Source organism: Hymenobacter frigidus, from assembly GCF_014640435.1.
Lineage (GTDB): Bacteria > Bacteroidota > Bacteroidia > Cytophagales > Hymenobacteraceae > Hymenobacter > Hymenobacter frigidus.
In genome coordinates, this window is record NZ_BMGY01000001.1 from 1 (window position 1) to 57,671 (window position 57,671).

44 protein-coding genes, 1 tRNA gene and 1 rRNA gene (1 of these 46 running past the window's edge) are annotated in these 57,671 nt (G+C 61.7%); 25 read left to right on the forward strand and 21 right to left on the reverse strand.

Annotation, left to right across the window (positions count from 1 at the left end; translation table 11 throughout):
• From IEW17_RS00005 to IEW17_RS00030, 6 genes are all read right to left on the reverse strand, one after another.
• Positions 1 to 254 (reverse strand): 16S ribosomal RNA (locus tag IEW17_RS00005); the annotation flags it as partial.
• Between the two features lie 901 nt (positions 255 to 1,155).
• Entirely contained in the window at positions 1,156 to 2,424 is a 1,269-nt protein-coding gene (locus IEW17_RS00010) for an adenylosuccinate synthase (protein WP_188559961.1), read from the reverse strand.
• Positions 2,425 to 2,622: 198 nt separating this feature from the next.
• Complete coding sequence (locus IEW17_RS00015) at positions 2,623 to 2,973, reverse strand: STAS domain-containing protein (RefSeq protein ID WP_188559962.1); 351 nt, start codon at positions 2,971 to 2,973, stop codon at positions 2,623 to 2,625.
• Complete coding sequence (locus IEW17_RS00020; protein ID WP_188560141.1) at positions 2,970 to 3,443, reverse strand: Fur family transcriptional regulator; 474 nt, start codon at positions 3,441 to 3,443, stop codon at positions 2,970 to 2,972. The genes IEW17_RS00015 and IEW17_RS00020 overlap by 4 nt, the downstream gene beginning before the upstream one ends.
• 220 nt (positions 3,444 to 3,663) lie before the next feature.
• Entirely contained in the window at positions 3,664 to 3,993 is a 330-nt protein-coding gene (locus tag IEW17_RS00025) for a CHY zinc finger protein (RefSeq protein ID WP_188560142.1), read from the reverse strand.
• Between the two features lie 2 nt (positions 3,994 to 3,995).
• The gene (locus IEW17_RS00030; RefSeq protein ID WP_188559963.1) at positions 3,996 to 6,191 is read right to left on the reverse strand and encodes a RelA/SpoT family protein; all 2,196 of its coding nucleotides are present in this window, start codon (positions 6,189 to 6,191) and stop codon (positions 3,996 to 3,998) included.
• Between the two features lie 194 nt (positions 6,192 to 6,385).
• On the opposite strand from IEW17_RS00030, the gene IEW17_RS00035 reads away from it, so the two are divergent.
• From IEW17_RS00035 to clpX, 4 genes are all read left to right on the forward strand, one after another.
• Positions 6,386 to 6,467, forward strand: a tRNA-Leu gene (locus tag IEW17_RS00035).
• Between the two features lie 91 nt (positions 6,468 to 6,558).
• A complete protein-coding gene (gene tig, locus IEW17_RS00040; protein ID WP_188559964.1) occupies positions 6,559 to 7,887 on the forward strand; it encodes a trigger factor in 1,329 nt (442 codons plus the stop codon).
• 141 nt (positions 7,888 to 8,028) lie between these two features.
• Positions 8,029 to 8,736: a ClpP family protease gene (locus IEW17_RS00045; protein ID WP_262891818.1), complete on the forward strand. Its 708-nt coding sequence runs from the start codon at positions 8,029 to 8,031 to the stop codon at positions 8,734 to 8,736.
• A gap of 284 nt (positions 8,737 to 9,020) precedes the next feature.
• The gene (gene clpX / locus IEW17_RS00050) at positions 9,021 to 10,244 is read left to right on the forward strand and encodes an ATP-dependent Clp protease ATP-binding subunit ClpX (RefSeq protein WP_188559965.1); all 1,224 of its coding nucleotides are present in this window, start codon (positions 9,021 to 9,023) and stop codon (positions 10,242 to 10,244) included.
• Between the two features lie 89 nt (positions 10,245 to 10,333).
• Here clpX and IEW17_RS00055 read toward each other — a convergent pair whose 3' ends face one another.
• The 5 genes from IEW17_RS00055 to IEW17_RS00075 form a co-directional block, all read right to left on the reverse strand.
• Positions 10,334 to 14,545, reverse strand: a complete 4,212-nt coding sequence (locus IEW17_RS00055) for an IPT/TIG domain-containing protein (RefSeq protein ID WP_188559966.1) — start codon at positions 14,543 to 14,545, stop codon at positions 10,334 to 10,336.
• A 301-nt stretch (positions 14,546 to 14,846) separates the two neighbouring features.
• Positions 14,847 to 15,959 (reverse strand): lipid-A-disaccharide synthase, encoded by a 1,113-nt coding sequence (gene lpxB / locus IEW17_RS00060; protein ID WP_188559967.1) that lies wholly within the window; start codon positions 15,957 to 15,959, stop codon positions 14,847 to 14,849.
• Positions 15,960 to 16,065: 106 nt separating this feature from the next.
• Positions 16,066 to 16,482 carry a 6-pyruvoyl trahydropterin synthase family protein gene (locus tag IEW17_RS00065; RefSeq protein WP_188559968.1) on the reverse strand — a complete coding sequence of 139 codons (417 nt, stop codon included), beginning with the start codon at positions 16,480 to 16,482 and terminating at the stop codon, positions 16,066 to 16,068.
• Positions 16,483 to 16,621: 139 nt separating this feature from the next.
• On the reverse strand, positions 16,622 to 17,623 hold the full coding sequence (locus tag IEW17_RS00070) for a FecCD family ABC transporter permease (protein ID WP_188559969.1): 1,002 nt from the start codon (positions 17,621 to 17,623) through the stop codon (positions 16,622 to 16,624).
• A 55-nt stretch (positions 17,624 to 17,678) separates the two neighbouring features.
• Entirely contained in the window at positions 17,679 to 18,479 is an 801-nt protein-coding gene (locus tag IEW17_RS00075; RefSeq protein ID WP_188559970.1) for an ABC transporter substrate-binding protein, read from the reverse strand.
• A gap of 156 nt (positions 18,480 to 18,635) precedes the next feature.
• Here IEW17_RS00075 and rfaD point away from each other — a divergent pair, with 156 nt between their 5' ends.
• A complete protein-coding gene (rfaD, locus tag IEW17_RS00080; RefSeq protein WP_188559971.1) occupies positions 18,636 to 19,604 on the forward strand; it encodes an ADP-glyceromanno-heptose 6-epimerase in 969 nt (322 codons plus the stop codon).
• A gap of 98 nt (positions 19,605 to 19,702) precedes the next feature.
• Positions 19,703 to 21,082, forward strand: coding sequence for an FAD/NAD(P)-binding protein (locus IEW17_RS00085; protein ID WP_188559972.1), 1,380 nt, complete (start codon positions 19,703 to 19,705; stop codon positions 21,080 to 21,082).
• A 44-nt stretch (positions 21,083 to 21,126) separates the two neighbouring features.
• Here the strand turns inward: IEW17_RS00085 and IEW17_RS00090 are convergent, their stop codons facing one another.
• The 4 genes from IEW17_RS00090 to IEW17_RS00105 all read right to left on the reverse strand — a co-directional run bounded on the left by IEW17_RS00090 (position 21,127) and on the right by IEW17_RS00105 (position 24,528).
• Entirely contained in the window at positions 21,127 to 21,402 is a 276-nt protein-coding gene (locus IEW17_RS00090; RefSeq protein WP_188559973.1) for a hypothetical protein, read from the reverse strand.
• Positions 21,403 to 21,571: 169 nt separating this feature from the next.
• The gene (locus tag IEW17_RS00095) at positions 21,572 to 22,579 is read right to left on the reverse strand and encodes a zinc-binding dehydrogenase (RefSeq protein ID WP_188559974.1); all 1,008 of its coding nucleotides are present in this window, start codon (positions 22,577 to 22,579) and stop codon (positions 21,572 to 21,574) included.
• 104 nt (positions 22,580 to 22,683) lie between these two features.
• Positions 22,684 to 23,571: a rhomboid family intramembrane serine protease gene (locus IEW17_RS00100; protein WP_188559975.1), complete on the reverse strand. Its 888-nt coding sequence runs from the start codon at positions 23,569 to 23,571 to the stop codon at positions 22,684 to 22,686.
• Between the two features lie 87 nt (positions 23,572 to 23,658).
• Complete coding sequence (locus IEW17_RS00105) at positions 23,659 to 24,528, reverse strand: hypothetical protein (protein ID WP_188559976.1); 870 nt, start codon at positions 24,526 to 24,528, stop codon at positions 23,659 to 23,661.
• Positions 24,529 to 24,682: 154 nt separating this feature from the next.
• Here IEW17_RS00105 and IEW17_RS00110 point away from each other — a divergent pair, with 154 nt between their 5' ends.
• The 7 genes from IEW17_RS00110 to proC all read left to right on the forward strand — a co-directional run bounded on the left by IEW17_RS00110 (position 24,683) and on the right by proC (position 34,044).
• Positions 24,683 to 24,955 (forward strand): hypothetical protein, encoded by a 273-nt coding sequence (locus tag IEW17_RS00110; RefSeq protein WP_188559977.1) that lies wholly within the window; start codon positions 24,683 to 24,685, stop codon positions 24,953 to 24,955.
• Between the two features lie 196 nt (positions 24,956 to 25,151).
• A complete protein-coding gene (locus IEW17_RS00115; protein ID WP_229748674.1) occupies positions 25,152 to 26,912 on the forward strand; it encodes a family 10 glycosylhydrolase in 1,761 nt (586 codons plus the stop codon).
• Between the two features lie 119 nt (positions 26,913 to 27,031).
• Positions 27,032 to 28,951, forward strand: coding sequence for a glucosamine-6-phosphate deaminase (gene nagB, locus IEW17_RS00120; RefSeq protein ID WP_188559979.1), 1,920 nt, complete (start codon positions 27,032 to 27,034; stop codon positions 28,949 to 28,951).
• A gap of 167 nt (positions 28,952 to 29,118) precedes the next feature.
• On the forward strand, positions 29,119 to 30,330 hold the full coding sequence (locus IEW17_RS00125; protein ID WP_188559980.1) for an anhydro-N-acetylmuramic acid kinase: 1,212 nt from the start codon (positions 29,119 to 29,121) through the stop codon (positions 30,328 to 30,330).
• A 132-nt stretch (positions 30,331 to 30,462) separates the two neighbouring features.
• Positions 30,463 to 31,644, forward strand: coding sequence for an acyltransferase family protein (locus tag IEW17_RS00130; protein WP_188559981.1), 1,182 nt, complete (start codon positions 30,463 to 30,465; stop codon positions 31,642 to 31,644).
• A gap of 128 nt (positions 31,645 to 31,772) precedes the next feature.
• Positions 31,773 to 33,137, forward strand: coding sequence for a vanadium-dependent haloperoxidase (locus IEW17_RS00135; protein ID WP_188559982.1), 1,365 nt, complete (start codon positions 31,773 to 31,775; stop codon positions 33,135 to 33,137).
• A 106-nt stretch (positions 33,138 to 33,243) separates the two neighbouring features.
• Complete coding sequence (proC, locus tag IEW17_RS00140) at positions 33,244 to 34,044, forward strand: pyrroline-5-carboxylate reductase (protein WP_188559983.1); 801 nt, start codon at positions 33,244 to 33,246, stop codon at positions 34,042 to 34,044.
• A gap of 35 nt (positions 34,045 to 34,079) precedes the next feature.
• Here proC and IEW17_RS00145 read toward each other — a convergent pair whose 3' ends face one another.
• The 3 genes from IEW17_RS00145 to IEW17_RS00155 all read right to left on the reverse strand — a co-directional run bounded on the left by IEW17_RS00145 (position 34,080) and on the right by IEW17_RS00155 (position 39,164).
• Entirely contained in the window at positions 34,080 to 35,705 is a 1,626-nt protein-coding gene (locus IEW17_RS00145) for a 3-(methylthio)propionyl-CoA ligase (RefSeq protein ID WP_188559984.1), read from the reverse strand.
• Positions 35,706 to 35,769: 64 nt separating this feature from the next.
• Positions 35,770 to 36,147: a GxxExxY protein gene (locus IEW17_RS00150; RefSeq protein ID WP_188559985.1), complete on the reverse strand. Its 378-nt coding sequence runs from the start codon at positions 36,145 to 36,147 to the stop codon at positions 35,770 to 35,772.
• A 77-nt stretch (positions 36,148 to 36,224) separates the two neighbouring features.
• Positions 36,225 to 39,164 (reverse strand): serine hydrolase domain-containing protein, encoded by a 2,940-nt coding sequence (locus IEW17_RS00155; protein ID WP_229748676.1) that lies wholly within the window; start codon positions 39,162 to 39,164, stop codon positions 36,225 to 36,227.
• Positions 39,165 to 40,623: 1,459 nt separating this feature from the next.
• Between IEW17_RS00155 and IEW17_RS00160 the strand changes: the two genes are divergently transcribed.
• From IEW17_RS00160 to IEW17_RS00210, 11 genes are all read left to right on the forward strand, one after another.
• Entirely contained in the window at positions 40,624 to 41,286 is a 663-nt protein-coding gene (locus IEW17_RS00160) for a T9SS type A sorting domain-containing protein (protein WP_188559986.1), read from the forward strand.
• Between the two features lie 121 nt (positions 41,287 to 41,407).
• Positions 41,408 to 41,959 carry a hypothetical protein gene (locus IEW17_RS00165; protein WP_188559987.1) on the forward strand — a complete coding sequence of 184 codons (552 nt, stop codon included), beginning with the start codon at positions 41,408 to 41,410 and terminating at the stop codon, positions 41,957 to 41,959.
• 75 nt (positions 41,960 to 42,034) lie between these two features.
• Positions 42,035 to 43,855: a DUF885 domain-containing protein gene (locus tag IEW17_RS00170; RefSeq protein ID WP_188559988.1), complete on the forward strand. Its 1,821-nt coding sequence runs from the start codon at positions 42,035 to 42,037 to the stop codon at positions 43,853 to 43,855.
• A gap of 296 nt (positions 43,856 to 44,151) precedes the next feature.
• Complete coding sequence (locus IEW17_RS00175) at positions 44,152 to 45,936, forward strand: DUF885 domain-containing protein (RefSeq protein WP_188559989.1); 1,785 nt, start codon at positions 44,152 to 44,154, stop codon at positions 45,934 to 45,936.
• Between the two features lie 84 nt (positions 45,937 to 46,020).
• Positions 46,021 to 48,282 (forward strand): M3 family metallopeptidase, encoded by a 2,262-nt coding sequence (locus IEW17_RS00180; RefSeq protein WP_229748678.1) that lies wholly within the window; start codon positions 46,021 to 46,023, stop codon positions 48,280 to 48,282.
• 169 nt (positions 48,283 to 48,451) lie between these two features.
• Positions 48,452 to 48,775 carry a hypothetical protein gene (locus IEW17_RS00185; protein ID WP_229748680.1) on the forward strand — a complete coding sequence of 108 codons (324 nt, stop codon included), beginning with the start codon at positions 48,452 to 48,454 and terminating at the stop codon, positions 48,773 to 48,775.
• A gap of 10 nt (positions 48,776 to 48,785) precedes the next feature.
• Entirely contained in the window at positions 48,786 to 50,153 is a 1,368-nt protein-coding gene (locus IEW17_RS00190) for a POT family MFS transporter (protein WP_229748682.1), read from the forward strand.
• Between the two features lie 119 nt (positions 50,154 to 50,272).
• On the forward strand, positions 50,273 to 50,473 hold the full coding sequence (locus tag IEW17_RS00195; protein ID WP_188559992.1) for a hypothetical protein: 201 nt from the start codon (positions 50,273 to 50,275) through the stop codon (positions 50,471 to 50,473).
• A 17-nt stretch (positions 50,474 to 50,490) separates the two neighbouring features.
• Positions 50,491 to 51,987, forward strand: a complete 1,497-nt coding sequence (locus tag IEW17_RS00200) for a M28 family metallopeptidase (protein WP_188559993.1) — start codon at positions 50,491 to 50,493, stop codon at positions 51,985 to 51,987.
• Positions 51,988 to 52,020: 33 nt separating this feature from the next.
• Positions 52,021 to 52,890, forward strand: a complete 870-nt coding sequence (locus IEW17_RS00205; protein ID WP_188559994.1) for an alpha/beta hydrolase family protein — start codon at positions 52,021 to 52,023, stop codon at positions 52,888 to 52,890.
• 141 nt (positions 52,891 to 53,031) lie between these two features.
• On the forward strand, positions 53,032 to 53,661 hold the full coding sequence (locus IEW17_RS00210) for a flavin reductase family protein (protein ID WP_188559995.1): 630 nt from the start codon (positions 53,032 to 53,034) through the stop codon (positions 53,659 to 53,661).
• A gap of 76 nt (positions 53,662 to 53,737) precedes the next feature.
• On the opposite strand, the gene IEW17_RS00215 is transcribed toward IEW17_RS00210, so the two are convergent.
• Positions 53,738 to 54,076, reverse strand: coding sequence for a hypothetical protein (locus tag IEW17_RS00215; protein WP_188559996.1), 339 nt, complete (start codon positions 54,074 to 54,076; stop codon positions 53,738 to 53,740).
• A gap of 124 nt (positions 54,077 to 54,200) precedes the next feature.
• Here IEW17_RS00215 and IEW17_RS00220 point away from each other — a divergent pair, with 124 nt between their 5' ends.
• Complete coding sequence (locus tag IEW17_RS00220) at positions 54,201 to 55,364, forward strand: esterase/lipase family protein (RefSeq protein WP_188559997.1); 1,164 nt, start codon at positions 54,201 to 54,203, stop codon at positions 55,362 to 55,364.
• Positions 55,365 to 55,770: 406 nt separating this feature from the next.
• Here IEW17_RS00220 and IEW17_RS00225 read toward each other — a convergent pair whose 3' ends face one another.
• The gene (locus IEW17_RS00225; protein ID WP_188559998.1) at positions 55,771 to 57,315 is read right to left on the reverse strand and encodes an HTTM domain-containing protein; all 1,545 of its coding nucleotides are present in this window, start codon (positions 57,313 to 57,315) and stop codon (positions 55,771 to 55,773) included.
• 137 nt (positions 57,316 to 57,452) lie between these two features.
• Positions 57,453 to 57,671, reverse strand: the 3' portion of a protein-coding gene (locus tag IEW17_RS00230) for a hypothetical protein (protein ID WP_188559999.1). It continues 222 nt past the right edge of the window; 219 of the gene's 441 nt are visible here — the last part of the coding sequence; its start codon lies beyond the right edge, outside the window — the gene reads right to left on this strand; the stop codon is at positions 57,453 to 57,455.

Below are 57,671 nucleotides of genomic sequence, written 5' to 3' on the forward strand. Positions count from 1 at the left end.
CGTTACCCCGCCAACTAGCTAATGGCACGCAACCCCATCCGAATCCAATAAATCTTTAACTGTTACCTGATGCCAGGCTGCAGTTTTATGCGGTATTAATCCGCCTTTCGGCGGGCTATCCCCCAGATTCGGGTAGGTTGGTTACGCGTTACGCACCCGTGCGCCACTATTGGTATTGCTACCAACCGTTCGACTTGCATGTATTAGGCCTGCCGCTAGCGTTCATCCTGAGCCAAGATCAAACTCTCCATTGTAAAATACTCTACACCATCCCGAAGAATGGCTGATGTCAAGTGCTGACCTTGCTCACATATTGACGTTATTGTCTAATTCGTTTCGCTTGGTTTGTTTCACTGTGAATTTCCCAAAGGAAATGCAGCGAGTAAAACTCTTACTATTTTGTTTGTTTCCGTCATTCAAAGAACGTGTGTCACTTCCATTTGAAGTAACAGTGTGGGTTAATTTTTAACCCGATGTTGTTGTTGAAGCAGTGCCCTGTTCGATTTGGGAGTGCAAAGGTAACAACTTTTACTGGCTTTGCAACTGTGGGGCGAAAAAATTTAGAATTGTTTTCGCTCGATTTGCAAAGTTAATCACTTCCTGTTGAAGCGGGCTGCAAAGGTACGGTGGAGGTTTTCAGCTTTGCAAGGGGTTCAAGAAATAAATCCTGAAGCTCGCTAGTGCGCCAAGATATAGACAAGCTAGTCTTAGCAGGAGTTCCGTAGCCTTTCAAATTACGCCACAAGCCAGCGCTCGTACTATCCCGTAGTCCATTTGACGTTTTGGGACTGCAAAGGTAGGAGGACTTTTGGGGGGAACAAGGGGACTCACACGAAAAAGCTGTGGATGAGTCGTAAGTCGTTGATTGATGCACCGAAAAAAATGCTGGCATTCTTAATAGTGGGGGATTCAAAGTGGACAGCAACGTAATTGTTCGCGGAGTCAACCCATCGGCCCTGATGCTTGTGTCGGCTTGGGAATGGGTTTAACTGATTGCGTCGGGCAGTTATGGATTTGTTGTACCAAGCCCTGGGTGGTTTTGAAGTCAAAATACATTTGGTCGGAATGTAGAGGGAAATGACAAAAAGCGCCGTGCAGCGTATTTACCGTTTGTGGCAAATACGCTGCACGGCGCTTTTTTAATGAGCTTCCGGGCTACCGGTGGAGGGTGCTCACGCGGTCGGGACCTACACTGACGATGCGGATAGGGACCTGCAGCTCCTTCTCGAGGAAGTCCAAATAAGAAATGAGGTTTGGGGGAAGTTGAGCAGCGTCGGTGATTTGGGTGAGGTCGGAGTTCCAGCCGGGGAGGGTGATATACTCAGGAGTAATGGTGGTGAGCTCACCGGGGTCGGGTAGCTGCGGGGTGCTCTCGCCCGTGGCGGTGCGGTAGTGGGTACAAGCCTGAATTTCGGTGAAAGCGTCGAGGACGTCGGCTTTCATGAGGTGGAGTTCGGTGACGCCGTTGAGCATGATGGCGTAGCGGAGGGCGGGCAGGTCTATCCAGCCGGTGCGGCGGGGACGGCCGGTGGTGGAGCCGAACTCGCGGCCGGCCTGGCGGATTTGCTCGCCCACTTCGTCGTGTAGTTCGGTGGGGAACGGGCCGCTGCCAACGCGGGTGCAGTAGGCTTTGGTGATGCCGTACACCTTATCTATGTGACGCGGGGCAATGCCGAGGCCGGTGCAGGCACCAGCGGCGATGGTGCTGGAGGAGGTAACGTAGGGATAGGAACCGAAGTCAATATCCAATAAAGAGCCTTGGGCTCCTTCAGCAAGGATACGCTTGCCTTGGGTGAGAAGGTCGTTGAGGAGGTATTCGGTGTCGGTGAGTTGAAGGGTGCGAAGGAAGGCGATAGCGGAGAAGAAGTCGGCTTCTAAGGCTTCAATTTCGAGTTCTTTGTGATGGTGGGCGGCGATGGCCGCGTGCTGGGCAACTGCTTCCTTATAACGCTGTTCAAAATCGGGCAACAGAATGTGGCCCACACGCAGGCCGACGCGGCCGATTTTATCGGAATAAGTGGGGCCGATGCCTTTGAGGGTACTGCCGATTTTGGTGTTGCCACGGGCTTCTTCGCTGATGCGGTCGAGGGCGCGGTGCGAGGGCAGGATGAGCTGGGCCTTCTTGGAGATGTAAAGGTTTTTGGCCCAATCCACTCCCCTATCGGTGAGTTTTTGGAGTTCCTGACGAAAGACGACGGGGTCGAGGACGACGCCGTTGCCAACAATGTTGAGGATGTGGGGGTGAAAAATGCCGCTGGGCACTTGGTGCAGGACGTGCTTGATGCCGTCGAAGGTGAGAGTGTGGCCGGCATTGGGGCCGCCCTGGAAGCGGGCTACGGCGTCGTAGGTGGGTGCGAGGACATCTACAATTTTGCCTTTGCCTTCATCGCCCCACTGGAGGCCTATTAATACGTCTACTGGCATGATGGTTGGGTTTTTCCTTCCTCGTCTCGCCCCACCTTCGGTCCCCTTTCCAGTAGAGAGGGGGAGTTGGCTGAGTGCGGATAAATTTGGAAGGCTTATTACTGGTGTGTTTTTTTGTGAATGTATTACTGCAAGCTACTGTACTGCCTTGAGGTCCTTCGCAAGCTCAGGATGACAAACAGGCAAAAAAATAGCCGCCTAAATGGCGGCCGGGGTTAGCTGTTGGCGAGCGGCGACTTCATCGGCGGCTACCGTGAAGATATTATTGAGCTTAGTGATGGCCAACAACTTCTTCGGGTGGTCGGCGGGGTTGATGAGAACCATCTCGCCGCCACGGCTGCGGAACTTGGTGAGGAGCGAAACGAGGACGCCGATGCCGGTGCTGTTGATGTACCGGGTTTCGGAAAGGTCGACGGCGCAGTGGTTCAGTTCTTCACCCAGATGCGCATTAACGGATTGCAGGAGCTGGTCGGTATCGGAGCTACCAATCAGGTCGCCGGTGAGGCGGACGAAGAGAATGCCGTTTTTAACGGTGCTGGTGATGGTCATGCAGGAGAGGTACGGGCGGCAGCCTGGGCGCGACAGTCGCCGCAAATGCCGTAAAGATTTAAAGAATGATGCAAGATATGGAAGTTCAGCAGCTCGCCGACCATAGTTTGGATGCCGTGAATACGTGGGTCGCAGAATTCCACCACTTTATGGCATTCAGTACAAATGACATGGTCGTGCTGGCGGTAACCGTAGCTCTTCTCATATTGAGCGAGGTTGCGGCCAAACTGATGCTTGCTGACGAGGCCCTGCTCGACAAGTAAATCCAAAGTGTTGTAGACCGTGGCGCGGCTTACTTGCAGGCCCCGCTCTTTCATGCCGGCGTAAAGTTGTTCGACATCGAAGTGGCCGGAACGGGCATATATTTCCTCCAGAATGGCGTACCGCTCGCCGGTTTTGCGCAGGCCTTTATTTTCCAGGTGCGCGGTGAAAAGTTTTTTAACTTCTTCGAGCTTATCGGTATTCAGAATGCCCTGCGAGGCGGCGCTGGGCGTGTGCTTGGCGGCGTAACTGGTTTCTGATGAGCCCCCTATTCTCTGTCCGGCCTCATCGGCCGGGTTAGTCGATGGCGGCAGAGAAGTTGGGGCTGCTGCTTGAGGTAGTTTCACTGTGTGCAGTATATATAAGGAGTAATGAGGCAGCGCTAAAAACTCAGTTCAGGTAAGCTGGGCTGGCTCGCTGAGGTTTTCGCTACGCAAAGTAAAGGTGGTAATGATTGGCACAGCCAGGGTTGAAGGCTGCCTGGCAGGCTGGACACGTGTTGCCGCAACTTAAATACTCCGCAATGCTAAGCGTGCTTTTGCAATTGCCGCAAAGAATGGCTTGGGCAGCAAACTCCTCTTTTGGCCAAACGATTGGGGCATGGTCGGCCATTTCCTGGTGGCACTCAATGCAGGCGTAGAATTCGCCGCAGCATTTGAATTTAATGGCAATAATATCGCGCTCAGAGTGGTAGTGTACACATTGGGTGCGCTCGTTCACGTTGGTTCCGTGGCAAACGATTGGCGCAGTAGCTTCCATTTTCACGATTCAAACCGCTCTACCTGCAGCACTCCGTTCACTCTGCTTAGGCGTTGAATGAGCTTGTTTAAGTGGTCGGTATCATTCACAAACACCATTATCTGGCCCTCAAAAATACCGTCATTGCTATCAACTGTAATGGCGCGCATATTCACCTTGAGGCTGGTGCTGATGATGCGGGTCACGTCGTTGACAAGGCCCACGCGGTCGGTGCCCTTGATGCGAATACCAGCCAGGAAAGCCAGTTCCAGCTGCTCAGTCCACTTGGCGCGCACTATGCGGTTGCCGTAATTCGACATCAGGTCGACGGCACGCGGACAGCTGGTGCGGTGAATGATGATGCCCGTTTCCGTTTCGAAGCCAAACACGTCGTCGCCAGGTATGGGGTTGCAGCAGCGGGCAATACTGTAGTTGAACTTGTCAGTGTGCTCGCCCACCACCAGCATATCGGGGCGGACACCCCGGATTTTCTGCACCTCGTTATCGAACGTTTTCGGCTCCATCACCGAAGGCAGGGGCTTTTCGTTGAACAGCGACTCACGAATGGTGCGCCCGTCAACCTGCCCTACCGCCAAACGGTAGTAGAATTCCTGGGCCGTGGGCACATTGAAGTAAGCCAGCAGGCGGTTGAAATTATCCTGCGTAAATGGCACCCCAATAAGCTCCAGCCGCTTTTCCAACAGGAAACGTCCGTCTTCGGCCTTGGCCCGCTTGTCATCGCGCAAAAACTCCTTGATTTTAGAGCGCGCCTTCGTCGTGATGACAAAACCGAGCCATTCCGCCGTCGGCCGCTGCTTGTGCGAGGTCAGAATCTCCACTTGGTCGCCGTTGCGAAGCGGATAACTAAGCGGCTCCAGCTTTTGATTAACCTTCGCCCCAAGACAATGCAAGCCAATTTGGGAGTGAATGTCAAAGGCGAAGTCCAGCGCCGTCGCCTTGTCGGGCAAAATCACGAGCTTGCCCTTGGGCGTGAACGCATACACTTCTTTCACGAACAGGTTCTGCCGGAACTCGTCCATGAATTCAAGAGCGCTGGAGTTGTTGGATTCCAGCATCTCCCGCACTTTGTTCACCCAGCCTTCAAGCGAGCTTTCGGGCTGAATGCTACCGGTATCCTTGTATTTCCAGTGCGCGGCGTAGCCTTTCTCGGCAATGTCGTCCATACGCCGCGAGCGAATCTGCACCTCCACCCACTGCCCAGCGCGCGACATTACGGTGGTGTGCAGGCTCTCGTAGCCGTTGGCCTTGGGCGTGCTTACCCAGTCGCGCAGCCGGTCGGGGTTGGGTTGGTAAAAGTCCGTCACAATGGAATATACCTGCCAGCAGGCCGCTTTCTCCTGCTCCGGCGGCACGTCCAGAATCACCCGAACGGCAAACAAGTCATACACCTCGTCAAAGGTGATATTCTGCTTTTTCATCTTTTTCAGGATGGAATAGATGCTCTTGGGCCGCCCCTTTATCTCATACTCGAAACCCTGCGCCTTCAATTCCTCGTCAATCGGCAGTACAAACTCCTTAATAAAGCGGTTTCGCACGCTCTGGCTTTGCCGCACCCTGGATTTCAACTCGTTATACGTTTCCGTATCGGTGAATTTCAGGTATAAGTCTTCCAGCTCACTTTTTATAGTATAGAGCCCGAGCCGATGCGCCAGTGGGGCGTATAGATACAGCGTCTCCGAGGCAATTTTGAGCTGCTTGTGCCGCGGCATCGAATCCAGCGTCCGCATATTATGCAGCCGGTCAGCAATTTTAATGAGGATGACGCGCACATCCTCACTAAGCGTCAGCAGCATTTTGCGAAAATTCTCCGCCTGCTCGCTGGTACCGTACTCAAAAACACCGGAAATCTTTGTAAGGCCGTCGATAATCCGAGCGACTTTAGAGCCGAATTCCCGCTCAATGTCCGAAATTTCAGTCGGCGTGTCCTCCACCACGTCATGCAGCAAAGCGGCCACAATGCTCGTCGTACCCAGCCCAATTTCCTCCACCGCAATCTGCGCCACTGCCAGCGGATGCAGAATATAGGGCTCCCCCGACTTGCGCCGCATTTCCTTGTGCGCCTCCAGGCTCTGATTAAAAGCCTTCTTAATCAGCTTAGGGTCACCATCCTTCAAGTACGGCTTGGCAGTGCGCAGCAGGCGGCGGTAGTGGCGCAGGATTTCCTGGCGCTCGGCTTCGGGGGAGATAACGGGAGGCATAATGAGTAAAGTAACAACGCAAGCGAGGAAAAGGTGGCCTGTTTGAGCAGGTATCGGTCCTACTCAGCAAGCTCACGATGGCCGAGCCCCTCCCCCTATTCTCCCAAACTCATTATTCCAAATGCCCTTTGCGCGCAATCACTTTAGCGAGTACCTTTGCGGGCCCGTAGCAACTGGCACCGGGGAAAGACCATGCGGATATGGCGAAATTGGTAGACGTGCCAGACTTAGGATCTGGTGCCGCAAGGCGTGTGGGTTCGAGTCCCTCTATCCGCACTTAGTATCTGATACAGGCCTTCAGTCGTATAGGCTGAAGGCCTTTTTTTCAACCATTCAACTTGGCCAGCGGAAGCCGGCTCCTCCTGTTTTGAACATTACCCTCGACAAAAACGACGAGCAGCTGACCGGGCTGCTGACCGTGCACCTGACCGAAGCTGATTACACGCCGACGGTTGACAAGCAAATCAAAGAGTACACCAAGCGGGCGCAGGTGAAAGGTTTCCGGCCGGGCATGGTGCCAGTGGGCATGGTGCGCAAAATGTACGGCAAAGGCATTCTGGCTGAAGAAATCAACAAAATGCTGGGCAAAGCCGTGGACTCCTACATTAAGGAGAACAACGTGAAGCTGCTGGGCGAGCCTCTGCCCGTGCCGAGCGACGTCAATTTCGACACCGCTAAAGAATTCTCTTTTCAGTTTGAGTTGGGCCTGCTGCCCGATTTCGCTTTGCCCGCCGATGGCAAGCTGGAAGTGGAGCGCCACCAGGTGAGCCTCGACGACGATACCCTGGCCCAAACCAACGAGCAGATTGCCCGTCAGTACGGCGAGACGACCAACCCCGAGGTCTCGGAGGCTGGCGACTACCTCTTCGGCAAATTCAAGAAAGCCGATGAGGAAGGCGAAGGCCGCACCGTGCTCCTGCCCATCAGCAAAGTAACCGGCGACTCGGCTCCCTTCATCGGCAAAAATGCTGGCGATGTGGTGACGTTTGACCTGCAGGCGGCTTTCAGCAATGATGCGGCTTCGATTTCGAACTTCTCGGGCCTGAGCAAGGCTGAAGCGGCTGACGCCAAAGGCGACTACGTGTTGAGCGTGGAGAAAGTGAACCGCACGGCCGCTCCCGAGATGAACCAAGAGCTGTTCGATAAAGTATTTGGCCCCGAGACCGTGGCTTCGCAGGAAGAGTTCGACGCCAAAGTGCGCGAGACCATTCAGTCGAACTACGACCGCGAAAGCGACGGCGCGCTGAACAACAGCATTGTGGAAAAGCTAGTGAATACCGTGGAAATCAAGATTCCTACGGAGTTCTTCAAGAAATGGCTGGTGCGCGCCAACGACGGCAAGCTGACCCCCGAGAAGGTAGAGGAGCACTACACCGACTACGAGAAGGAGCTGAAGTGGAGCATGATTCGCAACAAGGTGGTGGAAGAAGCCGGCCTGAAGGTGAGCAACGACGAAATCATGGACCGCACCCTCGACAAAATCATGGGCCAGTTCAACATGCCGAATATGCCCGACGAGATGCGTGAGTCGATGCGCAGCTACGCCGACAGCTACCTGAAGCAGGAGAACGGTAAAAACTACGTGAGCGAGTACGAGGCCATTCTGGCAGAGAAAGTGCTGGAAAACCTACGCGGCAAAGTTGTTGTTACCGAGAAGCCCGTAACGGCCGAAGAATTCCGGACCCTGCACAGCTAACCGCTCGGCAGCCCAGTTTTTGGAAAAGCCCTTACGGAAACGTAGGGGCTTTTTTGTTGGTGTTCCGACAACATTCGCTTACTTCGTCCGTCTTTCAACCCTCACCCGCGCAAGCTCCGGCGTGCGCCACATTTCTCTCCGATGAACCCATTATTGAATAAGCAAGAGTTTCGCAAGTTTGCGGTGAAAGGCCAGGGCCTCAACGGCTTGGGCGTAGACCAGTACCTCAACCACATGGAAGGCGTGGTGCGCCAGAACTTCACGGGCATGACCCGTTCGGTAATTGAGGAGCGCCCCACGCGCTTCGCTGAAATCGACGTGTTTTCGCGCCTCATCATGGACCGCATCGTGTTCTTGGGCACGGCCGTGGATGACTACGTAGCCAATATCCTGACGGCACAGATGCTGTTTCTGGAGTCGGCTGATGCGAAGAAAGATATTTTGCTCTACATCAACTCGCCCGGTGGGTCGGTGTACGCCGGCCTCGGTATTTACGACACCATGCAGTACGTTAACCCCGACGTGGCCACGATTTGCACCGGCCTCGCGGCTTCGATGGGTGCCGTGCTGCTGGCCGGTGGTGCTCCTAACAAGCGCTCGGCTTTGCCCCACGCCCGCGTGATGATTCACCAGCCTTCGGGCGGTGCACAGGGCCAGTCGTCGGACATTGAGATTACGGCCCGCGAAATCCTCAAGCTGAAGAAGGAGCTGTATGACATTTTGGCCCAGCACACCGGCAAAACCTACCAGGAAATTCATGACAACTCGGACCGCGACTACTGGATGCGCGCCGACGAAGCCAAAGAGTACGGCCTGATTGACGAAGTGCTCGAGAAGAAGAAAGCTTAATCATTGATTTCAGCCACTCCGGCTCATTTCATCGATTGTTTTTGATATAAGGGGGCCCCTGCTTTGCGGCAGGGGCCTTTTTATTACCGGCAGCCAACGCACTTCGGGTCAGGCATTTTGTATCGACTTACTATATTCCGATACTGCTTCCCCGTAGGCCGCGGCGGTGCAACCAAGTTTACGAAACGGCACCATTTTTCAGGCTCCTGACGTTGGGCTTGTCGTATCTTTGAGCCCGCTTGTTGAAACGCAGGCCCCTCCCACCCTATTCTAGTCTTTCCTCCGTGGCCGAAATATCCTGTTCCTTTTGCAATAAGAGCAAGCGCGAAGTCGCCGTCATGATTTCGGGCATCAACGCCCACATTTGCGAAAAATGCGTGGGCCAGGCCCAGCACATCCTCGACGAAGAAGCCAAAGCCCAGGACGCCAGCAACCAGCCCAAGTTCAACCTCATCAAGCCCCGCGCCATTAAGGAGCACCTCGACCAGTACGTGGTGGGCCAGGACGAGGCCAAGCGCGTGATGGCCGTGGCCGTGTATAACCACTACAAACGCCTGATGCAGAAGCCTCAGGAAGATGAAGTGCAGATTGAAAAGTCGAACATCATCATGGTGGGCGAAACCGGCACTGGCAAAACCTTCCTGGCCCGCATGCTGGCCAAAATTCTGCAAGTACCCTTCTGCATTGCCGATGCCACGGTGCTCACCGAGGCAGGCTACGTGGGCGAAGACGTGGAAAGTATCCTCACCCGCCTGCTCCAAGCGGCCGACTACAACCTGGAAGCCGCCGAGCGCGGCATTGTGTACATCGACGAAATCGACAAAATTGCCCGTAAGAGCGATAACCCCAGCATCACGCGCGACGTGAGCGGCGAAGGCGTGCAGCAGGCCTTGTTGAAGCTGCTGGAAGGCACTAACATCAACGTGCCGCCCCAAGGGGGACGCAAGCACCCCGAGCAAAAGATGATTTCGGTGAACACCGAGAACATCCTCTTCATCTGCGGCGGCGCCTTCTCGGGCCTCGACCGCATCATCAAGAGCCGTTTGAATACCAAACCGATGGGCTTCGCTAAAACGAACCTTGAGGAGCAGGTGGATACAGATAACTTTCTGCGCTACGTATCGGCCCAGGACATCAAGAGCTTCGGCCTGATTCCCGAGCTGATTGGACGCCTGCCGGTGCTTACTCACCTTAATCCATTGGACCGCAACACGCTACGCCTGATTCTGACCGAGCCTAAGAACTCGCTCGTGCGTCAGTACAAGCGCCTATTTGGCATGGAGAACATCGAGCTCAGCTTCACGGAGGACGCCTTGGAGTACATCGTGGAGAAAGCCGACGAGTACCGCCTGGGCGCGCGGGGCCTGCGCTCCATCTGCGAAAGCATCATGACCGATGCCATGTTCGAAATGCCCTCCGAGGAAGGGTCCGACGCGTTGCAGATTAACCTGAGCTACTGCCGCAGCAAGTTTGAGAAGTCGCCGCTGCGCCACATGCGGGCGGCGTAGAAACGAGTTAACAGTGAAAAGTTAAAAAGGCCGCCCCATACGCTGGAGCGGCCTTTTTAACTTTTCACTGTTAACTTTTAACTCCCTTCCTACTCCACTACTACGCGCTGGATGCTGGGGGCACCACGTTCGGTTTCTACCGTGAGCAGGTAGGTGCCGGCGGCCAGGCCCGTAGTAGCCAGCTCGGTGGTGCTGCCGCTGAAGGCGCGGGTGCTTACCACTTGGCCCAGCACGTTGTGCAGGGTGAGGCGGGCCGATGCTGCTGGGATTGCCAGTTTAACATTCAGCGTGCCTTTGGCCGCAATGGGGTTTGGCCACACGCTGAACTCGCTGCGGCGGACGCTGGCCGTGGCCGTCACCACCGTGAAGGTGAAGGGGCTGCCAGCGCTGGTACCGTTGGGGGTGGTCACCACCACGTTGCCGGAGGTAGTGCCCGCGGGCACAGTGAAGGTGATGGTGGTAGCGTTCACCACCGTGAAACCGGTTATGGCTACACCGTTGATTGTGACAGAGGTAGCGCCGGCTAGGTTCGTGCCCGTGATGGTTACGAGTGCACCCACCGGGCCGGAGTTTGGGCTCAGGCCCGTGATGGCTGGTGGTACTGGGAAACAGGTGGCGCTCAAGGTGAAGGCGCCCGCAGTAACGGGGCCCGTGGCATCCTGGTAGCCGCCCACCAGCAGGTAGTAGGTGGTGCCGGCCACCGAGGAGAACGTCACCCGCGAACGAAAGGGGCCCGTCGTGCACGCGGGGTCGTCGTCGTTGCCACCCACGCAGACGTAGGCACCGCAGCTACCCGAAAACACAAACAGCTTGGTGTCGAAGCCAGGGCCGGCGTTACAGGTCGTGACACTAATACTGCCGCCCGTACCGATGAGGGTGTAAAATACCCCGCCGCCGTCTACCGACGTGCCGCAGGAGCCCGTGGGGTCGCCGGTGGTGGTGGCGCCTACCGTAGTGCCGCTCACCGTCTGGCCGCAGGCCAGAGCAATAGCATTGGCGCAGAAGTCGTTGGCTGGCGGCACCGTGAAGTTGGTGCCCGATGTGCCGATGCCGCCGGGTCCCGTGACGGTGATAAGGCCGGTGGTGACACCAGCCGGCGCGCTCACGGTAATCTGGGTGTTCGAATTCACCACAAAGCCGGGTGCTGCCGTACCGTTAAAGGCCACGGCCGTAGCGCCCGTGAAGTTGTTGCCCGTGAGCACCACCACCGCGCCGGCCTGGCCAGCCGTGGGCGAGAACGAGGTGATAACCGGTGCCGGAATAACCGTGAAGCTGGTAGCCGAGGCAGCGATGTTGATGGGCGTGGTCACGCTGATGGGGCCGGTAGTGGCACCAGTCGGCACGGTGGCCGTAATCTGGGTCGCCGAGTTCACCGTGAACACGGGTGCCACCGTGCCGTTGAAGCGCACTTGCGTAGTCCCCGTCAGGTCGGTGCCGGTGATGGTGACCACCGTGCCCACCGGCCCGGTGATGGGCGCGAAGCTGGTGATGATGGGCGGCGTGCCCACGGTGAAGGGCGTGGCCGAAGTGGCCGTGCCGCCCGGGGTCGTCACGCTGATGGGGCCAGTGGTGACCCCGGCGGGCGCGCTCACGGTAATCTGGGTAGCCGAGTTCACTACGAAGCCGGGGGCAGCCGTGCCATTGAAGACCACGGCCGTAGCGTCGGTGAAGTTCGTGCCCGTTACCGTGACCACCGTGCCGGCCAGGCCGCCGGTGGGCGTGAAGCTGGTGATGGTGGGCGGCGGGATAACCGTGAAGCTGGCAACCGAAGCGGCGGTGTTGATGGGCGTGGTCACGCCGATGGGGCCGGTGATGGCTCCGACCGGCACGGTGGCCGTAATCTGCGTAGCCGAGTTCACCGTAAAGACCGGAGCCGACGTACCGTTGAACGTCACTTGCGTGGCACCGGTCAGGTTGGTGCCCGTGATGACGACCGTGGTACCTATCGGCCCGCTGGTGGGCGCGAAGCTGGTGATAGTGGGCGGGAAGCCCACGAAGAACGGCGTGACCGACGTGGCCGTGCCGGTAGGGGCCGTGATGGTGACGAGGCCCGTGGTGCTGCCCGCCGCCACGATGGCCGTGAGCTGAGTAGCCGACACCGCCGTGAAGCTAGCCGCGGCCGTGCCGTTGAAAGTCACGGCGGTGACCCCGGTAAAGTTTGAGCCCAGCACCGTGACCACCGTACCCGCCGGCCCGCTCGGCGGCGAGAAGCTGGTGATGGTGGGGCCTGTAGCGGGCGGAGTGATGGTGAAGTTGGCGTTCGAAATATCGAAGAAGTAGTTGTCGGCAGCCTCCACCATAACGCGGGCCTGGGTCTGGTTGGTGGTGAAGGTGCCGGGGGCCACCACCACGGCCGAGCCGTCGTTGACTTCGTTGGTGGCCAGCACCGTGGGATAGGTCAGGCCGCCGTCGAGGCTGAGGCGGATGTTGACCAGGGCGCAGCTGACCGGGGCGGCGGTAGTGTTGGCCACGCTCCAGGTCACGGTTTGGGCGGCCCCGCCAATCCAGGTGATGGCCGTGTTGGGGGCCTGCACCACGAAGGGGCCGGCGGTGCTGGTCACGTCCAGGGTCACGAGGGAGCTGTAGTCCACGCCGCCAATCACGCCGGCCGGGCCGCTGCGCTGGTCGCGGGCCGTGCAGCGGAAGCGCAGCAGGCGCGTGACAGTGGGCAGCCGCTCGCCGAGCACGGTGGTGTTGTTCACGAGGCTGATGAGGCGCGGAAAGAAGCGGGTGCCGCTGGCCACGGGCACGAACGAGCGAAACAGGGGCACGTTCACGTTGGCCACCTGCGCGTCGGTCGGCGACTGCTGGGGACCCAGGTCGAGCTCTTCCCACATATAGGTCAGCGGGTCGTTATCGGCATCAATGGCCGTGGCCGTGAGCCGGAAGGGCGTGGCGATGGGCAACGCTTTGTTGGCCGGGGCGGTCACCACCGGGGCCGTGTTGCCGGTGGCCGTGTTCACGGCGCAGGTGGTGCCGTCGATGAAAACCCGCATCTCCTGGTAATTGCCCGTATGGAAGATGGGGTCCGAGTTGGGCTGCAGGTTGTTACTCGCCTGGCAAATGCCAGCGTAGGCCATGATGGTCGAGCCCGAGCCGGGCTCCCAGGCGGTGCTGGCCCGGCGGTTGCCGCCCGCGCAGCTGCCAGCGTTGCCGTTGAAGGGGTGGTTGCCGCTGAACTGGTGGCCAATCTCGTGGGCCACGTAGTCGATGTCGAAAGCGTCGCCGACGGGACTGGCTGAGCCGGTCAGGCCGCGGGCCTTGCCGGGGCCGCACACCACACCCAGGCCGGCCACGCCGCCGCCGCCCGTGCCCACTAGGTGGCCGATGTCGTAGTTCGCCGGGCCGATGATGGAGTTGATGGTGGCTACGTTAGCCGGCAGGTCGCCACTGGTGTTGGTGTAGGGGTCGGTAGCAGCGTCAGTGTATACCAGCAGATTATTATTGGCCACCAGCACCAGGCGCACGGCCAGTTCCTTTTCGTACACACCCACCACGCGGTTCACGCTGGTTACGATGGCCGCCAGCGCCGAGGCCACCGTGCCGCCGTGGAAAGCCGTGTACTCGCCGGTAGCGGCCATGGCCAGGCGGTAGGTGCGCAGTTCGGCACCGCTGGCCAGCGGGCCGGCCGCGCCGCTGGCCGTGGCCGCCGCCACGCGGGCATCGCTGGCTTTCAGCTCGGCCGGGGTGGGGGCAAACTCACAGACGGGAATGGGCCCGGCCGCGGCCCGGTCCATGTCGTTGCGGTAAAAGCCGAGGTAGTGCCGGTTGTCGGTCCGGCTCACGGGGTCGATGTAGAAGCTCTGGCCGCCGGTGGCCAGCACCTGGGCGTGAAAGCCCTGCGGGCTCAGGTCGAGCCGCACCGAAGCCGTGGCATCGTCGAGGCCCACGCCGGCGTAGGTCTTAATTTCGGGGAAGCGGGAGGCGAGCGCAGGGGCCATCACCGGGGCCTGGCGTAGCGCGAAGCGCCCCGTGCGGCCATCGGGCAGCGGCAGGGCCAGCACCAGCGGCGCGGTCCCGGCCCGGGCTTCGGCGGGGGCCGTGGCCAGGGCGGCCCGCAGGCCGGCTACGTCCAGCGTGAGGGGCCGCGAGTGGCGCAGGGCAGCGGCCAGCGGCGAGGCAACGGCAGCGCCACGGGCCTCGTCATCAGCCCGGAAAAATTGGGTGGTTTGGGCCTGCGCGCTCAGGACCGTTCCGGTACCCAGCAGCACCAGCGCACCAAGGCGGCGCAGCGCCGCTTTGGCCGCCGAAATAGTTGTCGGCCGGTGGGTAGCCGACTGCCGTTTGTAAGGTTGCTCCATCTAAAAACAGTGAATGAGGTGTAAGCAGTAAATCTAAGTAAAATCTAACATTCCAGACTCAACTAACAGCCTGCCACCTGGCTAAAGCAAAAGGTTGTGAACAGTCATTACCGAGCCGATGCCCGAAATGGCTCCATCGTACGGTTTTTTTCAAGGAATGGCCCCGGCTGCCGGCGACTAATGTTATGGGGGCTTTTACGTCAATTACCGTAATCGCGAAGTCCGCTCATCATTCAAAAATTAATTGAACGATGAGCGGACTTCGCACTAATCAGCCGCAAAACGGCGGGGGTAATACGCGTCAGGCGGCTTGCAGGTATTTCACCATCAGCTCGGCGGTTTTTTTGGCGGCCTGGTGCTGGCCCAGCTTCGCGCGCAAGTCGGCGTAGCCCGCTTTTAGCTGAGCCATATAGTCGGCATTGGTCAGCATTTTGCGCAGTTCGTCGAGCAGGTTACGAGCGTTGAAATCACCCTGAATCAACTCCTTTACCACGGCGCGGCCCACTATTAGGTTAACCAGCGAGATATAGGGCACTTTAATGACCATTTTGCCGATGGCGTAGCTCAGGCTGCTGGTGCGGTAGCACACAATCTGGGGTACATCGAAAAGGGCGGTTTCGAGGGTGGCCGTGCCGCTGGTCACCAGCGCCGCTTTGGCGTGGCTAAGCAGGTCGAAGGTTTGGTCGAACAGGAATTTGATGCCGTTGCGTTCGAAGTGCCGATAGTAATTAGGGTCGAGGTTGGTGACGCCCGCCACCACGAACTGGTATTCTTGAAAACCAGGCAGAATGGCAATCATTTCGTGCAGCATTTCTTCGATTTCCTGCTTGCGCGAGCCGGGCAGCACGGCAATAATGGGCTTATCGGGATTGAGCTGGTTGCGCAGGAAAAAGTCGGCGGTGGGCTCAAATTCAGCCACCGCATCGGCGGTTGGGTTGCCGGTGTAATCCACGGCGTACCCAAACTTCTGATAAAACTCGGTTTCGAAGGGCAGAATGGTAAACATCTTGTCGACGCGGGCCTTCACCTGCTCCACCCGGCCCTGGTTCCAGGCCCATATTTTGGGCGAAATATAGTAGAACACTTTGGTTCCCTGGGCTTTGGCGAATTTGGCCATGCGCAGGTTGAAGCCGGCGTAGTCCACCAGAATCAGCACATCGGGCTTGTAGGCCATCAGGTCCTGCTGGCACTGCTTGAGGTAGCCGCGAAACTTGAGCACACTGGTAGCGGCCTCCAGAAAGCCCATAATGGCCAAATCCTGGTAGTGCCGCACCAGCTCGCCGCCTTCGGCCTGCATCAGGTCGCCGCCCCAGTAGCGAAACTGCGCGTTGGCATCCTGGCCCTGCAGCTCGTGCATGAGGTTGGCGGCGTGAAAATCGCCCGAACGCTCGCCAGCTATCAAATAATACTTCATTCTTTTAATTAAAAATCATGCATTAAAAATTAAAAATTGATGCTGCCATCGTGCATTCCGCAGGGCATTTTTAATTCGTAATTTTTAATTTTTAATCGCACTGGCGCTAGCCGCCGTAGTACTCTACAAAGTTGCGCGGCGTTTCATAGAGCTTTATGCAGTGCAGCTGGGCCAGGGTAATGCTGGGCAGCTCCCGCTCCAGAATCTGCCAGAAGGCAATGGCCAGGTTCTCGGTGCTGGCCATGAGGCCGGCCATGAAGGGCACGTCGAGGTTAAGGTTTTTGTGGTCGACCTGGTCGGTAATGTGAACGCGCAGCAAGTCCGAAAGGGCTTTGAGGTCGACTACAAAGCCGGTTTCGGGGTCGGGCTGGCCTTTCACGGTCACAATCAGGTCGTAGTTGTGGCCGTGCCAATTGATATTGGCGCAGGGGCCGAACACCTCGCGGTTGCGCTCGTCGCTCCACTTGGGGTTGTGCAGCTTGTGGGCGGCGTTGAAATGTTCCTGGCGGCTAACGTATATCATTTATTGATTACTAATTCTTATGATGTGCTGATGTGCTGACAACCGAACCCGCCAAAGGGCTTCCGGCAATGAATACTGTAATTTCTGTGGGGCTGAAGCGTGCGAAACGGCCACATCAGCAAATCAAAAATTCAGCACATCAACTGGTTTTCCGCAGCAAATATACGAAGAAGGGTACCCCGAACAGGGCCGTGACCAAGCCCACGGGCAGCCCGGCGGGCGGGTAGAGCAGGCGGGCCAGCAGGTCGCAGGCCAGCAGAAAGGCCCCACCCAGCACCGCGCATACCAGCAAATTGTAGCGGCCCGTGGTACCCAGCAGGCCGCGCGTGAGGTGCGGCACCAGCAGCCCCACAAAGCCCACCGGCCCGCACAGCGCCACCACGCCCCCCGTGAAACCGGCCGCCAGCAACACCAGCAGCCAACGCCGCCGGGCTATGGGCAGGCCCAAGGCGGCGGCCCGCTCCTCCCCCAGCAGCAATAGGTTGAGGTCTTTCTGTAGGAAAGCCAGTACTATCAGGCTGATGCCCAGCGCTGCCGCCGGGTACGGCAGTACGTTCCAGCCGGCCCGCTCAAAACTACCAAACGCCCAGAATACCACGCTGCGCAAACTGCCTTCGGGCGTGGCCAAAAAGGTGAGCAGGCTGCCCAATGCCGAAGCCAGCGCCCCCACCGCCACCCCCGCCAGCAGCAGCGGGGCCGGCAGAATGCGCCCGCGGCGGGTGCCCAGGGCCACCACCAGCAGCGTGGCCACAAACGCGCCCACCAACGCCGCCACCGGCGGCAAGTACACGCCCATGGCCGTGAGCGAGGGCACCAAAACGTAAGCGGCAATGGCCCCCAGCGAAGCCCCCGAGGCCGTGCCCAACAAATAGGGGTCGGCCAGCGGGTTGGTTACCAGCGTTTGCAGGAGGTGGCCGCTCACGGCCAGGCTGGCCCCGGCCAGCAGCGCCAGCAGCAGGCGCGGCAACCGCAGCTGCACCAGCACCAGCTGGGCCGGGTCGGTGGGGTCGTAGTGGCGGAAGGTGTTGAGGATGAACGAATACGACGTGGTGTAGCTGCCCACGCGCAGGCCCAGCAGCACCAGCGCCAGCACGAGAATGAGCCCAATGATGAGCCACAGAAGGGGACGCCGGGAAGTCAATTAAAAATCGAGAATGACGTGCATAACAGACGGTCTGACCTCTAATTTTTAATTCTCAATTTTTAATTAAAGCTTGCAGCTCCCGCACCGACTCGACTACGCGGGGGCCGGGCCGCTCCAGAAGGTCGCCGGTGATGGGGTATACGCGGCGACGGCGGTAGGCATTGGTGCGCCGCAGCTCGGAGTAATTCTTGAAGAACGTGCTGTCCAGCTTCTCGAAGCTGCCGCCGAGCAGCACGTCGGGATTTAGTTTGAGCACATACTCACGCGTCAGAGCCGGGTAGGGCTGCGGGAAAGTTTCGGTCACGGCATTTTGGCCGCCGGCCAGGCGAATTTCATCCGTAAACAACGTATTCTGGCCGTAGCTGTAGAAAGGGTCCGGCCAGGTGATGGCCAGCACTTTGGCCGAGCCGGCCGATGGTTGAAGGGCTGCGCCGACGAGGGCGCGCAGGCTTTGTTTGAGCGAGTCCGTCAGGTGCTTGGCTTGCGCGGGGCGGCCCAGCAGGCGGCCCACGTCATCAATACCCCGCAAGACGTCGGCCACGGTGCGGTAGCGCTGGAAACACCCCGGAATCCCCAGCTCCTGCAGCCGCTGGGCATCATCGACGGAGGTGATACCTTCGATGGTAAAAACTACGTCGGGATGCAGCAGCACCAGCTTTTCCATATCGAGCGGATAGTTGCTCACCACGGGCTTACGCAGCACGGCGGCGGGGTAATTGTCCTGCGGTACGCGGGCGATGATGGTGGCGGTATCGGCCACGGCGTACAGGATTTCGGTCATGCTGGGAGCCAGGGCCAGCACGCGGCGGGGCTGCGCGGGCAAGGTGAGGGCGTGCCCCAGGTCGTCGTGCACCTACACGGTGGCATCGGGCCGGGAGCCCGGCTGGCAACCCAGCAGTAGCCCCAGGGGTAAAAGCAGCACACAAAATCGCATGACGCAAAGGTAGGCGCGGGCTCCCACGGCCCGGCCCGCCGGTTTACCTTTGCCCAAGTTCCAACCCCGCTTCCTATGATAGTAGTTACCGGCGCGGCCGGCTTCATTGCCAGCTGCCTTGTTTCCCGCCTCAACGCCGCCAATTTCAACGACGTCGTCGTCGTGGACAATTTCTCCATCGCCAAGAAACTGCCCAACATCGAGGGTAAGAAGCTGCGCGAGTACGTGGACCGGGAGTCGTTTTTTGAGTGGCTCGATGCCAACCATGAGCAGGTGGAATTTATTTTTCACCTCGGAGCCCGCACCGACACCACGGAGATGGACCCGGCTGTGTTCGACCTGCTCAACCTGAACTATTCCAAGCAGATGTGGCTGGCCTGCTGCCAGTACCAGCTGCCGCTGGTGTACGCGTCCTCGGCCGCGACCTACGGCGATGGCATCCTGGGCTACACCGATACCGACGAGGCGCTGTTCCCGCTCTACCGCCCGCTGAACCCCTACGGCGACTCAAAAAACGACTTCGACAACTGGGCCCTGCAACAAACCGAGAAGCCGTATTTCTGGGCCGGATTGAAGTTTTTCAACGTGTACGGTCCCAACGAGTACCACAAGGGCCGCATGGCTTCGGTCATTCTGCACGCCTTCACCCAGATTCAGCAAACGGGCTCGATGACGCTCTTCAAGTCGCATAACCCCGACTACACCGATGGGGGCCAGATGCGCGACTTTGTGTATGTGAAAGACGTGGCCGAAGTGTGCTTCTTTCTGCTCAATCATCGCCAGCATTCGGGCATCTACAACCTGGGCAGCGGGCAGGCGCGCACTTTCCTCGACTTGGCCATGAACACGTTTCAGGCCCTGGACCGCACGCCCGACATTCAGTTCAGGGACACGCCGGAGGATATTCGGGACAAATACCAATACTTCACCGAGGCCGATATGAGCAAGCTCAAGGCCATCGGCTACGAGCTGCCTTTCACCCGCCTCGAAGACGGCATCGCCGACTACGTGCAAAACTACCTGGTGCCGAACCGGTATATGTAGGCGCAATTATTTAGCTTGCACGGCCCGGACTGCTGCTTGGGCCGCGTCCGGGCCGTTTGCCGCAGTTTCTTACCGCTATTCCCACCCAGTTTTACCCCGTGACTCATCTTACCCGACCCGTTATTACCGTTGTGGGCGGCGGCTTTGCGGGCACGGCACTGGTGTTGCAGCTGCGGCGGCAGCCGGCGCTGGCGCAGGCCGAAATTCACCTGATTGAGCCGCGCGATGTTCCCGGACCCGGCCTGGCCTACACCGCCCGCCGTCCCGAATACCTGCTCAACGTACGCCACGGAGCCCTGAGTCTGTATCCCGAAACTCCCAACCACTTTACGGAGTGGCTTACCACCCAGCCCGAAAGCACCGCCGGCGTGCCCGACTTTGCCCCGCGCTCGGCCTACGGCCGCTACCTGCACGAGGCTTTGGCTGCCGTGCTGGCCCCGGCTCCCGGCGGCGTGCAGCTGCACTCCACCACCGCCGTGGCTGCGCCGCTGCTGCCCGATGGCCGCCGCGCCGTGCGCCTGGCCAATAGCACCGAAATCAGGAGTGACTTTGTGGTGCTGGCCTTGGGCAATTTTCCGCCCCCGCCGCCCACCGGGCCCGACCTGCGCTACCTCACCCACCCCGGCTACCATGCCGACCCTTGGGCCATGGGTAACCTGCGCCGCATCGGCCCCGACGAAGCCGTGCTGCTCATCGGCTCGGGCCTCACGGCGGTGGATGTGCTGCTGGCTCTGCGCCAAGACGGGCATCGGGCGCCCATCACGGTAGTGGCCCGCCACGGCCGCTGGCCCACCGCCCACGGCCCCATGGCACTCCCCTACCCTACTTTCTACACCGAGCTAGCCTCCGAAACCACGGTTGCGGGCGTACTGGCGGTTTTCAAACGACAACTGAAAAAAGCCGCCGACCAGGGCATCGACTGGCGGCCGGTGCTCGATTCGCTGCGACCAGACCTGGGTCGCATCTGGGCGGCGTGGCCCTTGGCCGAGCAACACCGATTTTTGCGGCACTTGGTGGGCTTATGGGCCGTGAGCCGGCACCGTAGTCCCCCAAAAAACGCCGAAGCTGTGGCAACTCTCGCGGCTGAAGGCCTGGTGCAGCTGCACGTGGGCACAGTGCGCGAGATTTTGCCCGATGGCAACGAGCTGCGGGTGCGCGTGCGGCCGCACGGCCTGGCCGGCAGCTGGCACACGGCCCACCACGTGGTGTGCTGCGCCGGGCCGCTGCTGGACTACGCCCGCCTGGATACGCCGTTGGTCGTGAGCCTGCGCGAAGCCGGTCACCTCACCCCCGACCCGCTCCGACTGGGTCTGCTCACGGATGATTGCGGGGCGCTGCTCACCGCTGATGGCACGGCTTCAGCTACGCTGTTCACGCTTGGGCCCAGCCGCCGCCCGGCCTATTTTGAGTCCACGGCGGTGCCGGAGCTGCGGCAGCAGGCCGTGGCACTGGCGGCTAAAATTGCCAGTCAGGTATGAGGATGAGTCCCCGTCGGTAGGCCTGTAGCCATCGGAGTAGCTTATTAAGCTGCCAGCAGCTCCTGATTCGGGTAGAGTGGGCGCACGGCGGCATCGTCGTCGAAAAACGAAGGGGAGGATGCTGCCGTGGTTGCAGCGGCTACATCCTGGTCGTGCCGACGCAGGGCCCGCATAAGGAGATATTTATATTTTTCAGCATCGGCCAACGCTTGCTCAATGGCTTGCACGGCCGTATAGTAAGCCACCACAGGCTGCATTTCGCGCCGTGGACGGCGGGCTTCAAAAACGTGACCGGACAGGTATTCAACAGGAGATTTCATGGCGGGAAGACGTAGGTATTTGCGATAATTTCAGCGCACCTTATTAACCTGAAAAAGCCCGTTTTCATTCCCAAAAAAGCAGTTAATTGCGTCAGCATTATGAATAAAAACGCCCCCTGAAAATCAATGATTTCCAGGGGCGTTTTACGCAATTCACATGGCTGATTTATCAGGCGATTTGCAGCACCACTTTGCCGAACTGCGCGCCGGCATCGAGGCGGCGCAGAGCAGCTTCGCCGTCGGCCAACGGGAACACCTCATCTACGACGGGTACAATCTGTTTCTCCGTCACGAGGGCCAGCATATCCTCAAAATCCTGCTCGGTGCCCATGGTGGAACCCAGGATGCTGAGCTGCTTCCAAAAGACTTTGGCGGGCGGCACATCGGGAATATTGCCCAGTGTGCCCCCAAAAAACACGATGCGCCCGCCGGGTGCCGCTGCATCGAGCAACGCCCCAAAAGCGGAGCCGGCCGCGCTATCAATAATGACATCGAAGGCTCCTCCAGCCTGCTGGGTGAGGGTTTTCACCCAGTTTTCGGTGTTGTAGTTGATGCCGCCTTTGGCTCCCAGCGCCTGAGCGCGAGCCAGCTTATCATCGGAACTGGACGTGACCCAGACCTCGGCCCCGCGGGCGGCGCAGAACTGCGCGGCCATCAGGGCCACGCCGCCGCCCACGCCGGTTACCAGCACGCGCTCGCCGGGCTGCACCTGGGCACGGGTGAAAGCCGCCCGGTAGGCCGTGAGACCGGCCAGCGGCAGGGCCGCGCCCTGCTCAAAACTAAGGTGGGCGGGCAACGGCCGCATGTAACGGGCGGGCAGCGCGATGTATTCGGCAAACGTGCCGGGGTCGGGCATGCCGAGCACCACGAAATCGCGGGCCTGGGCGCGGGGGTTGTCGCCCCAGCGCAGGCCGGGGTTGATGAGCACGCGGGCTCCCACGGCGGGCGCGTCGGCGGGCACGTCGGGGCCGTGGGCGGCTACTTCGCCGGCTCCATCGGCCCCCAAAGTGCAGGGCAGCTTGATGCCGGCGTACTTGCCCTGCTGAATAAATACATCGCGGTGGTTGAGCGCGGCGGCGTGCAGTCGAACCAGGATTTCGCCGGGGCCGGGCGTGGGCACGGGCACGTCGCGCACGGCAACGGGCTGGTTGGTGGCATCAAGTTGGAGTGCTTGCATGTGGGTTAGCGCTGAAGGGTGAGAAGTGTGGAGAAAAGAATAAATACGGGTTCCGTTTGTTTGAATCGGCTGAATGCCAGCGCTCAGCACTGGACACTGAGCGCTCATCCTACCTCGGTTTTCACTGATTTCATTCCAAATAAGGACAGCGGGCCGGCAATGAACAAACCCGTAATCAGCCCGCCAAGATGGGCCGCATTGTCGATATTACCACTCAGGCCGGAGAGCAGGTTGCTGAACACCAGGTAAAGCACCAGCCCGAGCATGGCGCGGCGGTCCGATTTATCAAGCACCAGCTTTTGGCCCACCAGCAGCACCAGCAGCAGGCCGTAGAGGCCGAAGATGGCCCCGCTCGCTCCCACCGAGTTGATGCCGTCGTTGTGCCACCACAGGCTGGCCAGGCTGCCGCCCACGCCGCAGGCTAGGTACACCAGCAGCAGGCGCAACGGCCCCACCCGGTCTTCCACCAGCAGGCCCAGCAGCCAGAGCGAGAACAGGTTTAGCAGCAAATGCGAGAGGCCGGCGTGCACAAACACGCTGGTGAGCAGCCGCCAGGGCTGGCCGTGCAGCGTGAGACCCGACACGTTGGAGCCCCACAGCACGAGCTGCCGGCCGGTGGGGCTCGACGCCGACACCCCGCTGAGCACCATCAGGCCGAAGACGAGCAAGGTGAAATCGATGAGCAGCGGCGTGGCCAGAAACCGGCGCGACGGAATGAACAGGCCCCGCAGGAGTTGGCCCACCAGCGCGGCCCAGGTTTCGGGTGGAGCGGGCGGCGGGGGCGGCGGGGGCGGCGGGATGGAACTAGTGGTGTCGGGCAGCAGGCCACGCCGGTTGAGCTCGGCCACGGCGGCGGACCCCACGGCGGGCGGGTAGCGGGCGGCGTTCTGGGCCAGGTACAGCAACTCGGCTTCGGGCTTTTGGGCGAAGAGCTGAGCGGCCAGGGCCGCCGTGGAGCCGGGAGCGCGGTCGGGGGTGGTGGGTGCTTCCATCTAAAACGCGACGCGACAAGGAATGCGCCAGCCTGAGCAACCGGCCACATTGCCAGGTGTTCGACGGAGCGGTTTCAGCGTTGCCCCTTACAGCCGCACCCGCCGCACCACCACGGTGTAGGGCCGGCCCGTAACGGGTGACTTCGGCAGCAGGCCCGAGAGCATGTCGCCCACATCAGTGGCACGCTTGCGGGTTTTGTCGGTTTCGTAGGCCTGCGGGTTGTTGGCTACTATCAGCAGGTCGTTCAGGGCAGCCTGCTGCTCATTGGCCACGCGCGTCATCAGGTCGAGGTGGTTGGCCATGACAGGGCTAAATTTATAGCTGTAATTCAACGCCTTATTCCATTGTCCCCAAGCCGTTGCCGCCGTCTCGACGTGGCCGGGCAGGGCGGTGGTTAGCTTGTTCTGGCGGGCTTGGTCGAGCACGTATTCGGTCTGGGTTTCGGCGGTCCAGAAGCGCTTGGCCAGTTCGCGGTACTGGTGCAGGGGCATATCGGCCTTTTTGGCCGCTGCCTGCTCGCGGGCCGGTACCCGCTGAAACTGCTGTTCCACGCTCCGGACCACCGCGCCATCGTAGTTGGGAATGACGGCAGTGGCGACTTCAATGAGCCGGGGCGGGGTTTTGCGCGTCGTGGCCGCCCGCTCGCGCAGCAGCTCGCGGGCCGCCTCGCTTCGCTGATTCAAGTAATAATAAACCCCAACGCTCAGCAGCAGCAGCCCCGCCAGCAGCAGCGTGAGCGGGCCGGTGCGGAAGCCGGAACTTGGGGCTTCCATCGAACTGGCAAGCAGCGCCGGGTCCGGGTGCGCAACCGGGGCACTCGGGGCCACGCCGCGCCGCCGCAGCTCCCGCCGGGCAGATTCTACCAGGCTGGGCTGATAATAATCGGGGTGCTCGACGAAAAACAGCAGCTCGGCGTCGGTTTTCTGGTGGTAGAAGTCGGTGGAGTTATCGGACACGGTGGACAGCGAATCAGTGATGGAGTGGAAGCGGGCGGCAAGTTGGCACCCACCGCGCAAACTACCGCGCCCAACCGTGCGCCGCCGCCGCCGTAAACCCAGCAGCAGCCTTCGCGGCAGTGTTCATTCAGCTTCATTTCTTTCCCAAATTCCCATGCCCAAGCCCGAGCAAAACCCCACCGACCCCCGCCCCGACCAAGCCAGCACCGGCGGCCAGGTGCCCGACCAGAACGCCGACCAGGACCAAAACGCCAGCGGCAACCCCGAAGCCGGCCCCGACCAGACGAGCGCCATGCCCACCAGCACCCAGCAAAACATGGGCGACGGTGCGGGCATCAGGGGCGACTACGGCAACGCCAGCCAGACCAACGGCCTCGAAGGCGGCCCTGACGAAACCGCCACCGACACCGAGCTGACGGGTTCCTGAAACCCGCCCCAGTCCTAACAACCCGGGAGCCCCCGTGTGAGCAGTTCCAACTGGAACAGCTTACGCGGGGGCTCCTTCGCATTCGCAGCCCTTCGCGCTACGGATGAGCGGCGTAATTTGCAGCCTTTATTCGTGTTGCTGAAATTTGTTGATGCTCCGTTCACTAGCTACTGGCCGTTTTCTTTTCTTTTTGTTGATGCTGGGCTGGGGTGCCTGCACCCTGCCGGCCCGGGCCCAGGCCACGGCCGATTCCGTTGATACCCCGGAGGCGCTGCCACCGCCCAAGCGCGAGCTGCGCGGCATGTGGATTGCCACCGTCGAAAACATTGACTGGCCCAACCAGCGCGGCCAGGCCCCCGAGCAGTACCGCCGCGACTATCGCCGCCTGCTCGATGCCGGCCAGCGCGCCGGCCTCAACGCCGTATTTGTGCAAATCCGGCCCGCGTCGGATGCCTTTTACAAGTCCGATATCGAGCCCTGGAGCAAGTGGCTGACCGGCGTGCAAGGCCGCGCCCCCATCAACGGCGACGACCCCCTGCCCTTCCTCATCACCGAAGCGCACCGGCGCGGCATGGAATTCCACGCCTGGTTCAATCCCTACCGCGCCACCATGGACTCGGTGACGCGCCGCCTGGCCCCCAACCATCCCTACCGCCAGCACCCGCAGTGGTTTCTGCGCTACGGCGGGCAGCTGCTCTACAATCCCGGCCTGCCCGAAGTGCGCGCCCACATCACCCGCGTTATTCTCGATGTGGTGCGGCGCTACGACATCGACGCGGTGCATTTCGACGATTATTTCTACCCTTACCCGGCTCCCAACCAGGTTTTTCACGACGAAGCAGCCTTCCGCGACCACAACCCGGAGGGCATTGCCAAGCTGGCCGATTGGCGGCGCCACAACGTGAACGTGCTGATTCGGGACTTGCACGACAGCATTCAGTCGGCCAAGCGCTGGGTGAAATTCGGCATTTCGCCTTTTGGCGTCTGGATGAACAAATCGGCCGACCCGCTGGGCTCCGACACCCGCGCCGGACAGCCCTCCTATTCCAACCTATACGCCGACTCGCGCCTGTGGCTGGAGAAAGGCTGGATTGACTACATCCTGCCGCAGCTCTACTGGAGCACCACGTTTAAGCTCGTGCCCTACCCCGTGCTGCTCGAATGGTGGACCCGCAACCACTTCGACCGCCACCTCTACATCGGCCACGGCACCTACCGCATGCTGGAAAGCACCCGCTCGGACACCACCTGGCGCAACCCGCGCGAGCTGCCCCGCCAGATTCGCCTCAACCGCACCTACCCCGACGAGGCCAGCGGCAGCGTATTCTTCTCGGCCAAATCACTGCTCACTAACCCGCTGCACACCACCGATTCGCTGCGACTGGCGCTGTTCCGCTACCCCGCCCTGGTGCCCACCATGCCCTGGAAAGACGCCGTGCCGCCCCTGCCCGTGGCCAACCTCACCCTGCGCCGCCTCAGCCACTACGTCACGCTGAACTGGCAGCCCGGGGCCGTGGCCCCCGACGGCGACGCGGCCACTTACTACGTCCTCTACCGCTTCGAGGCCACCGAGCGCAGCACACCCAACGACCCGCGCCGTATTCTGGCCCTGCCCCGCCCCGCGCCCGGCTTCCCCGCCACTTTTGTGGATACCACGGCCGTGCCCGGCCAGGCCTATGCTTACTACGTCACGGCCGTGGACCGCCTGCACAACGAGAGCCGGCCCATGCGCGTGGTCACCACCGGCCACCAGGCCGCCGAGCTGGCCGTGGGGCAGTCGCCGGCCGGCGCGGCCCGCCCGGTTGCTTCGCCACCCGTGGCCACGCAGCCCGTACCGGCCCTAACCTTGCCCACCGGCAACAGCCCCGCTAAATCGGCCCCGTTCACCAAAGTCAAAATCAAAGAGAAGCCCGCGAAGAAAAAAGGCTTCTTCGCCCGGCTGTTTGGCGGGCGGTAAGTAGTCGTGCAGGAGTAACCGTGCAAATGGCGCGGCCTGTTTCCTCCATACCGGGTGAACGGCCTTGGGCTGGTACTGTCATCGTGTTTTTTGTACCCCGTTCCTTTCTCTTTCACCCCATGACGCCACCCGACGCCCACCCGGCCCCCATTGCCGCTACCGTTTACCCGGATTCTGAAGTAGCATCGGCGGCCGTGGCCGAGCAGATTGCCGGACTCATTCGCAATCGTGCGGCTGAGGGCAAAACCTGCGTGCTGGGCCTGGCCACAGGCTCCTCGCCTACCCGGGTGTATGAGGAACTGGTGCGCCTGCACCGCGAGGAGGGTTTGAGTTTCCAGAACGTAGTGAGCTTTAATCTGGACGAGTATTACCCCATGGCCCCGGACTCGCTGCAGAGCTATGTGCGCTTCATGCGAGAGTACTTGTTCGACCACATTGATATCAAGCCCGAGAACGTGCACATTCCCAATGGCACGGTGCCACCCGAGCAGGTAAACGCGTTTTGTCAGCGCTACGAAGCGCAGATTCGGGAAGCCGGCGGCATTGACTTGCAGCTGCTCGGCATCGGCCGCACCGGCCACATCGGCTTCAATGAGCCCGGCTCCGGCCCGGCCTCGCGCACCCGCCTTATCACCCTCGACCACGTCACGCGCACCGACGCGGCCTCGGATTTTTACGGCGAGGAAAACGTGCCACGCCGCGCCCTGACCATGGGCGTGGGCACCATCCTCGAAGCCCGGCACATCGTGCTTTTGGCCTGGGGCGAGGGTAAGGCCGCCGTAGTGAAGCGCATGGTGGAAGGCGAGGTGACCGACACCGTGCCCGCCACTTACCTGCAGCGCCACCCCTCCGTGCAGGTGGTGCTCGACGAAGCCGCCGGGGCCGAGCTCACGCCCCGCAAAACCCCCTGGCTGCTGGGCCTGCCCTGCAACTGGCACGACCCGGCCCTGGTGCGCAAAGCCCTCACCTGGCTGGCCCGCACCGTGACCAAACCCATTCTGAAGCTCACTGACGAGGACTACAACGAGAACGGCCTTTCGGAGCTGCTGGCCCAGTCCGGTCCGGCCTACGACATCAATATCCGGGTCTTTAATGAGCTGCAGCACACCATCACGGGCTGGCCCGGCGGTAAGCCCCACGCCGACGACACCAACCGCCCCGAGCGCGCCGCGCCGTTCCCCAAGCGCGTGCTCATCTTCAGTCCGCACCCTGATGACGACGTGATTTCGATGGGCGGTACCTTGCTCCGCCTCGTCGACCAGGGCCACGAAGTGCACGTGGCCTACCAGACGTCGGGCAACATTGCTGTGTTTGATGAGGAAGCGTTGCGCTTCGCGGATTTCGCGGCCGAGTACGACCTGAATTTTCAGCAGAATGACCCGGCCGGGGAGCAGTTCTACCAGCGCGTGTCTGATTTCCTGCGCGACAAAGCCCCCGGCCAAGTCGACTCCGCCGAGGTGCAACGCCTGAAGGGCGTGATTCGGCGAGGCGAGGCGCGGGCCGCCCTCCGCTACGCCGGCCTCGACCCCGCCACCCGCGCCCACTTTCAGGACCTGCCGTTCTACGAAACCGGCCGCGTGCGCAAGAAGCCGCTCGGCGACGAGGACATTCGCCTCACCATGGAACTGCTGAATCGCATTCAGCCCCAGCAGATTTACGCCGCCGGCGACCTGAGCGACCCGCACGGCACCCACCGCGTGTGCCTGGCGGCCATTTTCCAGAGCATTCAGCAGCTGAAAGCCTCCGGCACCGCCTGGCTCGACGACTGCTGGGTGTGGCTCTACCGCGGCGCCTGGCAGGAATGGGACATCGACCAAATTGAGATGGCCGTACCGCTCTCGCCGCAGGAACTCACGCGCAAGCGCCGCGCCATCTTCAAGCACCAGAGCCAGAAGGACCGACCGCTCTTTCCCGGTGCCGATCAGCGCGAGTTCTGGCAGCGCAGCGAGGCCCGCAACCGCACCACCGCCAAGCTCTACGACCAACTGGGCCTGCCGGAATACGAGGGCATTGAGGCCTTTGTAAGGTGGGAGTTTTAAGCAAAAAGCCCCCGAAGAAAACCGTCATGCCGAGCGCAGCCGAGGCATCTCGCGGGCAGCCGTGACCTAATCCTTGAACGATGCCCGCGAGATGCCTCGGCTGCGGTCGGCATGACGGTCTCTATTTTCGGGTTGCTTTTTTGTCTTTCCATTAATTTAATGCGCTCTTGAACCCCTACCTCGCCCGCCTGTGCCGCCTGGCCAGCCAGCCCAGCCGCCGCATCATCGGCCTGATGTCGGGCACCTCACTCGATGGGCTGGACGTGGCGCTGTGCCGGCTGGAAGGCCACGGCCCCAGCACTAAGCTCATGCTGGAGCATTTTGCCACCGTACCATACGATAATGATACCCGCGACCGCATCCGCACGGTGTTTGCCCGCGAGCAGGTGAGCCTGGAGTACCTCACGCTGCTCAACCCCTGGCTGGGCCGGCTGCACGCCGCTGCCGTGCTGCGCTGTCTGCACGAGTGGCAGGTCAACCCCGCCGAAGTGGACCTGGTAGCCAGCCACGGCCAGACCGTGTACCACGCCCCCCGCCACCAGCACCAGCGCCCAGATTTCCCCCAAAACGCCACCCTGCAGCTCGGCGACGGCGACCACGTGGCCGTGGGCACGGGCATCATCACCCTCAGCGACTTCCGCCAGAAGCACGTAGCGGCTGGCGGCGAAGGCGCGCCCCTGGCCGCCTACGGCGACTTTCTACTCCTGAGCAGCCCCGATGAAGAACGACTGCTGCTCAATCTCGGCGGCATTGCCAATTTCACCTACCTACCCCGCGCCGGGGGCGACGCCAGCACGGCGTTCAGCACCGACACCGGCCCCGGCAACACCCTACTAGATGCCGTGGTACGCACCGCCCGGCCCGGCCAGCAATTTGATGAAGACGGCCGCCTGGCGCTGGCTGGCCAAGTTCACCCGGCCCTGCTGGCCGCCTTGCTTGACCACGTATTCTTTGCCGCACCCCTCCCCAAAACCACCGGTCCCGAGCTTTTCGGAGCTGCTTACCTCACGGCCGCACATCAAATTAGCGGCACAGCTGCGCTGAGTCTGGAGGACACGCTGGCTACCCTAGCCGAATTTAGCGCCGTGGGCGTGGCCCGGGCCGTGCAGGCGGCTTTCACCACGCGCGCGGCCCCGGCGGCCGTGTACCTCAGTGGCGGCGGGGCACACAATCCCGCCTTGCGGGCCGCCCTGGCACACCACCTTCCTGGCGCCCGCTTCGCCTCTACTGATGAATTGGGAGTGCCTGGCGATGCCAAAGAGGCCATATTATTTGCCGTGCTGGCCAACGAGGCCGTGGCGGGCCAGCCGATTGCCATCGGGGCCGGCCGGCAGCGCGTGCCCGCCGTGGGCATGGGCAAGATTTCCTTACCGGGCTGAGAAAAGAACCGTCATGCTGAGCGAAGTCGAAGCATCTCGACCACGTAAGTAATTCGGTTTACTATCACGGTCAAGATGCTTCGACTTCGCTCAGCATGACGTTTTTGTAAGCTAATACCATAGATTCATACCATGCAGCGCACTACCCAGGCAGCCGAAGCTACCACCGGCACCACTCCGCTGGCCGAGGCCTCGCAGCCCGGCCGCCTCATCAGCCTCGACGTGTTCCGGGGCCTCACCGTGATGGCCATGATTCTGGTGAACAACCCCGGCGACTGGGGCCACATTTACCCGCCGCTGGAGCACGCCGAGTGGAACGGCTGCACGCCCACCGACCTCATATTTCCGTTTTTTCTGTTCATCGTAGGCGTGAGCCTGGTATATGCCCTGGATGGCGCGAAACACCAGGGCGGGCCGCAGGGTGCGGTGCTGCTGCGCGTGTTGCGGCGGGCGGCCGTACTGTTTGGGCTAGGTCTGCTGCTTTCGCTGTACCCTAAGTTCGACTTCTCGGTGGTGCGGGTGATGGGCGTGCTGCAGCGCATTGCGCTGGTATTTCTGGGGTGCAGCTTCATCTTCCTAAAAACCAGCTGGCGCACCCAGATTTGGCTGCTGGTCAGCTTTCTGGTAGGCTACGCGGTGCTGATGCAGCTGGTGCTCGTGCCCGGCTTCGGCCCCGCCAACCTGGAGCCCGCTACCAACCTCGGGGCCTGGCTCGACCGCCTGGTTTTCAGCGAAGCCCACCTCTGGAAACAAAGCAAAACCTGGGACCCCGAAGGCCTGCTCGGCACCCTGCCGGCCCTGGGCACCGGGCTGCTGGGCGGCCTCACCGCGCAGTGGCTGCGGCGGCGCGACCAGGAGCCCGCTGCCAAAGTGGCCTGGCTGTTCGTGGCCGGCGGGGCCATTACCTTGGCAGGCCTCATCTGGGCGCCGTGGTTTCCCATCAACAAAGCCCTGTGGAGCAGCCCCTACGTGCTTTATACCGGCGGGCTGGCCATGACCGGGCTGGCGGCGCTCTACTGGATATGCGACGTGCAGGGCCACCGCGGCTGGACGCGCCCGGCGCTGGTTTACGGCGTCAACGCCGTGTTGGTGTTCTGCCTGTCGGCGTTGCTCTCGCGCACGTTTGGCCTATTCAAGCTGCTGGGCCCGGCCGGCAACCCCTTGGGCCTCAAAGAATGGCTCTATGAATGGGGCATTGCGCCGTACTTCCACGACCCGCGCAATGCCTCGCTGGTGGGAGCTTTCCTGCTGATTATTATTTGGTTTGGGATTCTAAATTGGATGTATAAGAAAGGCGTGGTAGTGAAGGTTTAAGCAGTTGTTTCGGCTTGCCTGAGTGAGTCCGCTCAGCAGCTACGATAATTAGGTTTGATTTAAATTGCATTATTATATTAAATTTTTATATTTGTGCCGTTGCTTTTCTCTCCTTCTTTCTGCGAAACATGGCACTTACCCCACTCACGTTGGCTTGGCCAACGGCTTTTTCTGCGCGGCCCATCGGGCCGCTGGCTTTGGCGGGGGCCTTGTTGCTGAACGGCTGTAGCCGCGACGCGGAACAGCCCGGGCCCGCATCGCCAACCGCCGAAACCTACACCGCTGACGTAGCCACCAAATGGACCGACCTGGAGCTGCGGCTGATAAAAAATGGCACCGGCTTCACGCCGCCAGTGGCATCGCGGGCGCTGGCCTACGCCGGGGTGGCGCTCTACGAAGCCGTGGCACCGGGCATGGTGGCTAATCAGTCACTCGCAGGCCAGCTCACCGGCCTGAGCACGCTGCCCAAACCCGAAGCCGGGCAATCCTACAACTGGGCCGTAGCCGCCAACGCCGCCGAAGCCCTCATCATCAAAAGCCTGTTCGGCAACGCCACGCCAGCCCAACGCACCACCATCGACTCGCTGGAAACCGCCCTGAACCTGCCCTACCGCACCGCTGCGGAGTTTGACCGCTCGGTGAAATACGGGCAGCAGATAGCCCAGGCCGTGTTCAACTGGTCGCGCACCGATGGCGGCCACGAAGGTTACCTCAGCAACCAGCCCACTTCTTTTGTGCCGCCCGTGGGCGTAGGCCTATGGGTGCCGGCCAACGGTACTTCGGGCCGCGCCGTGCAGCCCTACTGGGGCCAGAACCGCCTGTTCGTGCCGGCCAATGCCACCATGCCCATGCCGGGCCTGTCGTATTCCTACTCCACGCAGCCGGGCTCAGCCTACCACGCGCAAGTGCAGGAGGTGTATAATACCAGCCGCAGCCTGACGGCGGCACAGCGCACCATTGCCACTTACTGGGCCGATGGCGGCCAGACTATCAGCCCACCCGGCCATTCCATCAGCATCACCAGCATCGTGCTGCGTAGCCGCAACGCTACGCTGGCAACCGCCGCCGAGGCCTACGCCCGCGTGGGCATGGCCGTATCGGATGCCTTTGTGAGTTGCTGGAAGTGCAAGTATCAGTACAACTGGGAGCGGCCCATCACGGCCGTGCAAGCTATGTTCAACCCCGCTTGGCAGCCCCTGCTGGCCACGCCCCCATTTCCGGAGTTCGTATCGGGCCACTCCGCGCAGTCCAGGGCCGCCGCCCAGGTGCTAAGCGACCTGTTTGGGTCCCAAACCGCTTTCGTTGATAATACCCACCAGGCCCGGGGGGCTGGCTACGAGCCCCGCGCCTTCGCCAGCTTCGCCGCCTTTGCCGATGAGGCGGCTGTTTCGCGGCTCTACGGCGGTATTCATTTTCGCAGCGCCAACGAAGTGGGACTCACCGAAGGCCAGAAAATGGGGCGCAATGTGAGTGCGCTGCGCTTTAAGCGCTAATCTGGTCAACACTCAGAACGACAAGTTGGGTGAGGTTGAAGCAGGAAACGTGCTTCGACTTCGCCCGGCCTGTCGTTCTTTACAGTTCAGACCAAGTTAGCTTTTCATGAAAATTCTTATCATCGGGGGCGGCAACATGGGCCTGACCTATGCCCGCAGCTTTGCCCGGGCCCACGTTACGTCGCGGCTCGATTTGCGACTACTGGCCCGCTCGCCCGAGCGGGTAGCGGCCCTGGCCGCCCACGAAATAGGTACCGTGTGGGGCCACCCGGCCGAGTGCGTGCCGGGGGCCGACTTGCTCATTCTGGCCGTGAAGCCCCAGGACTCGCCCACTTTGTTCGAAGCCCTGCGCGGGCTGGTGCAGCCGCAGCAAGTGGTGCTCAGCATCATGGCCGGCGTCCGGATTGACACCTTGCGGGAGGCGTTGGGCACGCCCAAAATCATTCGGGCCATGCCCAACCTGCCGGCGCAAATCGGCATGGGCATGACGGCCTTCACCAGCACCGACGCCGTGACCCGCGCCGAGCTGGTGCAGGTGCAAAACCTGCTCTCGACCACCGGCAAAACCGTGTACGTTGAAGAAGAAGCGGCCATTGATGCCAGTACGGCCATTTCGGGCAGCGGCCCGGCCTACGTGTACTACTGCATGGAAGCCCTGATGGCAGCCGCCGGCCAGATGGGTTTCACCGGAGCCGAGGCCGAGCTGCTGGTGAGCCAGACCTTCCGCGGGGCCGTGGAGCTATACTCGCAGTCGGGCCTGAGCTGCGAAGACTGGATTGCCAAAGTAGCCTCCAAGGGCGGCACCACCGAGGCCGCGCTGGGGGCCTTCGGGGTGGGCGCAGTGCGCGAAGGACTCATGGCCGGGGCCAGCGCCGCCCGCGACCGGGCCGAGGAGCTGGGACGGTAATTGGCAGCCAATTCCCCGGAAACACCCTCTTCTGCTCACGCCACCGAATAGCCCGCAAACTCTTTGCGCAGCTGGGTTTTGAGCAGCTTGCCGGTGGCCGTGTGCGGCAGCTTCTCTACAAATGCCACGGCATCAGGCTCGCAGAACTTAGCCACTTTGCCCCGAAAAAAGGCCAGCAGCTCTTCTCCCGACACCTCCATGCCGGGCCGGCGCACCACAATGAGCAGCGGCCGCTCGCTCCATTTGGCGCTGGGCACGCCGATTACGGCGGCCTCGGCCACGGCGGGATGCGCGATGGCCAGGTTTTCGAGGTCGATGCTGGAAATCCATTCGCCGCCCGATTTGATGACGTCCTTCGAGCGGTCGGTGATGTGCATGTAGCCGTCGGGGTCGATGGTGGCCACATCGCCGGTCCGAAACCAGCCGTCGGCGGTGAGCTCGCCGGGCGTGTGGCTGCGGAAGTAGTCGCGCACCACCCAGGGCCCGCGCACCAGCAGGTCGCCGAAGGCCACGCCATCATGCGGCAGGCCCTGGCCGTCATCGCCCACAATCTTCATGTCGACGCCAAATACGACCCGGCCCTGCTTGGTCCGAATAGCCAGGCTATCGGCCGGGTTCAGGCCGGCGTGGTGGGCTTTGAGGTGGCCGGCCGTGCCCAGCGGGCTGGTTTCGGTCATGCCCCAGGCGTGCATGATGGTCACGCCCAGCTCCTCCTCAAAGGCCTTCATCAGGGCCGGCGGGCATGATGCGCCACCCACCACCGTGCGCCGTAGCGTGCCGAAACGGCGCTGGCCTTCGCGCATGAACTGCAGCAGCGCCAGCCAGATGGTGGGCACGCCGGCCGAGAACGTCACTTTCTCCGTCTCAAACAGCTCGAACAGGCTGGCACTGTCCATGCCCGCGCCGGGCAGCACCAGCTTCGCGCCGTTGAGCGGGGCGGCGTAGGGCAAGCCCCAGGCGTTAACGTGGAACATGGGCACCACGGGCATCACTACATCCGCGGCCGAACAGTTGAGGGCATCGGGCAGCGAGATGCTGAAGGCGTGCAGCACCGTGGACCGGTGCGAGTAGAGCACGCCCTTGGGCTGGTCGGTGGTGCCGGAGGTGTAGCAGAGCGAGCAGGCCGTGTTCTCATCGAAGGTGGGCCAGGCGTAGTCGCTGGTTTCGGCACCCAGCAGGTCTTCGTAGCTGCACAGGCCGGGCAGGGCCGAGTCTTTGGGCAGGTGAGTTGGCCCGGCCATGAGCACCCATTTTTCCACGGTGGGGCACACGGGGGCCAGGCGCTCGACCAGCGGCAGAAAGGTGAGGTCGAAGAACAGCAGCCGGTCCTCGGCGTGGTTGATGATGAACACCAGCTGCTCGGGAAACAGGCGCGGGTTGATGGTGTGGCACACCGCCCCGATGCCGGCCACGCCATAGTACAGCTCGAAGTGGCGGTGGGTGTTCCAGGCCAACGTACCCACCCGGTCGCCGTTTTCGATGCCAAGCTTCAGCAAGGCCTGGGCCAGCTGCTTGCTGCGGCGGTTGGCATCGGCGTAGGTGTAACGGTGGATGCCGCCCTCGGGCAGCCGCGACACAACTTCGGTATCGCCGTGCCATTTGGCGGCGTGCTCAATAATCGTGGCCACGCGGAGTGGCTCGGCCATCATCAGTCCTAGCATAGAAGTGGGCTTAGGTTCACGCAGTGTCGCGGGGTGTTCATCGCAGGGTCTCGCAGTGTTTGTTCTAGAGGCCGTTCACCAGCCGGTGCATGTGGTCTTTGAGACTGTTCACGTTGAAATTGATGAGTTGGCCCAGCTTCAATTCTGAAAGCTTCAGGTAAGTTAGTAATTGTTTGTAATGGACCGGCAGCAGCGCCTCAACCGACTTTAATTCGACAATGACTTTGTTTTCAATGAGCAAATCCAATCGATAGCCCGCGTCCAGTCGTTGGCCACCATACACGAACGGCAGTACCACCTGTCGTTCAACCCGTAGCCCTACCTGCTCCAACTCATACGCCAGCGCCAACTCATACACCGCCTCCAGCAGCCCAGGCCCCAGCGCCGTGTGGACTTTGTAAGCTGCCCGCCGGACCTCAAACGAAATGGCATTCTCATCCATTCGGCAAGTATAAACCATTCATCAGAAAAACACTGCGGAACCCTGCGATAAACACCCCGCGACACTGCGTGAAACAGCTACCGCACGGCCTCGATTACCAGCTGCAGCAGCGAGGAGCGGACGCTCAGTTCCGTGAGCTTGTTGTTGTTGCGGCTGGGGTGCACACGGTTGGTGAGCAGCACCACCACTAACTCCTCCTTGGGCTCGACCCAGAAGTACGTGCCCGTGAAACCGGTGTGGCCGTAGCTGCTTTGCGAAGCGCTTTTGGCCGAGTTCACGGCGGGGTTGGCGGCGGGGCGGTCGAAGGCCAGGGCGCGGCGGTTGTCGGGGCAGAACTGGCAGCTGGTCCAGTTGGCCAGAATTTCCTTATCGAAGAGTTGCTGGCCGCCATAGCGCCCGCCCCAGGCGTAGGTCTGGGCGAGCTTGGCCACGTCGTTGGCATCGCCAAAGAGGCCGGCGTGGCCCGAGAGACCGCCGAGCAGGGCCGCGCCTTCGTCGTGCACCGTGCCGTGCAATAGCTGGCGGCGGAAGGCCGAATCAAATTCCGTGGGCACGATACGAGCCAAGGGGAAACGGCGCGTGGGCCGGAAACCCAGCGTGCTGGCCCCCAACGGCCGGTACACTTCCCGCTGCAAATAGGCGTCGAGCGGCAGCCCCGAGCGCGCCCGGACCAGCTCCGGATAGAGAATGAACGACAAGTCGGAATACACGTAGCCCGGCTTTTCATTCAGCGGCGATTTCCCGATTTCCTGGTAAATGCGAGCCGGCAGGTCCTTGCGCGCCCACAGGCCCTGGGCCGCCGGCAGCGGGAAGCGGGCCGACGAATCGGCCCGGAAATAGCGGCGGCGCAGGGCCCCGTTCTTCTTGGCCAGCTCCTTCCAAAACGGAATCCAGGCCTTGAGACCGGCCTGGTGTGCCAGCACGTCGCGCAGCTTCAGGTTGGCCTTGTTAGTGCCGCGCAGGAAGGGAAAATAGTTACCCATCGTGCTGTCGGGGCTGAATTTGCGGTCGGCCTGCAGGCGGAGCAGCGCGGGCGTGGCGGCCAGCAGCTTGGTCATCGAGGCCAGGTCGTAGAGGTCGTCGTTGCGCACGGGGCGCGGGGTGCTTAGCGAGACATTGGCGACGGGTTTCACCGGCTTGCGGCTGGCTTTCCGCGACTTGAAAGCGTCATTCTGCCCGGCTAATTCCTCATCGCGGCCGAAGCCCGCGTAGGTCTGGTTGCCGTAGCTTTTGCGCAGCACCACCGTGCCGCGCCGGGCAATAACCACCTGGGCACCCGGAAACGCCTGGGCCGCCAGCGCCCGGCCCACCAGGCTGTCCACGCGGGCTTCGAGGCGGCCGTCCAGGCCCGCGTCTTCGGGGTTGGCGTAGCGCAGGCGGTAGTTGCCAGCAGTGGGCAGCCCGAAGCCCCGCGGAAATTTGTCCGACACTGTGACGGGCAGCCGGCCGGTGGCCGCAATACCGCCGAAAATGGCCTGGGCCGCCAAGCTCTGGGCGTTGGCGCTTTCCTGGTAGGCCAGCACCACGGCGGCGGCGCGGTCCAGGTCGCGCACCTTGGCCACGGCGTAGGCCGAGCCAAACACGCTGAGCACCAGCTGCTGCTTTTGCTCCACCAGCTCGCGCAGAAGCAGGTTGGTTTCGGGCGTAATGCCGAAGCTGGTGGCCGGCAGGCGGCCTAGGTTTTGCAGCGAAACCAGGATGAGGTTGTACGGTTTCAGACCGGCGCGCAGCTTTATCAGCTCATCAAGCGTGGGCGCGGCCGTGGCGTGAAAATGGGCCGTGGGAGCATAATCAGCCACCGATTTTTGGAAATCCGTGGTGTCGCGCGGGCTGCCGCCCAGCACCAGCGTGGCAATGCGCAGCGTGTCGAGGCGCTGCAGCGGCAGCAGGCTTTTCTGGTTGCGCAGCAGCGTGATGCTCAGCTCGGTGAGGCGGTGGCTGAGGTATTGGGCGTGGGGTGCGTTGAGGTCCTCGTACAGGTTTTTAGGTTCGATGGGGCGGTAGTGGTTCAGGCCGGCCCACTGCTTGAGGGCCAGCACGCGGCGGCAGTGCTCGTCGATTTCGCGCTGCGAAATCCGGCCGCTGTCCACGGCCACGCGCACCATGCGCAGGGCCAGCGGAATGTTCTTGCTGAACTCCAGAATATCGTTGCCGGCCATGATGGCGCGCACGTCGGCTTCGCCGGGCGGAAACATGCTGATGACGCCCTTCATGTTCATGGCATCGGTGAAGACCAGGCCTTTGAAGCCCATTTCCTCACGCAGCACTCCCGTGATGATGGGCCGCGACAACGTGCTTGGACCCAGCACCGTGTCCAGGGCGGGCACGTTGAGGTGGGCCACCATCACGCCGCCCAGCCCGCCGGCCATGAGGCTGCGGAAGGGCGGCAGCTCCAGCGAATCGAGCCGGCGGCGGTCCACGCGAACCGTGGGCAGGGCCAGGTGCGAGTCGGCGTCCACGTCGCCGTGGCCGGGAAAGTGCTTGGCCACGGCCAGAATGCCGGCGTCCTGCATGCCGTGCATGTACTGGCGGCCGTCGCGGGCCACGGCGGCTGGGTTTTCGCCCCAGCTGCGGAAGCCGATGACCGGGTTGGCCGGGTTGTTATTCACGTCGACCACCGGCGCGAAGTTGACGTGCATGCCCAGGCGCTTGAACTGCCGGGCCACCTCGCGGCCCATGTCGTAGAGCAGCGTGGTGTCGGTGGTGCCGCCCAGGCTCATTTGGTAGGGGAACTTCACCACGCTGTCGAGGCGCATGCCCGCGCCCCACTCGCCGTCCATGGCCACCAGCAGCGGCACGCGGCTCTGGCTCTGGTAGCGGTTCAGCTGGCGCGACTGCCGGGCCGGGCCGCCCTGGAAAAAGATGAGCCCGCCGATGCCATACTGCTGAATGAGCGTCGAAATCGAGTCCTCGTCAATCCGCTTACGGTTGGAGTAGGCGGCTACCATGAACATTTGCGCCGCCCGCTGGTCGGGCGTGAGCACGCGCATCAGGCTATCAACCCAGGGCGAATGCAAGTAGCGGATGAAGGCGGGGACGCTGGGTGCCGGAAGCGCCGCGACGGCTTGGCCAGGGACGTTTCTTTTTACTAAATACTTGGTGGGGCCTTTTGGCTGGCTTCGTTGGCGTTTCGGCGCAAGAGCAGCAGGCTGTGAAGTTCGGTTGCGCTGGGTTGATTTTGGGACTGTGGCACGACGCTGGGCCGGAACCAACTGCGGCAGGGCCAGCAGGAACAGGAGCAATAAGAACTTCGGGAGAGACAAGAGCAAAAAGCGAAATTTGGATTGCGAAATTAACTCGAACCCTGAGAAAGAGAAGCGGCCTGGGCAGAAGGGCATTTCCGGTGCCAAAGCGGTTGGCTTACCTGCTCCTGAGCCAATACCTTAATGTCGGGCTTAAGATTAACAATGATTCTGTATAATTAAATTTCTGATGTTACGCACCGTAGTGCTTGGTTGCTTGGAAAAGACCTTTCCTAAAGTAGCAAAAGCGTCTTTCCAGCACCTAGGTCAGGCCATTGTGTAACATCAGTTGATTTGTCCGTAAAACAATCTGTGAAACAACAGGTTGAGTGGGGGACAAATTGGATGTAGATTTATTTTTTTCATAGATAATCAAATAAATAACTTTAAATTGCGATGATTAAGGACCAGTTTGACGCATTTCACTGTTCCGTATTTTGTATCATCACGACTGAAGTTACATATTAGCCAAAGTCCACACTCACGAAGCGCTTCTGCCGGCAGTATTGGCTGAATTTGCCCCTCATTATCCTCCTTTAACACTTACATTTTTTTCACTATGAGTCATTCTTTTCTTTCTTTTGCGCAATGTATTAGCCACAAGGGCACCCTGCTTTTGGGCGCTGCGGCATTGTTCCTTGGCCCTTTGACTGGCCGGGCCCAGGCTCTTCAATTCCAGCAGAATTTTGAGGGCACCACCGGTGCCGTTCCAACCATCACGTACACCGGTAATCCTTTTGTTACAAACGGCGGGAACGTGACAAACAACGGCAGCCCAAATGACGCCTTGTATTATTCCCAGGCAACGGGACCAACCGCGACACATGCGTGGAGCTTGGTGAACGGCGGCACCGGCGCAGCATCGCAAACCCTTGAATTCCGTAATATCAGATTCTCGGATGGCTCGACCGGCAATCGGGTAGAGTTTTTATTAACGGCGCTTTCCAACAATCCCAACAATGGCATTAAGCTAATCGATAAGGTTGAGGTGGAAGTCAGTTCGAATTATGGGGCTACATACTACCCGATAGTCACTGTGACGGGCAATAACAATAATACAAATGGTCAAAATGGGTTTGATTCTGGCGTTGTGTGGTGCCACCAAGGCAACGCCATCGCCCCTGGTTCGCTCACAGCAACCGCCACATTTAAGGGTGATACACCACCGACGGTACCCGTTACGTTCACCCCAAGTCTACTAAGCACTATCAGCGCCAACGGAAGAAATCAAGACTTGACCGGAGCCGGTGGCTACGGCAAGGTAAGCATTGACATTATCAACTCGCTCAATGCCCGTGTGCGCATCACCCTAACCAACTCCAGCAACCAGCAGGTGTGGGGCATCGATGAGTTCAAAGTATTCAGCAGCGGCGCCACGGTATTGCCGGTAGAACTGACCCGCTTCAATGCTCAAACTAAAGGCCAGAGTGTAAATCTAAATTGGGCCACCGCCAGCGAAAAAAACAGCGACCGGTTTGAAGTGCAGCGCAGCGCCACCGGCGAAGCGTTCGAAACCGTGGGCACAGTGAAGGGCCAGGGCAACACCAGCAACGCCCACAACTACGCGTTTGTGGACAGCCGCCCGCTCGCCGGCCGCTCCTACTACCGCCTGCGCCAGGTTGACACCGATGGTACCACCGCATTCTCGCCGGTAGCGGCCGTGCAGCTGCGCAACGAACTGGCCGTGTACCCCAACCCCAGCACGGGGATTGTGACGCTGCCGGCCACGTTGGGCGACGTTCGCTACCGCCTGCTCAACACCATTGGGCAAACCCTGCTCAGCGGCCAGGCCACCGGCAACGACCAGCTGGACCTGACGAAGCTCGCCAAGGGCACCTTCTTCCTGGAGCTCACCGGTGAAGCGGGCCGCACCACCCAGCGCCTGGTACGCGAATAGCGCCTCCCGCGCATCGCAGCTCCCGCATCAAAGTCCTGCCTTCCGTTAGCGGAGGGCAGGACTTTTTTCTGCGTGGGTGCGTAATAGCTCGGGTACCGGTTTCTTCTTCTTTGCTATCGCCATGTTCAATCCATCCTTTTCCCTCCGCGCCGCACGGGTCCGTGCAGCCGTGTTGGCCAGCGCTTTATACCTAGGGGCCTGCAGCACTGGCGCGCCCCTGGAGCAAGCCAGCGGCGGCCAGGGCCTCTCCGCAGCCGTGCCGCTCGACACCACGGCGACCCTGCCCACCGAAGCCTGCGGCCTGCTCACGGCCCGCGAGGTGGCGGAACTCACCGGCCAGGCCGTGCAGCAGCAGGCCCAGGGCGAGGCCTGCCGCTTTGTGGAAGCCAACCAACCGGCCAGCCCCGAGGCCGTGGTGCTGGTGTCGTTTCGGCCGGCCGCCGCGTTTCAGGTGGCCCAGGCCGGCAACAACTTACGCCGCCGCAACATGCTGCCCGTCAAGGGCCTGGGCCGCGAGGCGTATTACGATGAAGACCACGGCGATTTGTACGTGCAACTGCCCGGCCGCACGCTCGTCATCGGCCTGCCGCGCCGCGTCAAGGATGGGTCGCGCGAGCGGATTGCGCCGGAGCTGGGCCGGCTAGCGGTGGCCCGGCTGGCCGCCCGCCGCTGAGCGCGCCAACTCCCCAATTTACCTGATGGTGGGGAGCCGCCGGCGTTGTAGCTTGCGGCACATTCAACCCCACTCATGAAAAAACTTGCCCTGGCCGGCCTTGTCGCGGCCGCCCTCACTACGGCCTGCAACCAGACCAAAACCACCGAGACTGCTACGAGCAGCGCCAACAACGAAACGGGAGCCGCCGCCGACTCGACCTCGGGCCTGCCGGGCCTGTTCAACAGCTACTGGGAAAAGCAGTCGCGCATCGACCCGCTGTCGGCCACGGCGTATGGCGACAACCGCTTCAACGACCAGCTGCCCAACAACCAGACCCGCGCCTTCCGCGACACGCTGCGCACCTTTTACCAGGGCTACCTCACGCGGCTGCAAACGTTTGACCGCGAGAAGCTGAGCGACAACGACAAAATCAGCTACGACATCTTCGAATACGAGATGAACCACGGCCTGGCCAGCCTCAAGCTCAACTCCTGGATGATGCCGGCCAACCAGTTCTACGGCCTGCCCATCTCGCTGGGCCAGTACGGCTCGGGGCAGGGCAACCAACCTTTTAAAACGGTGAAGGATTACGAGAACTGGCTGGGCCGGGTGCGCGGTTTCACAGCCTGGACCGACTCGGCCATTGCCAACTTCCGGGTGGGCCTGCGCACGGGCGTGGTGCTGCCCCGGGTGCTGGTGCAGCGCATGATACCCCAGCTGCAGGCCAAGGACATTGTGGTGACCGACGCCACCCAGAGCCTATACTACGGCCCCATTACCCGCCTGCCCAAAGATTTTTCGGACGCTGATAAAACCCGGCTGACCGAGGCTTATAAAAAGGCCATCCTGACGGAGCTGGTGCCCGCCTACCAGAAGCTGGGCACGTTTATGCAAAATGAGTACCTGCCCAAGGCCCGCGCCACGAGCGGCATCGACGCCGTGCCCGGCGGCAAGGAGATGTACGCCTACGACGTGAAGTACGAGACGACGACCGACAAAACGCCGGCCGAAATCTACCAAACCGGTTTGAGCGAGGTGGCCCGCATCCGGGCCGCGATGGAGAAAATCAAGACCGAAGTAGGCTTCAAAGGCGACCTGCCGGCCTTCTTCAAGTACCTGAACACCGACGCTAAGTTCCGGCCCTACAAGAAGCCGGAGGAAGTGCTGGCCGCCTTCGAAGACATCCACCAACGGATGCTGCCCAACCTGAGCAAGATGTTTGGCCGCACGCCCAAAACGCCGTTTGAAATTCGCCAGACCGAGAAATTCCGCGAAGCCTCGGCCTCAGCCGAGTACAACCAGGGCTCGCCGGACGGCACGCGGCCGGGCATTTTCTACGTGCCGATTCCGGACGCTACCAAGTTTGCTACCACCTCGGGCATGGAGTCGTTGTTTCTGCACGAGGCCATTCCGGGCCACCACTACCAGATTTCGCTGCAGCAGGAAAGCACCGGCCTGCCCAAGTTCCGGCGCTTCGGCGGCCAGAATGCCTACGTGGAGGGCTGGGCGCTGTACTCGGAAAGCCTCGGGCCGGAGCTTGGCCTCTTCAAAGACCCCTACCAGCGCATGGGCGCCATGGGCGACGAGATGCTGCGCGCCGTGCGCCTGGTGGTGGATACCGGCCTGCACTCGCGCCAGATGACCCGCGAGCAGGCCATTGCCTACCTGCTGGCCAACCTGAGCACCACGCCTGACGAGGCCACCTCGGCCATCGAGCGCTACATGGCCATCCCCGGCCAGGCGCTGGGCTACAAAATCGGTCAGCTCAAAATCCGGGAGCTGCGCGCCAAATACGAGCAGCAGCTCGGCAGCAAATTCAACCTCAGCACCTTCCACGACGAGCTGCTGAAGGACGGCTCGATGCCGCTGGCCGTGCTGGAAAAGAAAATGGACGCCTGGGCGGCAAAGCAATAAGAAGTAAATAGACTTGTTCCTAAATTAGCAAACTTGCCATAGAACGTCATGCTCATCTGGCGTCCGCTTGTCGAAGCATCTCTCCCGCCTCGTTCGGGTGTCGTTCGGGAGAGATGCTTCGACAAGCTCAGCATGACCGCCAATTGTTCTCGGTATTTTTTATTGAGGAACAAGCTCGATAACTAAATATATATTCCTAAAAGCCTCGCCTGGATTATTCCGGTGCGGGGCTTTTTGGCATAAAACCGGGGGATTCTACGCCTATCTATGTAGCTTGCCCGCTTATTCAATGGTTGATGACGCGTTTTTTTACTATTCTGCTGGCCGTATGGTGCTTAACGGCCTACCCAGCCGAAGCCCAACTTTCGCCGGGTAATTCCACTTCGGCGGCGCTGCTGACGGGCCTGTTTAACGATTACTGGGAGGGCCGGGCGCGGTTGTTTCCGCTGGTGGCCACATCGCAGGGCGACAACCGCTACAATGACCGCCTGCCCAACGACCAGACCCGCGCCTTCCGCCAGCAGCAGATTCGCTTCTACCGCCGCTACCTCAACGACCTGCTGAACATTGACCGCGCCCGCCTCCGGGCCGACGACAAGCTCAGCTACGACATCTTTCAGTACGAAATGCGCAGCCGCATCGAGGGCCTGCGGCTGAATACCTGGATGATGCCGTTTGCTCAGTTTTACAGCCTGCCCACCACGCTGAGTCAGCTGGGCGCGGGCACCGGCGCGCAGCCCTTCCGCACGGTGCGCGACTACGACAACTGGCTGGCCCGCGTGGGCCGGTTCCCGGTGTGGGCCGACTCGGCCATCGGCAATTTCCGGCAGGGTGCCCGCACCGGCGTGGTGCTGCCCCGGGTGCTAGTGCTGAAAATGGTGCCCCAGCTCCAGGCCCAGGTTACCGCCGATGCCACCAAAAGCCTATTCTACGGGCCCATCACGCGCTTGCCGGCCAACTTTTCGGAGGCTGACCGCGCCCGCCTCACGGCCGCCTATCAGCAGGCCATTGCCTCGCAGCTGGTGCCCACCTACCGCAAGCTGGCCGAGTTTCTACAAACCGAGTACCTGCCCCGCGCCCGCCCCACCGCCGGCCTGGCCGATGTACCCGGCGGGACCGAGATGTACCGCTACAACGTGCGGCTGATGACGACCACCGAGCGCACGCCGGAAGCCATTTACCAAACCGGCCTGGCCGAGGTGAAGCGCATTCGGGCCGCGATGGAGGCTGTGAAAAAGCAGACCGGCTACAAGGGCAGCCTGTCGGGCTTCTTCAACTCCCTCGCTTCTAATAGCAAATACACACCCTACAAGTCACCGGAGGAAGTCCTGAAAGCCTTCCGGGGCATTCAGGCCCGCATCACGCCCAGCCTGCCCCGGCTGTTTGGCCTGGCCCCAAAATCGCCGTTTGAAATCCGGCAGACCGAAGCCTTCCGGGCCGCCACGGCCTCGGCCGAGTACAACCGCGGCACGCCCGACGGCTCGCGGCCAGGCATTTTCTACGTGCCCATTCTCGATGCGACCAAGTTCAACGTCACCTCGGGCATGGAGTCGCTATTTCTGCACGAGGCTATTCCCGGGCATCACTATCAGCTGTCGTTGCAGCAGGAAAACACCGGCCTGCCCAAGTTCCGGCGCTTTGCCTCCTACCCGGCCTTCAGCGAGGGCTGGGCGCTGTACTGCGAAAGCCTTGGCAAAGAATTGGGCCTCTACACCGACCCCTACCAGCGCATCGGCGCGCTGGGCGATGAGATGCACCGCGCCCTGCGCCTGGTGGTGGATGTGGGCCTGCACGCCAAGGGCCTGAGCCGCGAGCAGGCCATCGATTACATGATGGCCAACGAGCCCATCAGCGAGCAGGCCGCCACCGCCGAAATAGAGCGCTACATGGCGCTGCCCGGCCAGGCGCTGGCCTACAAAACCGGGGCGCTGAAGCTGAGCGAATTGCGCACGCGCTACGAAAAGCAGCTCGGCCCCAAGTTCAACCTGCGCGTCTTTCACGACGAGATTCTGGCCGGTGGCTCCATGCCCCTGGCCATTCTGGAGCGCCGCATGGACGCCTGGGCGGCGCGCCAGCGGTAGCGCGCTACACAGCGCCGCCTCGGCTGCACTCGCCGGCTCGCTCTATCTTCACGCAGTTACGGCACCCTTTTATTTCTCCTTATCATGCGTATGTCGCTCTCTCCTTCCCCCCGCCGGCTGGCCGGTTTCCTGGCTACGCTGGGCCTGGCCTTCACCCTGCTTCCCACCCCGGGCCTGGCCCAAACTCCTGCTCCTACGGCCTCGGCACAAGCGGCCCAAGCGCCCATTCTCGCCCCCTGGACGGGCCCGCACGGTGGCGTGCCGGCGTTTGACAAGATAAAAGTGGCCGACTTCAAGCCCGCGCTGGAAGTAGCTATGGCTGAAAACCTGGCCGAAGTAGCCGCCATCGCCAACAACCCGCAGGCTCCTACTTTCGAAAACACCATTGCGGCGCTGGAGCGCAGCGGCCAGACCCTCACCCGCGTCTCGACGGCATACGATATCTGGAGCAGCACGCTGAACGATGCCGCGTTCAGTGCCGTGGAAACGGAAATGGCCCCCAAGCTGGCGGGCTTCTACGACCAGATTTCGCAGAATACGGCGCTGTTCAAGCGCATTGAGGCGGTGTATAATGCGCCCGCCACCAAGCAGCTCACGCCCGAGCAGCAGCGGCTGGTGGAGGTGCGCTACAAGGAATTTGTTCGCTCCGGGGCCAAGCTCGACGCCACGGCCAAGGCTAGGCTCTCGCAAATCAACCAGAAGCTGGCGGGGCTTTTCACCAACTTCTCGCAGAACGTGCTGGCCGACGAGGCCGACTCGGTGCTGGTGCTGAAAACCGACAAGGACCTGGGCGGGCTGTCGGCATCGCTACGCGATGCGGCCAAAGCCACGGCCGGCACGCGCAAGATTGCCGCGGCGGGCGTCATCACCAACACCCGCTCCAGCATCGACCCATTCCTGACTTACTCCGACCAGCGGGCACTGCGGGAGAAAGCCTGGCGGATGTTCACGAACCGCGGCGACAACGGCGGCGCGCACGACAACAACGCCATTATCACCCAGATTCTGCAGCGGCGCGCCGAGCGGGCCAAGCTGCTGGGCTACGCCACCCACGCCCACCTGCGCCTCGACAACACGATGGCCAAAACCCCGGAAGCCGCCATGCGCCTCATGGAGCAGGTGTGGAAGCCCGGCGTGGCCCGCGTGAAGGAAGAAGTGGCCGACATGCTGGCCCTGGCCCGCAAGGAAGGCGCCCCGGCCAACTTCAAAATTGAGCCCTGGGACTACCGCTACTACGCCGAAAAAGTGCGCAAGGCCCGCTACGACCTCGACCAAAACGAGGTGAAGCAGTACCTGCAGCTCGACAAAATGCGCGAGGGCATGTTCTGGGTGGCCGGCGAGCTATTCAACTTCGCCTTCGTGCCCGTGAGCAACGTGCCCGTGTACCACCCCGACGTGAAGGCCTGGCAGGTGAACGACAAAACCACCGGCAAGCAAATTGGCCTCTGGTACTTCGACCCCTACGCCCGGCCGGGCAAAAACTCGGGTGCCTGGATGAATGCCTACCGCAACCAGGAGCGCATGGACGGCAAGGCCGTGATGACCATCGTTTCGAACAACTCCAACTTCGTGAAGGACAAGGAAAGCGAGCCGGTGCTCATCTCCTGGACCGATGCCACCACGCTCTTTCACGAGTTCGGCCACGCCCTGCACGGGCTGTCGAGCAACGTGACCTACCCCTCGCTTTCGGGCACCAGCGTGGTGCGCGACTACGTGGAATTCCCGTCGCAACTGCTTGAGAACTGGCTGGCCACGCCGGAAGTGCTCAACAAGTTTGCCCTGCACTACCAAACCGGCAAGGCCATTCCGCAGGCCCTGGTCGACCGCATCAACAAGGCCAGCACCTTCAACCAGGGCTTTGAAACCACCGAGGCCATTTCCAGCGCCCTCATCGATATGAAGCTGCACCTGGCCGGCACCCAGCAGATTGACCCCGACAAGTTTGAGCGCGAAGCCCTGGCCGGCCTGGGCATGCCCCACGAACTGGTAATGCGCCACCGCACGCCGCAGTTCAGCCACGTTTTCTCATCGGACGGCTACTCGGCGGGCTATTACTCCTACCTGTGGTCGGTGGTGCTGGCGGCCGATGCCTTCAGCGCTTTCACCGAGGCCGGCGGGCCCTACGACAAGGCCGTGGCGGCCCGGCTGCGCAAAAACGTCTTCACCGTGGGCAATACCATTGACCCCGCCGCCGGCTATCGCGCCTTCCGTGGCCGCGACCCCAAAATTGACGCGCTGATGAAGAAGCGGGCCTTCGCCATGGCCGGTGCAAAAGCTGGCTCCGCCGCACCCGGCAAAACGCCAGGCAGCAAGCCCAAGCCCGCGGCAACCAAGCGCAAGTCATAGGCAGCTTGAGAAATGCACAAAAAAAGCCCCGAAAGTCGGGGCTTTTTTTGTGCATTTCTCACTGGTGAAACAGGCCGGACGCTACCCCCACTCGGGTAGTGGTGTTGCGCCCGGCAATGTTTTGCACGGCGCGGGAACGCGAAGGCGGTTTTGGACAGGTCGTGCTTTCGTGGCTCCTGCTTCTTTTTCCTATCTTGACCGCAGAATCAACTATAGGCCAATGGTTACGACAGCTACCTCTCGCTTCAAAATTCGTGGATTTGCCGGGATTGTGCTCATTGCCTTGGGCATCGGCCTGGCACTGGTTTTCAAAAGAACCAGCGACTGGCCTGCTGAAGCCAGGACGCTGGCCTTGGCCGTGGCCTATTGCGCGGGCATTGGCGGCGCGGCGTTCTTTGTCAGCTACACCCAGCAGCTTGAATTCAAACAGCTGAAACCAGCCTTGACCGGCATGGCGGCGCTGTTGGCCATGATGCTGCTGTTGAAGCTCTAAGGTGCTGGTTTTGCATCCTCAACCGGAAGAATCCCCCGCCGCTTTCCCCAAGGCCGTCCCCTTCATCATTGGCAATGAAGTGGCCGAACGGTTCAGCTACTATGGCATGCGGGCCATTCTGCCCACGTTTCTGGTGGCGCAGTTCTTCAACCCCACGCACAGCGCGGCCCTAACGGTGGTGGCCGAGGCCCGAGCCAACGACTTCGTGCATTCCTTCGCGGCGCTGGGCTACGCGCTGCCGGTGGTGGGCGCCCTGCTCGCCGATTGGGTGGTGGGCAAGTACCGCGTCATCCTCTACCTCTCGCTGCTGTACTGCGTGGGGCACGCGCTGCTGGCTGCTTTTGTCGACGATTTGAACGGCTTCCGGCTGGGCCTGCTGGTGATAGCCGTGGGCATGGGCGGCATCAAATCGAGCGTCACGGCCAACCTCGGCGACCAGTTCGACCAGCGCAATGCCCACCTGCTGCCCAAGGCTTACGGCTGGTTTCAGCTGGCCATTGATGTGGGCGCGGCCTTGTCCACGGCCTTCATTCCCGAACTGTACGCCCGCTACGGGGCCGCCGTGGCCTTTGGCGTGCCGGGCCTGCTGATGGGCGCGGCCACTATCACGTTTTGGCTGGGCCGCAAACGCTACGTGCGGATGCCGCCCACCGGCCTGGTCCGGGGCCTGCGGCTAACGTTCGGGCCGGGCGAGGGCCGAGCCGCGCTGCGTCGAGTAGGCTTGGTATTCGTCTTCATCCCGGTATTGTGGGCGCTCTACGACCAGAGCGTGTCGGAATGGGTGCTGCAGGCGGCCCACCTCAACCGGGAGCTGTGGCCCGGCTATGCGCCGCTGCCCGAGCAGATTCAGATTCTGGGCATTGTGTTCGGCATCGGGCTGAATCCGCTGCTCACCTACCGCATCTACCCGGCGCTGGAGCGGCGCGGGATTCGGGCCACGCCGCTGCGGCGCATGGGCACGGGCATGGTCATCGTGGCGCTTTCGATGATGATTATTGCCGGCGTGCAGCACGGGCTCGACGGCGGGGGCAGCCCCTCGGTGTGGTGGCAGGTGCTGGCGTATTTTGTGGTGGCGGGCGGCACGCTCATGGTAGCCGTTACGGGGCTGGAATATGCCTACACGCACTCGCCGCCGGCCATGAAGAGCCTCACCACCGCGCTGTGGCTGCTCACCATTGCGGCCGGCAACTTCTTTCTGGCCCTGATGAATAAGAGCATCGCGCAGGGCGGCTTTTTCGCCCGGTTTCAGGGCGCTAACTACTACTGGTTTTTTGTGGGACTGATGGCCGTGAACGTGGCCCTGTTTGTCCTCGTCGCCTCGCGGCTGACGGAGAAAACCTACGTTGGCATCGAGCTGCCCGAGCCGCTTTTGACCTAAAAAACGGCAATTCCCTCCATGAAAGCAGCGCGCCCGAAGCTGTGGCTCCTCGTGGCCACTTGGCTGCTCCTGCTGCATGAGCCTTTTCCATCGCCGCGCACGTCTCAGCCGATGAGCACGTGCGCACCACCGAATGGAACCGGCTTTGGGTGGAGTACCTCGGCCACTACCTGCGGCCCGGCACCGCCCCGGCCGCGAAATGTTGCGGACTCGACCTGAACTTGCGGCGGCTGGACTGTTTGCCGTTCCGCAAACTTGCCCGAACCCACGTAGCAGCCGCAACCAACGTAGCGGCGCAGGCGCTACCTTTCCTCAAATAATCAACTTTTTCGTGTTCATGAAAAACCACACTCGCACTACTTTAGGCCTGCTGCTGACGAGCCTGACCCTCGGCGCTCCCCTAGCGGCTTCGGCCCAAAAAAAACCCGCTGCCAAAGCCACCAACGCTGAAGCCGCCATTCGCGAAAGCGACATCAAGCGGGACCTGTTTGCCTTGGCCGGCGATAAGTACCGGGGCCGCGAAGGCGGCACGCTGGATGAGCTGAAGGCCTCTGCGTGGTTGGCCGAGCAAATTCGGGGTACCGGCATGCTGCCGGCCGGCGAAGATGGCACCTACTTCCAGTGGTTCAACCTGCAGCGCACGCGCCTCACCAAGGCCAGCAAGGTCAGCATCGGCAGCCACGCGCTAAGCGTAAACCACGACGGCCTGGTGTACCAGCCCACCAACGCAGTGGTGAATGCCCCGCTGGTGTACGTGGGCACGGGCACGCCCGAGGAACTGGCCAAGGTCGACATCAAGGGCAAAGCCGTGGCGTTCCTGTTTTCGGGGCAGCCGACGGACGGCATCAGCTTCCGGCGCTACCTCACAGCCACCCTGCGCGACAAGCCCGCCGAGCTGGTGAAAGCCGGGGCCGTGGCCGTAGTCGTCGTTTCCGATACCCGCGCCGAGGCCGTATTTGAGCACTGGGGCCACACCTACGAGCGCGGCCGCTTCGGCCTGCCCGGCGACCCCAACCTGCTGGTGGTGAACCAGGCTCCCACGGTGTGGCTGCCCACCAGCGCCGCCGGCTGGGTGCAACAGGCGGGCCAGCAGTTTGTGGCCGATTTACGGGTGGAAACCTTTGCCTACCCGTCGGTGAACATCGTGGCCAAAATGCCCGGCACCGACGCGGAGCTGAAGAAGCAATACGTCCTCTTCAGCACCCACCAGGACCACGACGGCGTGCGCGCGCCCGTGGCCGGCGACTCGATTTATAACGGTGCCGACGACAATGCCACCGGTTGCGCGGCCCTGCTGGCCATCATGCGGGCATTTAAGCAGCAGCCCAGCCGGCGCTCGGCGCTATTTGTGTACCACGGCGCGGAGGAGCGCGGCCTGTTGGGCTCGCGCTACTATTCGGCCCACCCCACGGTGCCCCAGTCATCTATCGTAGCGGTACTCAATGCCGAAATGATGGGCCGCAACGTGGCCGACAGCGCCGCGCTGCTGGGCTCCACGGCCCCGCACCTCAACTCCTCGGATTTGGTGAAAACGGCGTTGGCCGCTAACCAGGCCGGCCCCAAGTTCAAGCTCGACACCGAGTGGGACAAGGCCACCCACCCCGAGGGCTGGTACTTCCGCTCCGACCACCTACCCTACGCCCGCCTGGGCATTCCGGCCGTGATGTACACTTCACTGCTGCACCCGGACTACCACACCCCGCGCGACGAGCCCAGCCGCATCGACTACTCCAAGCTCACCCGCATGACGCAGTGGATGTACCTCACCGGCTGGGCTGTGGCCAACCGTACGGCCGCCCCCGCCCGCGAGCCCGGCTTCAAGCTGGAGCGGTAGTCAATTCACCTCTCACCACCCGTCATTACTCCCATGCGCAATCGGTTTCTTCGCGTTCTTCTGCTCGCACTACTGGCGGGCAGTACGCCCGGGCTCACCAAGGCCCAGAGCGGGCCCGCCCCGAAATACCTGGTCACGGACCCGGTGGCCGATTCCAAGGCCCCGGCCAGTTGTGAGGAGCTAACCATTCCTTCCCACGGCAGCCGAATGGCGGCTTTTATGTACACTGCGACGGGAGCTCAACCGCATCCTACGCTGATTTTGCTGCACGGCTTCCCCGGTAACGAACGCAACCTCGACCTGGCCCAGGCCGTGCGCCGCACGGGCTGGAACGTGCTGTATTTTGACTATCGCGGTTCCTGGGGCAGCGAAGGCACCTTCTCGTTGACCAATTGCGTGGAGGATGTGGTCAGCGCGGTGGCCTTTTGCAGGCAGCAAGCCAAGGCCTTGCGCATCGATACCACCCGAATGGCGCTGTTTGGCCACAGCATGGGCGGCTGGGTGGGCCTGCAGGCACTGCGGCTGCTGCCCGCCGTCAAAAAAGCCGTCATACTTTCGCCCTGGGACGTTTACGGTACGGCCACCGACCCCGTAAAAGCCAACCTCGCCGAGTTTGAGCAGTATGCCGACGGCTTGTTTATGCTGCACAACACGTCGGGCAAGGCCATACTGGCCCCCGTGCTGGCCAATGCTTCCGCGTATCAACTCACGGCCATTGGCCCGGCGCTCGGCACCCGGCAACTGGTATTTCTGGACGAGAACCGGCGCAACGAAGCCTGGATTAAGCGCGTCGGGGCCGCCAACAAGGCCAGCTTTCGTTACGAAGTGTGGGACACGGACCACCCATTCAGCAATAAGCGCCTCGCCCTGACCAAAACAGTCGTTGCGTTTCTGAGCAAGTAAGTCCTGGCCCAGCAATGCGAACCAGCCGGAAATTGGCCGCGCAGTCCCGGGGTGCTCGCCTGAATGGTTCTGGAAGCTGGATTGAACATTTTGGGGACCGAGCTGGTCATTGCCCCATTATTCCCGTTTCACGCCTCCCATATGCGCCACATCACCGCTGCCGACATTAAAAGTTTCGAGCGCATCTACCGCCTCAACCTCGTTAACGGCTTGCCGGGCTTCAAGCCGGCCAACCTCGTGGGCACCGCCGCACCCGACGGCGCTACCAACCTGGCCGTGTTCAGCTCGGCCCTGCACCTGGGCTCCGACCCTGCCCTGCTCGGCCTCGTGACGCGGCCCACCACCGTGCCCCGCCACACCTACGCCAACCTCAAAGCCAGCGGCTGCTACACCCTCAACCACGTGCCCGAGGCGCTGGCTGCTCAGGCCCACTACACCTCTGCCGATTTCCCCGACACCGTTTCGGAGTTTGACGAATGCGGCTTCACGGCCGCGTTCCGCGATGGCTTCCCCGCGCCGTACGTGGCCGAAAGCCCCATCAGCATCGGCCTGCGGCTACTGGAAGAGCACCACCTCAGCAACGGCACCGTGCTGCTGGTGGGCAGCGTGGAACACGTGTACCTGCGGGAAGAAGGCCTGCGCGAAGACGGTACCCTCGACCTCGCAGCTCTCGGCACGGCCTGCATCTCGGGCCTCGATGGCTACCACGCGGTGCAAGCTCCCGTGCGCTACGGCTACGCCCGACCAGGGCAGCCGCCGGTGGCGCTGTAGCCACTGCCGCCGCGATTTATGAACACAAAAATCCCGCTACCAATCAGATAGCGGGATTTTTGCTGAGCTTAAAAATTTACTTACGGTTTGTCAAATCGGCGGGCGGGGCCAGTTGGCCACTGGCGGTCTGCGAGGAAGCGGCGTCTTTGCCGGCGGGGGCCGAGTTCAGCTGGTCTTGCACGGTGCCGTTTTTGATGGCTGTAGCCGAGCCTTCGCCACTGGGGGGAGTCACGTTTTGCTTGTAGTTGATGCTATCGCGGTCCACGTCGTAGCTGTGCCAACCGGGCGCGTTGGTAAAGCCGCGTTTGAATTGCGTGTTTTCGCCGGGGCTCCAGCGGTAGTCGCAGGACGAAAGCGAGGCCGCCAAGGCGGTGCCCAGCAGCAAGGCCAGGGCGGAACGAGGGAAAAGCTTCATGAAGGAGTACTTGGGATTGGGAATGCAAAGTTACGTTGATTTCGGGCGGAAGGCCAACGCAATACCCGCCGCGGCGGTACTTTCGGGTAGCGCAGCCCTCCTGCGGCTCTTCATTTCCCCACTCATGCCCGATTCTGAGTCGCCCTCGCCTTCCCGTTTCCGCCGGGCCCTCGGGGCCGTGGGGCGCGCCGCGCTGCTGCCCGTGAAGGGAGCCAGCTACCTGGCGCGGTTGGGCAAAGCGCACCAGCACTTTTTTCTGCCCGTGCTCAACGGCGCGCTCGGCGACCAGCTGGCGGCCCGCTTCGATGCGCGCGCCATTCGCCTGAGTTTCCGGCGCGGCGGGCAGGATGTGGCGGTGGCCGACCTGCGCCTCACCGAGCCGCACCAGAAAACGGTGGTGTACGTGCACGGCCTGATGGGCGACGAGCTCATCTGGCAGTCCGGCTTTAGCGACGCGCCCGGCAGCCGGCGCTACGGCCCACGTCTGGCCGAAGAAACCCGCAGCCGCGCCCTCTACCTACGTTTCAACTCCGGCCTGCACCTTTCCGAAAACGGCCGCGAGCTCAGCCGCCTGCTCACCGAGCTGGTCGTGACCTACCCCGACGCCATTGGCGGGCTCGTACTGGTGGGCCACAGCATGGGCGGGCTCATTATTCGCTCGGCCGGGTACTATGGCAATCAGGCAGGAATTAAAAATGAGGAATTAAAAATTAAAAATGACCCCGAGCAAAACGAGTCGTCAGCCGATGAATTCTTACTTTTTAATTCTCAATTGTTAATTAACCAAGCGCCCTGGTTGGCGCACCTGCGGTCCATCTTCCTCATTGGCACGCCCAACGACGGGTCGTGGCTGGAGCAGAACTCGCACTTCACGGCGCGGCTGCTGGAGCGCATCAACCTGTTTCCCACACGCTTTCTTAGCAAAGCCCTCAACCAGCGCAGCAACGGCATCAAGGATTTGCGCTACTCCATTCTGGTGGATGAGGACTGGCAGGATGCCCACGCCAACGACTTCACGCCGCCGCGCACGGCCGTGCCACCGCTGCCGGGCGTGCACTACCACATTTTGATGGGGGCCTGGCTGCGCGCCACCCGCCCCTCGGCCCTGCGCGAGTACTTCGGCGATGGGCTGGTGGGCAAGGGCAGCGCCCGTGGCCACGCCACCTTCGGCGATGAGGCCGCATTACCGGCCGGGGCCAATGTTCGCACGGCCGTGTTCAGCCAGCAGCACCACGGCGGCCTGCTCACGCACCCCGAGGTGTTTCAGTACCTCAAGCAATGGGCGTAGAGTAGTGATTAGCGGTTAATGATGAAGCTGTTTAGGAATTCAAAAAAACTAAGTGACCGTCATGCCGAGCGTAGCCGAGGCATCTCGCTCGCCTCGTTGAACGGCCCGGACGGCCCGAGTAAGATGCCTCGGCTACGCTCGGCATGACCGACTGAAAAATCACTAAACAGCTTCGATAAGTAGTAGACTTGTTCCTCAATGAGAAATCGGTGGTTTTCCAAGTCGTATTTTGGCGCCAGAAACGGGGGCTGCTCAAAGAATCCAAGGATACAAGCTTGGCCAAACCAAAAAGACCATTCAGGCATCATAATCGGCCAGAATCTTTGACCATTTCTTATTCAGGAACAAGTCTTGATTCTGCGCCTGAGAATATGTGTTTAGTACCCGTGTTTTCCACTGTTTCCGCTCATGGCTTGGGCAGCTCGCAGTCGCAGAGCACCTCGCGGACGGGCGGGGCCACCCGGTAGTCGGGCAACGATACTTCCTTCATGTACACCACCGAAAGATGCCGCAGGCGCGGATGGGCGGGGGTTTCGTGCCAGATGCGCAGCAGGTAGTTGCAGTAGTAGGGCCGCATCCAGGCGTTGTGCACGAAGAGGTAATTTTCGGAATACTTGCGCCACCGGTCGTTCCGGAAAAGGGCCACCACCGAGGGCGGCTTGGCGTAGGTGACGGCCGCGCCGGCGCGGTTTAAATCGAGGGTGCGGCCCGTGGCGGCCGTGGTGCCCTCCAGCACGTACCAGCCATCGTCCTTGAACACGGTGGGCGCAAACATGCCCCAGTGCTGGTCGACCCGAAACAGGTAGCCGAACCAGCGCATGGGCTCCGCCATGAGCCCGCCGGCGGGGCGCAGCACGGCCACGTCGTCGAGGTTCCACCAGCACACGTAGGCCAGCACTACGGCCACGCAGGTGTCGCGCACGGCGCGGGCCAGCCGCTGGCCGCCAACCGAGGGCGGGCGGGTGCGCTCCAGGCGCAGCCGCCACGGCGCTTGCCAGACCGGCAGCCGCGTGCGCCAGTCCGTGGCGCGGGTTCGGGCGCGGGCCGCGTGCGGCCGCAGCCGGCGGGCGAGCCCATCCAGCACCCCGGCCGGCAGCAGGCCCAGCAGCGAGGCCATGTTCACCAGAAAAAACAGGCCCACGTAGAGCGTGAGGCTGATGCCGAGTTGAAAACCGAACAGCACGCCCACCACCAACAGCCGCCACCGCGCCACGCCCACCGGCAAAAACAGCGCGAACGGCAGCAGCAGCTCGATGTAGTAGGTGGCGAAAGTGAGGAAGCGCAACAGGGCCGGGTACGGGTAGAGCCACCGCCCCAGGGGCAGCAGCAGCTGGTCGAGGCTGAAGGCGTAGTAGAGCGCAGTGCCGTCGCGGGTCCATTCGGGGCCATTTTTCAGCAGCGCCGTGCACCAGTAAAGCAAGGCCAGCTGCACCACGTAGGCCACGGTAGCGGCGCTGAAATACGCGTAGTGCGTGGGCGCGGGCCGCGCGCGGGCATCCCAGGTCCACACCCGGCCCCAAGGCAGAAAAATGCCCCAGAAAAGCAGCATCCGCAACAGGTCGTCGCCGCCCTGCCCGATGAACGGGTTGCGGTTTTGCAGCGACACGAGCAGCACCCACGAGCCCACCGTGGCCAGCCGCGTGTGGTAGCCCACCAGCAGCGCCCCGGCCAGCCCCGCCGCCACCGCAAACAGCACGGCCTGGGCCTGCCACAACCCGCTGCCCGCGTGCAGCGAGAATTGGTAGGGCGACCAGCCGTGCTCCATCACCGCCACCACGGGCAGCACCCCCATGTTGGAGTACAGCGCTTCCAAATCGGTGCTGCGGATGGCCAAATCGAGCAGCACCACAGCGGCCGTGGCCATGCGCAGCAGCGCCAGCGCCCGCAAGTCGAGCACAAAGGGCCGCTTCAGCACACCCCAAAACCCGGTTTTGCCTGCCCGTGCCTCCATAGCTTACCCCCAACTGCGCAGGGTTCCCAAACCCGCGCCAATAAACAAGGCGAAAGGGCCGTCCAGAAGATGACGGGGCCTTTCGCCTTGCGAAAAAATTGACTGTCCGGCGCAGTTGGTAAGCCGCGCCGGTTGGGCTAGTTGCCGCTTGTGGTGCCACTTGTGGTGCGGCCGCTGGTGGTGCGGCCGCTGGTGGTGCCGCTGCCACTCGTGGCCTGGCCACCGGTGGTCATGCCGCTGCTGCCGCTGTTGGTCATACCGCTGGTGCTGCTGCCGCTGGGCATGGTGCCGCCATTGGGGCTCATGGTGCCGTTGCCGCTATTGGTCATGCCGCTGGTGCTGCTGCCGCTGGGCAT

Excerpts from the sequence above, each read along its gene's own strand:
- IEW17_RS00010 (WP_188559961.1), bottom strand. The coding sequence starts at position 2,424 with ATGCCAGTAGACGTATTAATAGGCCTCCAGTGGGGCGATGAAGGCAAA.
- IEW17_RS00025 (WP_188560142.1), bottom strand. The coding sequence starts at position 3,993 with ATGGAAGCTACTGCGCCAATCGTTTGCCACGGAACCAACGTGAACGAG.
- IEW17_RS00100 (WP_188559975.1), bottom strand. The coding sequence starts at position 23,571 with ATGGAAGCACCCACCACCCCCGACCGCGCTCCCGGCTCCACGGCGGCC.
- IEW17_RS00030 (WP_188559963.1), bottom strand. The coding sequence starts at position 6,191 with ATGCCTCCCGTTATCTCCCCCGAAGCCGAGCGCCAGGAAATCCTGCGC.
- IEW17_RS00090 (WP_188559973.1), bottom strand. The coding sequence starts at position 21,402 with ATGAAATCTCCTGTTGAATACCTGTCCGGTCACGTTTTTGAAGCCCGC.
- IEW17_RS00130 (WP_188559981.1), top strand. The coding sequence starts at position 30,463 with ATGCAGCGCACTACCCAGGCAGCCGAAGCTACCACCGGCACCACTCCG.
- IEW17_RS00045 (WP_262891818.1), top strand. The coding sequence starts at position 8,029 with ATGAACCCATTATTGAATAAGCAAGAGTTTCGCAAGTTTGCGGTGAAA.
- IEW17_RS00215 (WP_188559996.1), bottom strand. The coding sequence starts at position 54,076 with ATGAAGCTTTTCCCTCGTTCCGCCCTGGCCTTGCTGCTGGGCACCGCC.
- IEW17_RS00015 (WP_188559962.1), bottom strand. The coding sequence starts at position 2,973 with ATGACCATCACCAGCACCGTTAAAAACGGCATTCTCTTCGTCCGCCTC.
- IEW17_RS00225 (WP_188559998.1), bottom strand. The coding sequence starts at position 57,315 with ATGGAGGCACGGGCAGGCAAAACCGGGTTTTGGGGTGTGCTGAAGCGG.
- IEW17_RS00065 (WP_188559968.1), bottom strand. The coding sequence starts at position 16,482 with ATGATATACGTTAGCCGCCAGGAACATTTCAACGCCGCCCACAAGCTG.
- IEW17_RS00135 (WP_188559982.1), top strand. The coding sequence starts at position 31,773 with ATGGCACTTACCCCACTCACGTTGGCTTGGCCAACGGCTTTTTCTGCG.
- IEW17_RS00145 (WP_188559984.1), bottom strand. The coding sequence starts at position 35,705 with ATGCTAGGACTGATGATGGCCGAGCCACTCCGCGTGGCCACGATTATT.
- IEW17_RS00180 (WP_229748678.1), top strand. The coding sequence starts at position 46,021 with ATGCGTATGTCGCTCTCTCCTTCCCCCCGCCGGCTGGCCGGTTTCCTG.
- IEW17_RS00205 (WP_188559994.1), top strand. The coding sequence starts at position 52,021 with ATGCGCAATCGGTTTCTTCGCGTTCTTCTGCTCGCACTACTGGCGGGC.
- IEW17_RS00055 (WP_188559966.1), bottom strand. The coding sequence starts at position 14,545 with ATGGAGCAACCTTACAAACGGCAGTCGGCTACCCACCGGCCGACAACT.
- IEW17_RS00210 (WP_188559995.1), top strand. The coding sequence starts at position 53,032 with ATGCGCCACATCACCGCTGCCGACATTAAAAGTTTCGAGCGCATCTAC.
- nagB (WP_188559979.1), top strand. The coding sequence starts at position 27,032 with ATGACGCCACCCGACGCCCACCCGGCCCCCATTGCCGCTACCGTTTAC.
- IEW17_RS00165 (WP_188559987.1), top strand. The coding sequence starts at position 41,408 with ATGTTCAATCCATCCTTTTCCCTCCGCGCCGCACGGGTCCGTGCAGCC.
- IEW17_RS00175 (WP_188559989.1), top strand. The coding sequence starts at position 44,152 with ATGACGCGTTTTTTTACTATTCTGCTGGCCGTATGGTGCTTAACGGCC.
- IEW17_RS00200 (WP_188559993.1), top strand. The coding sequence starts at position 50,491 with ATGAAAAACCACACTCGCACTACTTTAGGCCTGCTGCTGACGAGCCTG.
- lpxB (WP_188559967.1), bottom strand. The coding sequence starts at position 15,959 with ATGAAGTATTATTTGATAGCTGGCGAGCGTTCGGGCGATTTTCACGCC.
- IEW17_RS00170 (WP_188559988.1), top strand. The coding sequence starts at position 42,035 with ATGAAAAAACTTGCCCTGGCCGGCCTTGTCGCGGCCGCCCTCACTACG.
- IEW17_RS00095 (WP_188559974.1), bottom strand. The coding sequence starts at position 22,579 with ATGCAAGCACTCCAACTTGATGCCACCAACCAGCCCGTTGCCGTGCGC.
- IEW17_RS00115 (WP_229748674.1), top strand. The coding sequence starts at position 25,152 with ATGCTGGGCTGGGGTGCCTGCACCCTGCCGGCCCGGGCCCAGGCCACG.
- proC (WP_188559983.1), top strand. The coding sequence starts at position 33,244 with ATGAAAATTCTTATCATCGGGGGCGGCAACATGGGCCTGACCTATGCC.
- rfaD (WP_188559971.1), top strand. The coding sequence starts at position 18,636 with ATGATAGTAGTTACCGGCGCGGCCGGCTTCATTGCCAGCTGCCTTGTT.
- IEW17_RS00150 (WP_188559985.1), bottom strand. The coding sequence starts at position 36,147 with ATGGATGAGAATGCCATTTCGTTTGAGGTCCGGCGGGCAGCTTACAAA.
- IEW17_RS00110 (WP_188559977.1), top strand. The coding sequence starts at position 24,683 with ATGCCCAAGCCCGAGCAAAACCCCACCGACCCCCGCCCCGACCAAGCC.
- IEW17_RS00220 (WP_188559997.1), top strand. The coding sequence starts at position 54,201 with ATGCCCGATTCTGAGTCGCCCTCGCCTTCCCGTTTCCGCCGGGCCCTC.